The organism is uncultured Mailhella sp. (genome assembly GCF_944324615.1).
In the GTDB taxonomy this organism is placed as follows: Bacteria; Desulfobacterota; Desulfovibrionia; order Desulfovibrionales; family Desulfovibrionaceae; genus Mailhella.
This window is the reverse complement of sequence record NZ_CALUWY010000015.1, coordinates 1-52,316: the sequence shown is the minus strand read 5'-3', so window position 1 is coordinate 52,316 and position 52,316 is coordinate 1. Positions and strand designations below refer to the sequence as shown.

Annotated in this window: 44 protein-coding genes and 1 tRNA gene; 31 read left to right on the top strand and 14 right to left on the bottom strand. The window is 61.6% G+C overall.

From position 1 onward, the window contains the following. The 5 genes from Q0K07_RS05375 to Q0K07_RS05355 all read right to left on the bottom strand — a co-directional run bounded on the left by Q0K07_RS05375 (position 1) and on the right by Q0K07_RS05355 (position 4,471). A tRNA-Arg gene (locus Q0K07_RS05375) sits at positions 1–77 on the bottom strand. A gap of 317 nt (positions 78–394) precedes the next feature. Next, complete coding sequence (locus Q0K07_RS05370; RefSeq protein WP_294557416.1) at positions 395–751, bottom strand: YgiW/YdeI family stress tolerance OB fold protein; 357 nt, start codon at positions 749–751, stop codon at positions 395–397. Between the two features lie 520 nt (positions 752–1,271). Next, complete coding sequence (locus Q0K07_RS05365) at positions 1,272–1,640, bottom strand: VOC family protein (protein ID WP_294557413.1); 369 nt, start codon at positions 1,638–1,640, stop codon at positions 1,272–1,274. 196 nt (positions 1,641–1,836) lie between these two features. Beyond that, entirely contained in the window at positions 1,837–3,180 is a 1,344-nt protein-coding gene (locus Q0K07_RS05360; protein ID WP_294557411.1) for a homoserine dehydrogenase, read from the bottom strand. A gap of 115 nt (positions 3,181–3,295) precedes the next feature. Further along, a complete protein-coding gene (locus tag Q0K07_RS05355; protein WP_294557409.1) occupies positions 3,296–4,471 on the bottom strand; it encodes an aminotransferase class I/II-fold pyridoxal phosphate-dependent enzyme in 1,176 nt (391 codons plus the stop codon). 314 nt (positions 4,472–4,785) lie between these two features. Here Q0K07_RS05355 and Q0K07_RS05350 point away from each other — a divergent pair, with 314 nt between their 5' ends. The 6 genes from Q0K07_RS05350 to recJ all read left to right on the top strand — a co-directional run bounded on the left by Q0K07_RS05350 (position 4,786) and on the right by recJ (position 13,398). After that, entirely contained in the window at positions 4,786–7,041 is a 2,256-nt protein-coding gene (locus Q0K07_RS05350) for an ATP-dependent RecD-like DNA helicase (RefSeq protein ID WP_294557423.1), read from the top strand. Positions 7,042–7,043: 2 nt separating this feature from the next. Continuing rightward, positions 7,044–8,429 (top strand): NlpC/P60 family N-terminal domain-containing protein, encoded by a 1,386-nt coding sequence (locus Q0K07_RS05345; RefSeq protein ID WP_294557407.1) that lies wholly within the window; start codon positions 7,044–7,046, stop codon positions 8,427–8,429. Between the two features lie 3 nt (positions 8,430–8,432). Further along, positions 8,433–9,773 (top strand): MiaB/RimO family radical SAM methylthiotransferase, encoded by a 1,341-nt coding sequence (locus Q0K07_RS05340; protein ID WP_294557404.1) that lies wholly within the window; start codon positions 8,433–8,435, stop codon positions 9,771–9,773. Positions 9,774–9,783: 10 nt separating this feature from the next. Beyond that, the gene (locus tag Q0K07_RS05335; protein WP_294557402.1) at positions 9,784–10,662 is read left to right on the top strand and encodes a YicC/YloC family endoribonuclease; all 879 of its coding nucleotides are present in this window, start codon (positions 9,784–9,786) and stop codon (positions 10,660–10,662) included. A gap of 155 nt (positions 10,663–10,817) precedes the next feature. Beyond that, complete coding sequence (gmk, locus tag Q0K07_RS05330; RefSeq protein ID WP_294557399.1) at positions 10,818–11,438, top strand: guanylate kinase; 621 nt, start codon at positions 10,818–10,820, stop codon at positions 11,436–11,438. Between the two features lie 238 nt (positions 11,439–11,676). After that, entirely contained in the window at positions 11,677–13,398 is a 1,722-nt protein-coding gene (gene recJ, locus Q0K07_RS05325; protein WP_294557396.1) for a single-stranded-DNA-specific exonuclease RecJ, read from the top strand. 416 nt (positions 13,399–13,814) lie between these two features. Here recJ and greA read toward each other — a convergent pair whose 3' ends face one another. Beyond that, on the bottom strand, positions 13,815–14,294 hold the full coding sequence (greA, locus tag Q0K07_RS05320) for a transcription elongation factor GreA (RefSeq protein ID WP_294557394.1): 480 nt from the start codon (positions 14,292–14,294) through the stop codon (positions 13,815–13,817). Positions 14,295–14,691: 397 nt separating this feature from the next. Here greA and ettA point away from each other — a divergent pair, with 397 nt between their 5' ends. From ettA to msrA, 4 genes are all read left to right on the top strand, one after another. After that, positions 14,692–16,377, top strand: coding sequence for an energy-dependent translational throttle protein EttA (gene ettA, locus Q0K07_RS05315; RefSeq protein WP_294557392.1), 1,686 nt, complete (start codon positions 14,692–14,694; stop codon positions 16,375–16,377). A 796-nt stretch (positions 16,378–17,173) separates the two neighbouring features. Continuing rightward, complete coding sequence (locus Q0K07_RS05310; protein ID WP_294557390.1) at positions 17,174–17,569, top strand: Fur family transcriptional regulator; 396 nt, start codon at positions 17,174–17,176, stop codon at positions 17,567–17,569. 638 nt (positions 17,570–18,207) lie between these two features. Beyond that, positions 18,208–19,317 carry a cytochrome c biogenesis protein/redoxin gene (locus Q0K07_RS05305; RefSeq protein ID WP_294557388.1) on the top strand — a complete coding sequence of 370 codons (1,110 nt, stop codon included), beginning with the start codon at positions 18,208–18,210 and terminating at the stop codon, positions 19,315–19,317. 95 nt (positions 19,318–19,412) lie between these two features. Continuing rightward, positions 19,413–20,462: a peptide-methionine (S)-S-oxide reductase MsrA gene (gene msrA, locus Q0K07_RS05300; protein ID WP_294557386.1), complete on the top strand. Its 1,050-nt coding sequence runs from the start codon at positions 19,413–19,415 to the stop codon at positions 20,460–20,462. A 307-nt stretch (positions 20,463–20,769) separates the two neighbouring features. Here msrA and Q0K07_RS05295 read toward each other — a convergent pair whose 3' ends face one another. The 4 genes from Q0K07_RS05295 to Q0K07_RS05280 form a co-directional block, all read right to left on the bottom strand. Beyond that, positions 20,770–21,984, bottom strand: a complete 1,215-nt coding sequence (locus tag Q0K07_RS05295; protein WP_294557385.1) for a metallophosphoesterase — start codon at positions 21,982–21,984, stop codon at positions 20,770–20,772. Between the two features lie 103 nt (positions 21,985–22,087). Then, the gene (locus Q0K07_RS05290) at positions 22,088–22,510 is read right to left on the bottom strand and encodes a hypothetical protein (RefSeq protein ID WP_294557382.1); all 423 of its coding nucleotides are present in this window, start codon (positions 22,508–22,510) and stop codon (positions 22,088–22,090) included. A gap of 14 nt (positions 22,511–22,524) precedes the next feature. Continuing rightward, positions 22,525–23,046, bottom strand: coding sequence for an NUDIX hydrolase (locus tag Q0K07_RS05285; RefSeq protein WP_294557379.1), 522 nt, complete (start codon positions 23,044–23,046; stop codon positions 22,525–22,527). Continuing rightward, positions 23,043–23,696 carry an L-threonylcarbamoyladenylate synthase gene (locus Q0K07_RS05280; RefSeq protein WP_294557376.1) on the bottom strand — a complete coding sequence of 218 codons (654 nt, stop codon included), beginning with the start codon at positions 23,694–23,696 and terminating at the stop codon, positions 23,043–23,045. The genes Q0K07_RS05285 and Q0K07_RS05280 overlap by 4 nt, the downstream gene beginning before the upstream one ends. 37 nt (positions 23,697–23,733) lie before the next feature. Between Q0K07_RS05280 and Q0K07_RS05275 the strand changes: the two genes are divergently transcribed. Next, positions 23,734–24,210, top strand: a complete 477-nt coding sequence (locus Q0K07_RS05275) for a 23S rRNA (pseudouridine(1915)-N(3))-methyltransferase RlmH (RefSeq protein ID WP_294557374.1) — start codon at positions 23,734–23,736, stop codon at positions 24,208–24,210. Positions 24,211–25,015: 805 nt separating this feature from the next. On the opposite strand, the gene Q0K07_RS05270 is transcribed toward Q0K07_RS05275, so the two are convergent. The 4 genes from Q0K07_RS05270 to purM form a co-directional block, all read right to left on the bottom strand. Then, positions 25,016–26,761, bottom strand: coding sequence for an AAA family ATPase (locus Q0K07_RS05270; protein WP_294557372.1), 1,746 nt, complete (start codon positions 26,759–26,761; stop codon positions 25,016–25,018). Between the two features lie 308 nt (positions 26,762–27,069). Continuing rightward, entirely contained in the window at positions 27,070–29,205 is a 2,136-nt protein-coding gene (locus Q0K07_RS13290) for a pyridoxal phosphate-dependent aminotransferase (protein WP_367178868.1), read from the bottom strand. Continuing rightward, a complete protein-coding gene (locus Q0K07_RS05255; RefSeq protein ID WP_294557418.1) occupies positions 29,202–29,645 on the bottom strand; it encodes a DUF523 domain-containing protein in 444 nt (147 codons plus the stop codon). The genes Q0K07_RS13290 and Q0K07_RS05255 overlap by 4 nt, the downstream gene beginning before the upstream one ends. A gap of 1 nt (position 29,646) precedes the next feature. After that, entirely contained in the window at positions 29,647–30,699 is a 1,053-nt protein-coding gene (gene purM, locus Q0K07_RS05250; protein ID WP_294557370.1) for a phosphoribosylformylglycinamidine cyclo-ligase, read from the bottom strand. 522 nt (positions 30,700–31,221) lie between these two features. On the opposite strand from purM, the gene Q0K07_RS05245 reads away from it, so the two are divergent. From Q0K07_RS05245 to leuS, 20 genes are all read left to right on the top strand, one after another. Then, positions 31,222–32,256, top strand: coding sequence for a Smr/MutS family protein (locus tag Q0K07_RS05245; protein ID WP_294557368.1), 1,035 nt, complete (start codon positions 31,222–31,224; stop codon positions 32,254–32,256). Between the two features lie 504 nt (positions 32,257–32,760). Next, a complete protein-coding gene (glpX, locus tag Q0K07_RS05240; RefSeq protein WP_294557366.1) occupies positions 32,761–33,744 on the top strand; it encodes a class II fructose-bisphosphatase in 984 nt (327 codons plus the stop codon). Between the two features lie 279 nt (positions 33,745–34,023). Next, complete coding sequence (locus Q0K07_RS05235) at positions 34,024–34,983, top strand: ACP S-malonyltransferase (RefSeq protein WP_294557364.1); 960 nt, start codon at positions 34,024–34,026, stop codon at positions 34,981–34,983. A gap of 2 nt (positions 34,984–34,985) precedes the next feature. After that, positions 34,986–36,653: an arginine--tRNA ligase gene (gene argS, locus Q0K07_RS05230; protein WP_294557362.1), complete on the top strand. Its 1,668-nt coding sequence runs from the start codon at positions 34,986–34,988 to the stop codon at positions 36,651–36,653. A gap of 2 nt (positions 36,654–36,655) precedes the next feature. Beyond that, positions 36,656–37,456: an SPOR domain-containing protein gene (locus Q0K07_RS05225; RefSeq protein WP_294557360.1), complete on the top strand. Its 801-nt coding sequence runs from the start codon at positions 36,656–36,658 to the stop codon at positions 37,454–37,456. 156 nt (positions 37,457–37,612) lie between these two features. Then, the gene (locus tag Q0K07_RS05220) at positions 37,613–38,170 is read left to right on the top strand and encodes a DUF177 domain-containing protein (RefSeq protein ID WP_294557358.1); all 558 of its coding nucleotides are present in this window, start codon (positions 37,613–37,615) and stop codon (positions 38,168–38,170) included. A 31-nt stretch (positions 38,171–38,201) separates the two neighbouring features. Then, complete coding sequence (rpmF, locus tag Q0K07_RS05215; RefSeq protein ID WP_294447246.1) at positions 38,202–38,387, top strand: 50S ribosomal protein L32; 186 nt, start codon at positions 38,202–38,204, stop codon at positions 38,385–38,387. Further along, the gene (gene plsX, locus Q0K07_RS05210; protein WP_294557356.1) at positions 38,377–39,429 is read left to right on the top strand and encodes a phosphate acyltransferase PlsX; all 1,053 of its coding nucleotides are present in this window, start codon (positions 38,377–38,379) and stop codon (positions 39,427–39,429) included. The genes rpmF and plsX overlap by 11 nt, the downstream gene beginning before the upstream one ends. Positions 39,430–39,657: 228 nt before the next feature. Continuing rightward, entirely contained in the window at positions 39,658–40,662 is a 1,005-nt protein-coding gene (locus tag Q0K07_RS05205) for a beta-ketoacyl-ACP synthase III (RefSeq protein WP_294557354.1), read from the top strand. Positions 40,663–40,720: 58 nt separating this feature from the next. Beyond that, positions 40,721–41,464 (top strand): 3-oxoacyl-[acyl-carrier-protein] reductase, encoded by a 744-nt coding sequence (gene fabG / locus Q0K07_RS05200; RefSeq protein ID WP_294557352.1) that lies wholly within the window; start codon positions 40,721–40,723, stop codon positions 41,462–41,464. Positions 41,465–41,597: 133 nt separating this feature from the next. Then, a complete protein-coding gene (gene acpP, locus Q0K07_RS05195; protein WP_294557350.1) occupies positions 41,598–41,834 on the top strand; it encodes an acyl carrier protein in 237 nt (78 codons plus the stop codon). Positions 41,835–42,187: 353 nt separating this feature from the next. Beyond that, positions 42,188–43,435, top strand: a complete 1,248-nt coding sequence (fabF, locus tag Q0K07_RS05190; protein ID WP_294557348.1) for a beta-ketoacyl-ACP synthase II — start codon at positions 42,188–42,190, stop codon at positions 43,433–43,435. 47 nt (positions 43,436–43,482) lie between these two features. Further along, positions 43,483–44,727 carry a serine hydroxymethyltransferase gene (gene glyA, locus Q0K07_RS05185; RefSeq protein WP_294557346.1) on the top strand — a complete coding sequence of 415 codons (1,245 nt, stop codon included), beginning with the start codon at positions 43,483–43,485 and terminating at the stop codon, positions 44,725–44,727. A gap of 94 nt (positions 44,728–44,821) precedes the next feature. Continuing rightward, a complete protein-coding gene (locus Q0K07_RS05180) occupies positions 44,822–45,367 on the top strand; it encodes a cytidine/deoxycytidylate deaminase family protein (protein WP_294557344.1) in 546 nt (181 codons plus the stop codon). Further along, positions 45,364–46,494 carry a bifunctional diaminohydroxyphosphoribosylaminopyrimidine deaminase/5-amino-6-(5-phosphoribosylamino)uracil reductase RibD gene (ribD, locus tag Q0K07_RS05175; protein WP_294557341.1) on the top strand — a complete coding sequence of 377 codons (1,131 nt, stop codon included), beginning with the start codon at positions 45,364–45,366 and terminating at the stop codon, positions 46,492–46,494. The genes Q0K07_RS05180 and ribD overlap by 4 nt, the downstream gene beginning before the upstream one ends. Before the next feature lie 3 nt (positions 46,495–46,497). Further along, positions 46,498–47,166: a riboflavin synthase gene (locus Q0K07_RS05170; RefSeq protein WP_294557339.1), complete on the top strand. Its 669-nt coding sequence runs from the start codon at positions 46,498–46,500 to the stop codon at positions 47,164–47,166. A gap of 72 nt (positions 47,167–47,238) precedes the next feature. Beyond that, on the top strand, positions 47,239–48,459 hold the full coding sequence (locus Q0K07_RS05165; protein WP_294557337.1) for a bifunctional 3,4-dihydroxy-2-butanone-4-phosphate synthase/GTP cyclohydrolase II: 1,221 nt from the start codon (positions 47,239–47,241) through the stop codon (positions 48,457–48,459). 7 nt (positions 48,460–48,466) lie between these two features. Then, positions 48,467–48,937, top strand: coding sequence for a 6,7-dimethyl-8-ribityllumazine synthase (gene ribE / locus Q0K07_RS05160; RefSeq protein ID WP_294557335.1), 471 nt, complete (start codon positions 48,467–48,469; stop codon positions 48,935–48,937). Next, positions 48,937–49,398 carry a transcription antitermination factor NusB gene (nusB, locus tag Q0K07_RS05155; RefSeq protein WP_294557333.1) on the top strand — a complete coding sequence of 154 codons (462 nt, stop codon included), beginning with the start codon at positions 48,937–48,939 and terminating at the stop codon, positions 49,396–49,398. The genes ribE and nusB overlap by 1 nt, the downstream gene beginning before the upstream one ends. Before the next feature lie 63 nt (positions 49,399–49,461). Then, positions 49,462–51,966: a leucine--tRNA ligase gene (gene leuS, locus Q0K07_RS05150; protein WP_294557331.1), complete on the top strand. Its 2,505-nt coding sequence runs from the start codon at positions 49,462–49,464 to the stop codon at positions 51,964–51,966. Positions 51,967–52,316 lie beyond the last annotated feature (350 nt).

The window sequence follows — 52,316 nt, the reverse complement described above, 5'->3', positions numbered from 1 at the left end:
TGGTGTCCCCGGCGTGAGTCGAACACGCGGCCTACTGCTTAGGAGGCAGTCGCTCTATCCATCTGAGCTACGAGGACACAAGAGGGGAGATTAGCCTCAGGAGGTTTCCCTGTCAAGGAAAGAATCCTGATGTCCGTATCCGGTTTTCAGGAACCGGAGCGGAGGGGAAGTTTCGGTCCGGGCCGGGGGCGGGTGTTCGTCATCCTGCTGGCGGGAAGGCCGCACAGCACACAGGCTTGCGGAAGTCGGCGTGCTTTTGCCGGGGCGGCGGAAGCCTGTTTCAGAGGGCAGGATGAAGCCGGGGCACGGAGAAGGGCCGCCCGGGCGCGGGGGCCGGGATAGGCGCTGAAAAGGCCGCGACAACGCAGAGGTTCCGCGGCCTTTTCCGTCAGATTCAGGAAAGTTTTTCGATATAGCGCACGCGCAGGTGGGGATCCTGCACGTCGGGGCGCTTTTTGCCGCCTATTTCCCCGGTGATGCGGACATGATCCTGGGGCGTGACATCGACCAGCGCAAAGACATGCGGCGGGATGTCCACAACCATGGAACCGCTTTTATCCTGGAAAAGGTACCGGTTCCTTTCCGTATGTCTGATGATGTTGCCTTCCAGCACGCAGGTGGTCATTTCACCGGCCTCAACGGCTTCCTGTACGGTGGTCACGGCGCGGGCGTCGCTTGGACCGTTGAATCCGGCATAGGCCGTGGTGGAGAGTATCAGCGTCATGAACAGGGCCGGAATGAAGGATTTCATGGATACCTCCGGAATGTTATGAAACAGAGAATCTATGATGGAACAGCTCATAAGGTATCTTGTTTTCCCTTGATGCGCAAGTATACGCTGTGGTTTTTCTGTATTTTTTTCATCATGATATATAAAAAACGGAAAAATTGTGCTGCAAAGGTATGATTGCTGTTTAAAACAGTGTTTCTTCTCAGGAAGAATAGATATCACAAATATTCATCATTGTGTGAAAAATAAAACAAATAGGTTCTTCTGCGTTTTTTTTGCTTTTTTGCAAACATGGCTGAACCATGCGGGAACGTTCCTGTTTTCTGCAGAAAGTGCAGAAATCCCCGGAGTGCCTCCGGAAAAGGTGTTCAGCCGTTCGCCGTGGAAACATCAGAACGTATGTGCTTTTGAACGTATGTGCAGGTATCCGTATGGGGAGAAGATGCGTCCCGCAAGGCGGAGGGAGAGGTCCGCGTATAAAAAAGCCCGCGCAAAGCCGTGAACGGCTCAACGCGGGCGTGTTCATGAAAAGGGGGAAAGCCTAGATATCGGCTCCCGTGCGCATGAGTTCAAACGTAAGGCCTCCGGGCACGGCAACAAAGGAGCAGTCGTCGCTGGCCTTGTTGATCAGGCGTCCGCCGAACCGGGCAACAAGGGTTTCGGCCATGGCATTGGGATCGTCCACACGCACGCCCAGGTGATTGACGCCGCAGGCGGAAGCATCGGGCAGGGGAGAGCCTTCGGGAATTTCCTTCAGGAAGATCTGCGTACCCGCGAGGGTGAGGACGGCGCCGTCGGCCGTGCCGAACTTGCGCAGACGCACGAATTCCGCGCCGAAGGCGTTTTTCCAGAATTCCATCATGGCGTTCAGGTCGGTGCAGCAGATGTGGACATGGTCGAACGTGGTCATGGTTGTTCCCTCTCTGGTGGATGAGTTGCGGTTGAATATCCTGCGGGCCGGCATCCTGCGGAAAAACGGCGCGTGTCTGTCCGGTGTTTCACGGAACTTTTAAACATACGCGACGCAGGCGCGCCGCGCCGGTCTGCGGTCTTTTGCTTTTCGCTGCCGTGAGCTTTCTGCGTGCCGCCGGAAGCTCACGGTCTTCTTATGCGCCTTCCGCCTCGTTGCCGCTGGAGGCGAGGATGCGGAAGCAGGTGGCGGGGATGAGCAGCGTGCCGTTTTCATGCAGCCTGCGCGTGGCCGTTTTAATGGCGTTTCCGGTGGTTTCATGCGTCATGAGCACAAGGGAAACGCAGTCTTCTCCGGTGAGGGAAACACAGTCGTCGCGGGTGGCCGCCTTCTGGATGATCTGGGCGAAGCTGATGCCCTCTTCGGCGAACACGGTGGCGATGTCGCGCAGAACGCCGTAGGTATCGCGCACGGTGGCGCGGACATACCAGGGGCTTATGGCTTCATCGGAAGGAAGAATTTCCCCATCGGGCAGAACGTCGATGAAGCCGGTATTGGCTTCCGCGCTGTTGACGCTGTCGCGGCGGGCAAGGGCGAGCAGATCGCCGAGAACGGCGCTGGCAGTGGGGCGGCTGCCCGCGCCGAGGCCGTGCAGGAACAGGGAGCCCACGGCGTTGCCTTCGATGCGCACGGCGTTGTAGGCGCCGTTCACGCGGGCAAGCAGCATGGAGTGGTGCACGAGGGCGGGGAAGACGCCGGCTTCGATTTTGCCGTCCTCATCCCTGGCCTGGCCGATGAGCTTGATGCGGTAGCCGAATTCACGGGCGAACTGAATATCCAGAGGATTGAGCCCGCGTATGCCGGCAATGGCGAGTTTGGAAAAATCGTAATGCACGCCCCAGGCGAGGCGGATGAGCAGTACCAGCTTGTGGGCCGCGTCCTGCCCGTCGATGTCCAGCGAGGGGTCGGCTTCGGCAAGGCCCAGATCCTGCGCTTCCTTGAGCGCCGTGGGAAAGTCGAAGCCGTGGCTGTTCATTTCCGAAAGGATGTAGTTGGACGTGCCGTTGAGTATGCCCATGACGGAGGTGATATGGTTGCCTGCAAGGCTGTCGCGCAGCGTCTGAATCACGGGGATGGCCCCTGCGGAACTGGCTTCGTAGCCCAGCGCCACATTCTTTCTGGCCGCCAGAGCAAAGATTTCGCGCCCGTATTCCGCAAGCAGCGCCTTGTTGGCGGTGACCACGGATTTGCCGTTTTCCATGGAGCGGATGATCAGTTCTCTGGCCACGGTAGTGCCGCCCATGAGCTCCACCACGACCTGGATGTCGGGATCGCTGGCAAGGGAAAGAGCGTCGTCGGTAAGCATGACGCCCTCCGGCAGATCGCGCTTTCTGGCAATATTGTGCACGGCCACGGTCTTGATGGTAATTTCGCGGCCGGTTCTGCGCAGAATTTCATCGTGATTCTTTTGCAGCATTTCCACAAGGCCGCTGCCAACGGTACCAAGGCCGGCTATGCCGATACAGAGATTCTGAGACATGAAAGCTCCGAAGGAGAGGAAAGAGGGTTGGGGAAAGGCGGCGCCTGCGCGTGTCCGGGGCGCGCGTTTCCCGTGCGGGGGAGGCGGGCCATGCCCGCCTCCGGGAAAGAGGGAATCAGCCCTCCTGCAGGACCTTCTTTATGCCCTGCAGGGCCTGACGGGTGCGCTTCTGATTCTCGATGAGGGCGAAGCGGACGTACTCATCGCCCATCTGACCGAAACCAATGCCGGGCTGCACGGCCACATGGCCCTTCTGCAGCAGAAGCTTGGAAAATTCCATGGAACCCATGGCCCGGAACGGTTCGGGGATACGGCCCCAGGCGAACATGGTGGCCTTGGGCGGGACGATGGGCCAGCCTATGCGGTTGAGCCCGGAGCAGAGCACGTCGCGGCGCTTGCGGTACTCGTCGCAGATTTTTTCCACCGCATCGCGCGGGGCGTTGAGGCCCACGGTGGCGGCAATCTGTATGGGCTGGAAAATGCCGTAGTCGAGATAGCTCTTCAGACGGGTGAGAATATGGACGAGGTCACGGTTGCCGAGGCAGAAGCCCATGCGCCATCCGGCCATGGAATAGCCCTTGGTCATGGAATAGAATTCCACGCCCACGTCTTCGGCGCCCTTGGCCTGAAGGAAGCTCGGGGCCTGATAGCCGTCGAAGCACAGATCCGCGTAGGCCATGTCGTGGATGACCCACATCTTGTGTTCCTTGGCGAATTCCACAATGCGCTCAAAGAAGGCCAGATCCACCACCTGCGTAGTGGGGTTCTGCGGATAGCTTATGATGAGGAGCTTGGGCTTGGGCCACGTCTGCTTGGTGGCGGTGAGAAGATCTTCAAAAAAGTCGCGCCCTTCCGCCACGGGAATACGGCACACGTCCGCTCCGCAGATGACGGGGGCGTACACATGGATGGGGTAGGTCGGATCGGGGGCGAAGACCACGTCGCCCGGGTTCAGCATGGCGAGGCAGAGGTGAGCCAGGCCTTCCTTGGAACCTATGGTGGCGATGGCCTGAGTTTCAGGGTCGAGGTGCACGTTGAAGCGGCGCGCGTAAAGGTCGCAGATGGCCTTGCGCAGGTTGGGAATGCCGCGCGACACGGAATAGCGGTGATTCACCGGCTTGCGTGCGGCTTCGCACAGCTTGTCCACAATGAACTTCGGCGTGGGCAGGTCGGGGTTGCCCATGGACAGGTCGACGATGTCGATGTTCTGCTGGCGGAGCTGCTTCTTGATGTCGCCCACTACGGCGAAGGCGTAGGGGGGCAGGCGGTCTATCCTCGAAAATTCGGGCATACTGTCCTCACGGAACGAAGACCGGGCCGGGCCGCGCATCTCCCTTCCGCGCTGGCATGACGCTTCCGGGCCGCCTCGACGCAGCCGGACTGCTGAGGATTACGGGCATGCCGGGCGCTGGCGCGGCATGCGGAAAAGGCAGGCCTTGGCCGATGCCCTTTCGCGCTGGCATGACGCGGGAAGGCGGGCCCGCCTTGATGATATTTCCCGTTTATAGTAGGACAGCAAGGGAGTTGTAAAGAGGCCGGAAAGAGGGCTGTCCGGCTTTTCTGTTATTTATCGCAAACGGGCCCGCGGCGGAAACGATGGAACAGATGGATATGCTGGCCCAGGAGGGGCCCGACAGGCCGGAGGAGTTTTCCGGTACGCTGGAGCGCGTGGTTTTCCGCAATGAGGAAAACGGCTGGACGGTGTTCCGGCTGCGCGTGGAAGGCAGGGAAGATCCTGTGGCCGTGGTGGGCAGCATGTCTTCCGCTCAGCCCGGCGTGCGGCTTCGTGTGAAGGGGCGCTGGATCAGCCATCCCAGATTCGGCCGCCAGATACAGATGTCGTCCTGCGAGGAGGAGCTTCCCGCCACGGAGGAGGGCATACGTCTTTTTCTTGCTTCCGGCTGCATCAAGGGCATAGGCCCCAAATGGGCGGACCGCATCGTGGCCCATTTCGGCGCAAGCACGCTGGACGTGATGGACAACGATCCCGACCGCATGCTGGAACTGCCGCGCTTCGGCAAGAAGCGCCTCGCGGCCATGAAGGAGTCCTGGGCGGAGCATCAGGGCATCCGCGAGCTTATGATTTTTCTTCAGCCCCACGGGGTGACCGCCGGGCTTTCGGTGCGCATCTACCGCCAGTACGGAGCGCAGGCCCTTGCCGTGGTGCGCGAAAATCCCTACCGCCTCGCCATGGACATTCACGGCATAGGCTTCACCACGGCGGATGCTCTGGCCCGCAAACTGGGTTTCGAGGAAGAAAGTCCCCTCCGGGCCGAGGCCGGGGTGCTTTATACGCTCATGCGCCTTACGGAAGACGGGCATGTCTATTATCCGCGCAATCTTCTGGTGGAGGAGGCTTCCGGCAAGCTTTCCATCAGCCCGGAACTTGCCGAGGGCGCGATAGACGATCTGGAGCGGGAAGAGCGGGTGGTCATCGAGGATCTGGGGGATCATGAGGGCGTCTATCTTTCCCGCAATCACATGTACGAATCCAAGATCGCCTTCTACATGCAGAGGCTTCTGCATTCCCCCAAGTCCGTGCGTTTTCAGGAGCCGAAAAAGCTTGTGAAGCGCATTCTGGACGCCATGCCCATGCAGCTTGCCGAGGAGCAGAAGAAGGCCGTGTACACGGCGGCTGCCTCCAAGGTCATGGTGCTCACGGGCGGGCCGGGCACGGGCAAGACCACCATTCTGAACGCCATCATCAAGGTGTTTCAGGAGGCGCGGGCGCGTATTCTTCTGGCGGCCCCCACGGGACGCGCGGCCAAGCGCATGTCGGAAGCGAGCGGCATGGAGGCCAGGACCATACACCGCCTTCTGGAATACAGTCCTTCCGAAGACGGCTTCAACCGCAACGAGAACAATCCGCTGGCCTGCGGGCTTCTTGTGGTGGATGAAGCCTCCATGATGGATACCATGCTCATGTACCATCTGGTGAAGGCCGCGCCCGTGGGCGCCACCTTCATTCTGGTGGGGGACGTGAACCAGCTTCCCTCGGTGGGGCCGGGCAACGTGCTGCGTGATGTCATCGCCTCGGGCGTGGTGCCTGTGGTGGAGCTTCTGGAAGTGTTCCGTCAGGCGGCGGAAAGCGACATCATCTGCAACGCCCATCTCATCAACAAGGGAAGCATGCCCGAACTGCATCAGAGCGGCGGCAGAAAGACCGATTTTTATTTTTTCAAGCAGGACGACCCGGAGGCTGCCGCCGATCTTGTGGTCGATCTGGTGCGGGACCGCATACCCCGCAAGTTCGGTTTCCATTCCGAGGATATACAGGTGCTTTCGCCCATGCTGCGCGGCGCCGTGGGCGTCAACAGCCTGAACCGTCGTCTGCAGGATGCCGTGAATCCGCAGCCTTCCTCCCTGGTGAGGGGGGAGCGTCAGTTCCGTCTGAACGACAAGGTGATGCAGGTCCGCAACAATTACGACAAGGACGTGTTCAACGGCGATACGGGCACCATCATCTATCTTGATGCCGAGGAACGGGAAGTGACGGTGCGCTTTGACGACCGCAACGTGAACTACCTGTGGGAGGAGATGGACGAGCTGGTTCCCGCCTACGCCATCTCCATACACAAGTCGCAGGGCGGCGAGTACCCCGTGGTGGTCATACCGCTCATGATGCAGCACTACATGCTGCTTCAGCGCAACCTGGTGTACACGGCGGTGACGCGGGGCAGGAAGATGGTGGTGCTTGTGGGGGAATGGCGCGCCCTGGCCACGGCGGTGAGAAACAATCACATACGCAGGCGCTATACATGGCTGGCCCACAGGCTGGCCGGAAGCGAAGGCGCGGTGCATGCCGAGATGCTGCCCGAAGTGGGAGGCTCCCTGCACCGTGCGGAGAAGAACGGGGAATGAACATGACGGAGAACGCCCGCAGAAGGGCCGGAACGTATGCGGCGCACACCTGTCGCGGCGCCATGCTGACGCTTGCACTGGCAGGGGCGGTGATGATGTCGGGCTGCGCAGAGCAGCCTAAGGTGCCTCAGCCGCAGAATGCCGCAGGGGAAGTCGCGGATCTTGACGTGATTCCGCAGAATCTTGCCGTATTCGCCCGCGAGGCCGGAGGCGGGGCGCTTCTGCGTTCCGGTGCGGCGGCGGAAAAGGACATGGCGAAGTTCCGTCGGCGCTTCTTTGCCCCGTGGGGAGCGGTCAAGCCCGACCGCAGGACGCTGCAGGAATTTGAGGCCGTGCTGAACCGGCCTTCCGGCAGGCGCGGCTATGCCGAGAACCTGCGCCCCTGGTCCGATGCGGCCTGGGAGCAGATGCGCGCCAACGCCGCGCTTCACGCCGTTTCCGGCAGGGGCAGGCCCGCCGTTTCCGTTCGAGCGGCCGACCTTCGCCTTGCGCCTACCGTGAAACCCCGTTTCGCCCGTGTGGAGGGAGCGGGGCAGGGCTGGCCTTTTGACGATTTCCAGCAGAGCTCGCTGCATGTGGGCACGCCGCTCATGGTGTACCATGCCAGCCTTGACGGAGCCTGGCTTCTGGTATGCAGCCCCATGGCCTGGGGCTGGGTGGATGCCTCAAGCGTGGCCTTTGTGGACGAGGCGTTTCAGAAGGCCTGGCAGGATGCCCCTCTGGGCGCCGTGGTGAAGGAGGACGTTTCCCTGAGAAACGGCGATGCCTTCCTTGCCCTTGCAGACATAGGTGCGGTGCTGCCCATGGAGGGCGCGGGCACGGCCCTTGTACCCGTGCGTGAGGTGTCCGGGCAGGCGGGGATAGTTCGCGTTGCTGTGGCGGCGGGCGACATGCTTGCCATGCCTCAGCCTCTCACCGCTCAGGCCGTGGCCGCCATAGGCGACCGCATGATGGGCGGAAATTACGGCTGGGGCGGCATGTACGGCAACAGAGACTGCTCGGCCATGATGCGCGACCTGTTTGCCGCCTTCGGCATCTGGCTGCCGCGCAATTCCGCCGCCCAGGCCAGGGCCGGGGAGTTCCACAGCCTTGAGGGCATGGACGCGCGGGAAAAGGAAAAGGCGATTCTCCGCGGAGGAGAGGCCTTCCGTACCCTTTTGTGGCTGCCCGGTCACATAGGCCTGTATGTGGGCGAATTCCGCGGCGCGCCTGTGTTTTTTCACGACGTGTGGGGCGTGCGGAGCAGGCTGAGGGACGGCCGGGAAGGCCGCATCATTCTCGGTCGCGCGGTCATTACCGGCGTCAGGCCCGGAGCGGAGAGGCCCGACATCGACCCCGAGGGCCTGCTTGTGGAAAGAATGCGCGGCTATACCGTGATCGGCGGGTGAGGCATGGAAGGAACGTTTCGATTTTATGCCGTGACCTACGGCTGCCGGGTGAACCAGTATGAAACGCAGGCCATACGCGAGTGGTGGCAGAGCCTGGGCGGGGTGGAAACCGACGAACCCGCCGAGGCCGATGTCATACTCATCGACTCCTGCGCGGTGACGGCCGAGGCCGTGAGCGATGCGCGGCAGATGGCGCGCAAGCTCGGCCGCCTGAACACCCGTGCCCGCATTTTCGCCGCGGGTTGCGCATCCTCCTCCAATCCTGCGGATTTCGTGCTGCCGGGCGTGGTTGCGGTGATTCCCCAGAGGGAAAAGTATGTGCTGCTTTCCGGGCATCCCATGACCATGACGGATTTTTCCGTGCCCGAGCAGGACAGGCCCCGCTTCGCGCCTTTTTCCATCCGATCCTTCCGGCGGGCGAGGCCCGTGGTCAAGGTGCAGGACGGCTGCTCTCAGGGCTGCGCCTACTGCATCATTCCGCTCACGCGCGGGCCTGCGCGGAGCCGTCCCGTGGAGGAGATTCTTGCCGAGACTAGGCGGCTTCTTGAGGCGGGATACCGGGAAATCATGATTTCCGGCGTGAACCTGCGTCAGTTCCATGCCGACGGCGGCGACGGAAAAAATTTCTGGTCTCTTCTCCGCCGCATGGACGCGGAATTTTCTCCGGAATGGGCGGGCAGGGCGCGTTTCCGGCTGAGTTCTCTGGAACCTGCTCAGGTCACGGTGGACGAGTGCCTGGAAACGCTGGAAGGGTGCCGCATGCTCTGCCCGCATCTGCATCTTTCACTCCAGAGCGGGAGCATGGCCGTGCTCCGGCGCATGGGGCGTTCCCCCTATTCGCCGGAGAGCGTGGCCGAAGCCGTGGAAAAGATGCGCCGTTTCTGGCCCGTCATGGGGCTGGGGGCCGACATTCTCATGGGGTTCCCCGGCGAAAGTGAGGAAGAGACCGTGGAAACGCTGGACATGCTGCGCGCTCTTCCCATGACGTACGCCCATGTCTTTCCCTATTCCGTGCGTCCGGGCACCCGTGCGGCCGCGCTGCCGGAGCAGCTGCCCAAAAAGGTGCGGCAGGAGCATGCCGCCAGAGTGCGCGCCCTCATGGCGGAAAAGCACGCCGCCTTTCTGCACGATCAGCTTGCCGTGCCTTCCATGAAGGTGGCCTTCGACAATACCGACGCGCGCCACGGCAACAATGAATGGTATGCCGACTGCCGCATGGAGAACGCTTCGTGTGCTCCCTGCGGCGGGGATCATGAGCTTGTGGAGGCAAAGCCCCTGCGAGTTGAAGGAAATATGCTTATAGTGCGCCCCCTTGGGGAAGAAGACACATCACAACATCCATGAGGAGAATGATATGCCGCTTCGCAGCATGACGGGCTTCGGGCGTTTTCAGCAGGACGACGGCACCGTGGTTCAGACCTGGGAGATCCGCAGCGTCAACAGCCGTTTTCTCGACCTCAAGTGGAAGCTGCCCCCGCAGGCACGCAACATGGAGGCCCGCTTTGAGAAAATCGTGCGCCGTTTCGCCTCCCGCGGGAGGGTGGAGCTTTCGCTCAACCTTCAGTTCACGGCGGAGTCCTGTGCGGCCTTCGATGCCGCTCATGCCTCGGCCATGCTGGACGCCGTGAAGGCCTTCGCCTCATCGAGGGGAGATATTTTTGAAGTGGACTACATGGCGCTCCTGGATGTTTCCTCGCTGTGGACCAGCTCCGGGGAAAGCGACGATGAAGCCCTGTTCGGTCCCCTTGCCGCCGGTCTGGAAGCGGCGCTCGTGGACTGGAACGAATCGCGCGAAACCGAGGCCCTTGCCCTTGCCCGCGATCTGGAATGCCGCTTCAGCCGCATGGCGGAATGGGTCGCGGCCATTGAGGAGCGCGCTCCTTCCATTAAAAGCGCCCGCTTCGAGCAGGTGCGCGAGCGGCTCTCCGACATGCTGAGCAATCTCGGCGGGGAACTGGATGAGGGGCGCTTTCTGCAGGAAATGGTCATCATGGCCGACAAGCTGGACGTGACCGAGGAACTCACCCGCCTGCATTCCCACCTGCTGCGCCTCGCCTCGCTCATGGAAAGCGGTGAGGACGCAGGCCGCAAGCTTGATTTCACGCTTCAGGAAAGTTTCCGCGAAATCAACACCTGCGGCAACAAGATACAGGATGCGCAGGTCTCCCGCATAGTGGTGGACTGCAAGAACGAACTGGAAAAATGCCGGGAACAGGTGCAGAACCTGGAATAGCGGAGCGGCGCTTTTTCCGGGCCGTGACGCGGTTTCGGAAAAGGGCACGTTTGAGACAGTATTTCCGGCATGGGCCTGCCATGCCGCGCACCTACCGCCCGTCCGGAGCATATTGCCGGGGCGGCGCAGAAGAGCGATGAAGACGAGGATGAGACATGAAGACTGATTTCGGCCCGCGTCGCGGCCTGCCTTTTGTTATCTGCGCCCCTTCCGGGGCGGGCAAGACCACGCTGGTGAGCCGCCTCACGGCGGAATTTCCTCTGGAGTTCTCCATTTCCTGCACCACGCGCGCGCCGCGCGGTACGGAAAAGGACGGGGTGGACTATATCTTTCTTGACCGGGAAACCTTTGTGGCACGGAGGGAGCAGGGGTATTTCGCCGAATGGGCCGAGGTGCACGGCAATTTTTACGGCACCCCGCTTCAGCCCGTGCGTGACCGCCTGGCTCTCGGCAAGGACATGCTGTTCGACATCGACGTGCAGGGTGCGGCGCAGCTTTCCCTTTCCCTGCCCGAAGCCCGTTTCGTGTTCATTCTTCCGCCTTCCATGGAAGAGCTGGAACGTCGCCTGCGCGGACGCGGCACGGACAGCGAGGAGGCCATCAGAATACGGCTTTCCAATGCCAGAACGGAAATCATGAGCAGTCACTGGTTTGACGCCGTCATCGTCAACGACGATCTTGACATGGCCTACGACCAGCTCCGCTCCTTCTATCTGGCGTCCACGCTTCAGCCTTCCCTCAAGCCCCAGCTTGCCCGGAGCATCTGCGGAGCATAGCGTTTTTCCGCGGCGGAAGGGCCTGCCTGCTCTGCCGCCCGGAAACGGCCTTGCCGGGGCGTTTTTCCTGCGGGAAAAGGGCGGGGCGACGCGCCGTTTTTTTGCTGCGCCGTGACGGCGAAAAGGGCGGATCGTTGCTTTTTTCGGAAGTTTAAATACACTTTCCATCATAATTGTGCTTCTTCAGGGAAGCGGAAACTTCAGCGTCGGGCGTCACGCACGCCCCGGGCCGGACATCATGAACAAGGACTGGATATTCCGCACACGCAGGGACGGCGCGCCCATGCCCGCCTCTTTTGCCGCCATGGCCGGACGCTGCGGCGTTTCGCCACGGCTTGCGCGCCTTCTCTGGCTGCGCGGGCTGGACAGGCCGGAAGCCATGGCGGAATATCTCAGCCCGGGGCTTCGCTATCTGGCGAGACCTGCGCTGTGGCCGGGTATGGAACAGGCGGCGGACGTGCTGGCCCGGGGGCTTCGTGAAGGGCGGAAAATGGCCATCTGGGGCGACTATGACGCCGACGGCGTGACCAGTACGGCCCTTGCGCTGGAAGTGCTGCATCATCACGGCTTTGACGCGCTCCGTCATCTTCCCGACCGCCGCAGTGAAGGCTACGGCATGAACGCGGGCGGCGTGGAGGAACTGGCACGGCAGGGCGTTTCCCTGCTGCTCACCGTGGATTGCGGTATTTCCGATGTGGCGGCCATTGCGCGGGCAAGGGAACTCGGCATGGACGTGGTGGTCACGGATCATCATCTTCCGCCGGAACTGCTGCCCCCCGCAACCGTGCTGTGCAATCCGAAGCTCGGGGACTGCCCCTGCGCGACGCTGGCCGGCGTGGGCGTGACCTTCTTCCTCATGGCGGAGCTGAACTCCCGCCTTGCCGAAGGCGGCAGGCCGCGCATGGATATGCGCCGCACGCTGGATCTGGTGGCGCTGGGGACTCTGGCCGATCTGGTGGAACTTGAGGGGCAGAACCGTATTCTCGTCAAGAACGGTCTTCTGGTGCTGGCCGAGGCGAAAAGGCCCGGCATTTCGGAACTCAAGGCCGTGAGCGGTTTTGCGCCCCTGGCCGCCCTCGGCGCAGGGCAGGTGATCTTCAGCCTTGCGCCCCGCATCAATGCGGCGGGCCGCGTGGCCTCGGCGGAAACCGCGCTTGCTCTTCTCTGTGCGGAAGACTGCGACAGCGCGGCGGGATTCGCCCGTGCGCTGGATGCCTACAATACGCAGCGCCGCCAGGAAGAGGAACGCATTACCGAACAGGCCATGGTGCAGGCCGAAGGCGCGCTCCATGATCCGGCGCTGGTCATTGCCGGCAGAGACTGGAATCAGGGCGTCATCGGCATCGTGGCCTCGCGTCTCGTGGAAAAGTACCACAAGCCCACGCTGGTGCTCTGTACCGACGGCGACACCCTGAAAGGTTCGGGCCGCTCCATCAGCGGGTTCAACCTGCACGCCGGTCTCATGCGCTGTTCGGAAGACCTGCTGGCCTGCGGCGGGCACCGCATGGCCGCCGGTCTGCGCCTGAAACCGGAAAAGCTGGAAGCCTTCCGCACCCGTTTTCTCGACGTGGTGCGCGAGGAACTGGGGCCCGACCCCGTGCCTGCCGTGCAGATGATCGACGATGAACTCAGCTTCCGGGAAGCGGCGGATTTCGTCTTTCTCAAGGAACTGGAAATGATGCAGCCCTTCGGCGTGGGGAATCCTGAGCCGGTGTTCCAGTCCCCCCCGCTTCTGGTGAAGAGGCGCAGACTTTTCGGCCAGCAGAAGAATCATGTGCTGCTGGAACTGACGGACGAGAGCTGCAACATCACGCTTCAGGCCAAGGCATGGCGTCAGGCCGGAGAATTTCCCGCCGATCTGGAGGGCAGGCGCGTGGTTCTGGCCTACAGCCCTGCCATCGACATGTATAACGGCGCGGCCAGCGTGGACGTACGCATCAGAGACTGGAAAATGGCCTGACGCGGGGCTTTTCTGCACGATCCGGCAGAAAGGCATGTCGGGGAGGCGGCAGGAGGGGCCGCACTTCTGTCCGGAGCGCTCTTTCAGAGGGCAGGGCAGGCAAAGAATACGAAAAAGACATTCATTTTCATGTAAAAACGCCTTTTTTCCGTCACGAAGCCCGGCCTGCATGCAGGTGCGCTGTTCCCGGCAGAAGCTTTTTCAGCGGCGCCCTTTTCCAAGGCGGACGGGGCATGGCTTCGGGCCGGAGGCCGCGTGCGCTGAAGCATACGGGGAGCGGCAGAGGCGCACGGAAAGGGCGCCGTACCGCTTTGGACGGCGCGCCTGCCTGATCTGCGAAAGTTCGGACGCGCTGGCCCGAAACAAAAGAGCCCCCGACATGGCGAGGGCTCCTGATACATGCCGGAAAGGACGGATCAGTCGCGGACCCCGTGGAATTCGATTTCCGTGATCTCGTAGGTGACACGGCCGCGGGGGATGTCGATGGTGACTTCGTCACCCACCTCATGCCCCAGCAGGGCACGGCCCACGGGAGAATTGATGGAGATGGAACCCTTGGCAAAGTCGGCTTCATCGGGGCCGAGCAGGGTGAACTGACGTTCCGCGTCGGTGTCCACATCGACCACATGCACGGTAGCGCCGAAGATGACCTTCTCGCTCTGGAGCGTGTCGAGATCGATGACCGTGTACTGGGGAAGCTGGGATTCAATATAGTTGATGCGCGCTTCAAGGAAACCCTGGCGTTCACGGGCAGCGTCGTAACCGGCGTTTTCCTTCAGGTCGCCCTCTTCACGGGCTTCCTTGATGGCCTGAATAACGGCAGGGCGCTCCTTCTTGAGCGCTTCAAGTTCTTTTTCCAGCTTTTTGTAGCCCTGGACGGAAATAGGCGTGCTCATGGCAGATACCTTCAAACAGAAGAGATGCAAAAAAAGAGGCCCAACTTCTCGAAAGGGTGAGTTCACTTCCAGAAAAGCGGGGCATCAGGAAATGCTTTCTCTGCAATATAGGCCTGCCGAAGAATGAAGTCAACCCCACCGCCTGTTTCGGCCTTCTTCAACGCCGTTCATACAGAAGAGCGGGGCCTGTTTCCGCCTTGTTTTCCGGAAGGGAGAGGGCGGAGCAGGCGCGTTTTTGTCTGGACAAGCCGCCGCCCTTCTGCGAGAATCAAAACTTCAGAGCCTTCACGGAAAAAGCGCCGCTGCAGCCGGCTTCGGCTTCGTGCCTTTTCCCTGAACGTTCTTCCGTTCCGCTGCCGGGCTCCTTCCCGGCGGTGAAAACCTTTATGGAAACGCTATGGCAAACGACAATCAGCCGGATAAAGTCATTTATTCAATGAGCCGCGTGACCAAGCGCCATGGTCAGCGGGAGGTGCTCAAGGATATTTCCCTGGGCTATTTCTACGGCGCGAAAATTGGCGTGCTCGGTCTCAACGGCGCGGGCAAGTCTTCTCTGCTCAAGATCATGGCCGGGGTGGACAAGGCCTTCGACGGCGACATCGTGGTGGCGCCCGGGTACACCATAGGCTACCTTGAACAGGAACCGCTGGTGGATGAAACGCGCACCGTGCGCGAAGTGGTGGAAGAGGGCGTGCAGGAAGTCGTGGATCTTGTGAAGGAGTTCAACGAGATCAATGAAAAGTTCGCCGACCCCGACGCCGATATGGACGCCCTTATCGAGCGTCAGGCCAAAGTGCAGGAAAAAATGGACGCCATGAACGCCTGGGATCTGGATTCCAGACTGGAAATGGCCATGGACGCGCTGCGCTGTCCGCCCGGCGATACGCCGGTTTCCGTGGTTTCCGGCGGTGAACGCCGCCGCGTGGCCCTGTGCCGCCTGCTGCTCCAGAACCCCGACATTCTTCTGCTCGACGAACCCACCAACCATCTGGATGCGGAATCCGTGGCGTGGCTGGAACGCTATCTGCAGAACTTCCCGGGCACGGTCATCGCCGTCACCCACGACCGCTACTTCCTCGACCATGTGGCGGGCTGGATTCTGGAACTGGACAGAGGGCGCGGCATTCCGTGGAAGGGCAATTATTCCTCCTGGCTGGAACAGAAGGAAAAGCGCCTCGCCCTTGAGGAAAAGGCCGACAACGAACGCCGCAAGACGCTGGCCCGCGAACTTGAATGGATTCACATGTCCCCCAAGGGCCGCCATGCCAAGGGCAAGGCCCGCATCAACGCCTATGAGGCCATGCTGAGCCATGAGAGCGAACGCCTTGCCCCTGATCTGGAAATCTACATTCCGCCGGGACCGCGTCTGGGCAAGTCCGTCATCGAAGCGCGCGACATCTGCAAGAGCATGGGCGACAAGGTGCTGGTGGAAAAGGCGAATTTCCTTGTGCAGCCCGGCGCCATCGTGGGCATCATCGGCCCCAACGGCGCGGGCAAGACCACGCTTTTCAAGATGCTGGTGGGCGAGGAAAAGCCCGATTCCGGCACGCTCAGCATCGGCGAAACCGTGAAATTCGGCTATGTGGACCAGAACCGCGCCTCTCTGGAACCGGGCAAGACCGTGTACGAGATCATCAGCGGCGGCAACGACTTCATCCGCCTCGGCGGCAGGGAAGTGAACGCCCGCGCCTACTGTTCCCGCTTCAATTTTCAGGGCGGCGATCAGCAGAAGAAGGTGGACGTGCTTTCCGGCGGTGAGCGCAACCGCGTGCATCTGGCCTGCATGCTCAAATCCGGCGCCAACGTGCTGCTGCTCGACGAACCCACCAACGACATCGACGTGAACACCATGCGCGCCCTGGAAGATGCGCTGGAGAACTTCGCCGGCTGCGTGCTCGTCATCAGCCACGACCGCTGGTTCCTCGACCGTATCGCCACCCATATTCTCGCCTTTGAGGATGAGGGGCAGGTGACGTTCTTTGAAGGCAACTTCTCCGAGTACGAGGAAGACCGCCGCAAGAGACTGGGCAAGGAAGCCGATACTCCGCATCGCATGAAGTACCGCAGGCTCACCCGTCAGTAGGCGGGAAGCATGCCGGAAAACATCGAGGGCGCGCCGCCGGAAACAGGCGGGTGCTCAGACATGCGCTCTTCGTGTTTTCCTTTCCTGTTCCGCCCCGTTTCCGTGGCGGCATCGCCATGATGATCCCCCCCGGAAACGGGGGGATGCTTTCTAAAAAAAAACACCTTTCCGGTATGGCAGAGCCGTTGCGGCTCCCGTCCCGGAAGGGTGTTTTTTTTATGCGCAGGGCGGACGTGTCCCGTCATCCGGCCTCGGGCAGGGCAGGGCGCGCCGAAAAGGCCGATCCTGCGTGGCGTGCAGAACGGGGGAGCGTTTTTTCTGCCGCACAGGCATGCGCGTGTGCCTGCGGGGGGCGGTATCCATGCTCCTGTGCCGCGCGGCATGGTTTTGTGCCGGGAACACGGAGCGCCGCCGCAGAGCGCAGGCCGCAGATCAAAAGTCCGGTACGGCACGGCTCATGGAGAGGCGGCGCAGAAAGGCGGGCCCTCCTGCATGCGGCCCGGGCTTTTCCGTGAACGATTGACGCCGGAGGCGAGGAGCAGGGGCGGCCTCAGGCACTGTGCGGGCGGCACTCCCCGGCAGGAAATACGCCTCTGCGGCACGCGGCGTTCTGTGCGGAAGAAAGGCTTCTCCTGAAACAGAAGGCTTTGCGGGCATATCCATGCTGTTCCGGGGAAGCGCCGGACCCGCCGCATTCGGTCGAACCTGCCGGAAAGATAAGAAAAAATGCTTGACAGAGCGGGAACGGTTTCCTTATTTTTTAGAAATAGAATAATTCTAATTTCGGTGAACAGATATGAGATACGAAAAAAGCATTCTGGAAATAGTGAACACGGCCAACGCGCACATGACGGCGGAACAGGTGTTCTTCACCCTGAGGCAGACCTTTCCGTCCGTGGTGCTGGCCACGGTCTACAATAATCTGAACAGACTTCATCAGCAGGGGAAAATCCATAAAATCAGTGTGGAAGGGAGCCCTGACCGCTACGACAACATCACCCGCCACGATCATCTGCTCTGCCGCCGCTGCGGCGCGCTTGCGGATATTCATCTTTCCGACATCACGGCGGATCTGGAGCGGCAGACAGGTTTTCCCATCGAGGGGTACGAGCTCAGGATTCAGTATCTCTGCCCGCAATGCCGTGCGGAATGTGCGGCTTCGTCCGCAACATGCGGGGGGCAGGATGTGTAGAGGGCCTGCCGGAGTACGAGTGCCTGCAGAAAGGCCTCTGCAGCAGGGCTTCCGGGGAGTTTTTCCCGAGGGTGCTTCCGCCATGGCGGCGGGGTTGGTCTGTGCCGTCTTTTCTTCCGGGAATTTCCGGCAGGAGGCGGTCAGAAAAGAAGGGGGAGATATGTCGTCTTCTTCGGGAAAAGCCGTTTTTTCGGGGAAGCGCTGTGAGGAGCGCGGCACAATCCGTGCCGGCGCAGTGGGAGCAGAAGATATGCTCGTGTACCACGCGGGGCCTTACCTTCGCGGAGGAAGGCGGGCGCCCGGGCACCTATTTGGGAAAGGCGCAGGCCATGGGACGGAAACGCCGCGACAGCCGGCGGCGAAACGTCTGTGGAGCGCCGCTACCGTGCGGATGCGCCGGAAGAAAGGCGCATCCGCAGAGAGGCAGAGTCGCGGAAGAAAGGCATATGGGCAAAAGCCTTTCCTCCGTTTCATGAAAACCGGAAACGGCTCCGGGGCGATGGAGGGCGTCCATGCTCTTCTGCCCGGAGGCGCCGCGATGTGCGAGAGGCAGGGGCAGTCTCCCGCCTTCCGCACATCGTTCCCGTTTCCGCCATAGACACATGCTCATCATGTCTTGATGGTCAGGAGGTGATTTCTTGAATCTTCATTTCGGACTTTGTACGGCAGTATTTTCCGCAGGGCTGCTTTCCTTTTTTTCGCCCTGCATTCTGCCGCTTCTGCCGCTGTATTTCGGATATTTTTCTTCGGAAGGCGAGGCTTCCCGCTCTGCGCTCGCGCACAGGGTCAAAAAAACGCTTGCCTTTGTGTCGGGCGTTTCCATGGTGTTCTTCATCATGGGCGTCGGCGCAGGTCTCGCAGGAGCCGTTTTTCAGAGCAGATTCTTTGTGCTGTTCTGCGGAGCGGCCATCGTGCTCATGGGCATACATCAGACCGGGCTGGTGGAAATCCCCGTGCTGAACCGTACCCGGGCCTTTTCCTCTCCCGTGGTTCCCGGCAGGGGCCTGCTCGGTGCGTTTGCCCTCGGCTTCTTCTTTTCCTTCGGCTGGACGCCGTGCGTCGGCCCGGCCCTTGCCATGGTGCTCGGCATTTCGCTGCAACAGGGGGACGCGTTTTCGGGCGGCCTTCTGCTTCTTTTCTATGTGGCCGGTTTTGCCATTCCGTTTCTGCTGCTGGCGGTCGGTTCTCAGGTGCTTCTGAAGAAGCTCCGGGGCCTGTACCCCTATCTCGACAGGATCAGGATTGCGGGAGGCGTTCTCGTGGTCGCCATGGGCATCTGGATGATCGCCGGGCAGATACAGGCGCCCGTGCAGCGTCAGGTGGAAGGCAACACGCTCAGCGGTGCGTATGTGCAGCCCTCGGACTGGGCGGGAAAGCCCGTCTATCTGAAGTTCTGGGCCACCTGGTGCCCGCTGTGCCTGGCCGGTCTGGATGAGTTTTCGGAACTGGCCGGGGCCAGTGCCGGCCGTGACGATGTGGTGATCTACTCCGTGGTGGCTCCGGGCCGTCATAACGAAATGGACCGGAAGACCTTTTCCGAGTGGGCGGCGGGACAGCACCTGTCGTTTCCCGTGCTCTTTGATGACGACGGAGCGCTGGGCCGCAAGTACGGCATTCAGGCCTATCCCACCTCGGTGTTTCTGGATGCGGATCAGCAGGTGGCGGCGGTGCACATAGGACACATGAACAACGACGAGATACAGAAAAAGCTTGACGAATTGTCGAAGAACCGGGAGGTGCCGGAATGAAACGAGCGTTATTGCTGATGGGTATGGCCGGAGTGCTGCTTTTTTCCGTTTCCGGCGTGTTTGCCGTAACATCCGGTGAGGTGAAGGGAACAGGTATGAATACTCCTTCTGCAATTGAAGATCAGGGCTGGAGAAAGCGCGCGGATGCCGCGCAGTTGAGAGAGATTTTCTATGCGGGCGGCTGCTTCTGGGGGGTGGAAGCCTATTTTTCCCGGATACCGGGCGTGGTCGACGTGACGGTCGGCTATGCAAACGGCACCGTGGATCACCCCACCTACCGGCAGGTGTGCAGCGGCACGACGGGCCATGCGGAAACCGCCCATGTGGTCTACGACCCCTCCGTGGTCGACCTGAAGAAGCTTACCGAACACTTTTTCAGGATCATCAACCCGCTGTCTCTGAACCGGCAGGGAAACGATGTGGGCGGCCAGTACCGGAGCGGTATCTATTATACCGATGAGGCCGATCTTCCGGTCCTGCGTTCCGTCATGGCCGCAGAACAGAAAAAGTACAGCTCTCCCATTGTGACGGAGCTGCTTGCTCTGAAGAATTACTATCTGGCCGAAGACTATCATCAGGATTATCTGGTGAAGAATCCGGGAGGCTATTGCCACATCGATTTTTCCAGCCTGTCGGACTTTGCTCCGCTGATTGATCCTGCCGACTATGCCAGGCCCTCGGATGAGGTCCTCCGGGCCAGACTCACCAAAGAGCAGTACGCCGTCACGCAGAAGGGCAGTACCGAATATGCCTTTTCGGGTGAGTACGATCATCTTTTCGAACCCGGGCTCTATGTGGACATCGTCACGGGGGAACCGCTGTTCCTGTCTTCCGACAAGTATGATTCCGGCTGCGGCTGGCCCAGCTTCTCCAGACCCGTGGTCCCTGAGGTGATCGTGGAATACCCGGATACCAGTTACGGGCTGAGGCGGACGGAAGTGCGCAGCCGGGTGGGCAATTCCCACCTCGGCCATGTCTTTCCTGACGGCCCGGCGGAACGGGGCGGTGTGCGCTACTGCATCAACAGCGCCTCGCTGCGCTTCATTCCCTATGAGAACATGGAAAAAGAGGGTTACGGAAAGCTCCGCAGTCTGGTGACCGACGCGGCGGGCCGGGATACCCCGCGCAGCGGCAAAGGCTCATAGCGTTTCACCGGCTTCTGTGACGCTTTCTTTATAAAATACATGCCGCAGGACAGGAAATGTCCTGCGGCATGTTGCGTATGATGCCTTTGCGCCCGTTTTTTTATAAGGGGGCGGCCCGTTCCGGGCCTTTTTACCGTTTCGGCAGGCTTCCTCCGGGCGTGGATTCTGCGGCGTGCCTTATCCGCGAAGGGGGCGCCGGGGCAGAGGCCGGCCATGTCCGGCGAAATTCTGGAGCCGGGCACAGGAAAGGCGGCAGAAGGAGGGGAAGGCGCGTTTTGCAAGGCCTTCCGGGATACGGTGCTGTGCGTTATGCCCGGGCCGGGGGCTGGGGAGCGGCTTTGAGCGTGAGCAGCGTGATTTCCGCCGCCACACCGAGACGCATGGGCACATATCCCCACATGCCCGTACCGGGACTGACGTACAGCGGCATGGAACCCGCCGTATAGAGACCGGAACGGAAGCCTCCGTTCATGCGGGAAACAAGGGGGAAGAGAAAGAAGAACTGACCTCCGTGCGTATGGCCGGAAAGCTGAAGGTGACAGCCCAGCGCGGCGTTCTGTTCCGCGCTTCCCGGCCGGTGCGCCATGAGGATGCGCAGTCCTTCCCCTGCGCCCTGAAGGGCCTTCCGGGTATCGGGCGCACCGAGAGAGGGATCAAGACTGCGGAAGAGTACGGCGCAGGGGTCGGTTACGCCTGCAATGATCACGTTTCTTCCCCGCACATGATATTCCCTGTGTTCGTTGGCAAGGACGGTGAGTCCCCATTTGCGCCAGGTGTCCACCCATGAGCGCAGACCGGAATAGTAGTCGTGATTGCCCACGCTCACGGCAACGCCGAAGCGGGCGCGGAGTCCGGTGACGGGGAAGAGAAAGCGGCCGATGCGTTCCGGCGTGCCGTCCGCAAGGTCGCCGGTGATGAGCGTGAAATCCGGCTCCAGCGCGTTGGTCCGGCGCACCACCTCTTCGAGCCATTCTCCGGTGAAGGTGGAACCGATGTGCAGGTCGCTCAGGTGGGCGATGGAAAGCCCTTCCAGTTCCGGCGGAAGACCGCGTATGGGCACCTCCACCCGGCGCACCGAGGGTATGGCCAGAGCGCGGGCCATGCCGAAGGCTGCGGCGGCAAAGCTGAAGAGCACCATGGAAAGTTCCGCAGGAACGGACACAAGGGCGTTGAAGACGGTATCCGTTGCATGCTCCGTTCCGGGGATGACCATGGAAAGGGCAAGGGTGAGGGCGAGAACAACGTCGCGCACAAGCACGAGCCAGGAAAGCACCATGAAGGCGGAAGAGATGAAGCCCCCCGCGCGCATCAGGCGCAGGGGCAGATTCGGCCGGAAGGTGACCAGCAGGCGCATCCCCGTGATGGTCTGGGAAACAAGAAGCAGCAGAACGGTGAGGGGGATGCGCCAGAAGAGGGGAACCGGTTCATGCCACAGAAGGCTGAACGACATGTAGCCGGCCACAGCCAGCATGAAGGTGGTGCTTGAGGCGAAGAACATGCGGTTGCGCGTATAGTCGGCCATGAGAAATCCTGCACGAGGCGTGGCGCGGGGCCGCGGCTTATGTGTTGTCGGGGCGTTTTTCTGCGTGCGGCGCGCCCTGCTCCGGGCGCGCCGCAGGGCAGGGTCATTTGACGGCGATGTATTTTTCCATGGCCTGCGCGGAACAGGTCTGGCTGCGCCAGAAGGCCGAGGCCCAGAGTATGAGCACGGAGGCCTGCGCGTCGTCGAGCTGCCGGAACTTGGTTTCGAGGCTGCGGGGGCTGCTGCCGTATTTCTTATACAGTTCCTTTCTGTCGCACTGTTCCATCACATGCAGAAGAAGATGGGTGAGGCGCAGGTGCGAGGTGTCGATGACGATGTTCTTGTGGGCTTCAATGATGGTTTTCAGTTCGGCGGGCGTGAAGAGCGATTTCAGCGCGGTGACGGTGCCGAACCAGAGATCTATGGTCCAGGGGAGCATGAATTCCGCGCCTGCGGTGCGGCTGTGGAAATGCTCCCTGATCCAGACATCCTGTTCTTCGGCTGAATTGCGGCCGTAGTGGAACATGGCGACTCCAGAGGCTAGAAGGGGCGGGTATAGGCAATGTCGCCGTAGTCGAGGGAAGGATCTTCCGCACAGGGCAGAAGCGGGCGGCGGCCCTCCACATAGTCGCGGAAGTGGCCGATGATGCGGCCGTGGTCGAAGCAGAACGGGCCGGGCAGATTGTCCAGCGGGTAGAAGGCGGCGTCGGCCGCGTCGTCTCCGGCCTGAAGGAGCTCGGGGTGCGCGCAGCGGCCCACAAACACCGTGGTGAGGGTGTGGCAGCGCATGTCGCGCAGAGGCCAGGAATACACGCCGAGAAGCCCTTCAAGATCCACGTCCAGCCCGGTTTCTTCCTTCATTTCGCGCACGGCGGCGTGTTCCGCGCTTTCGCCTTCCTCAATGAAACCGCCGGGGAGCGCCATGCCGAGAGGCGGCGTGCCCCGTTTCACCAGCACGATGCCGTGCTTTTCATCATAAATGATGACGTCGGCCGTGGGCAGAGGATTGCTGTATTTGACGACGAGCGTGCCGCAGGAGGGGCAGTAGCGGGGATGATTCATGCTTGATCCTTGGAAGAATTGGTCAGAAGGGTAAAGCCCGCCTCCTCAAGGGAGAATACGGGCAGGGCGCCCTGCCGGAGCAGGCGCAGGCGGCGCTGTCCCAGCGGTTCGACTATGGTGCTGGCTTCACCGCCGCCGGGAGCGGGGAGGGCGTCGAACACGCCGTCGGTTTCACTCTGCAGGGAAGAGATAAGCTCGGGGTCGAGGGCGTCCTTGCAGGTGACGGCGGGCCTGCCGCTGACATTGGCGCTTGTGGAAACAATGGGAAAGCCGCAGGCGAGGGCAAGTTCCCGGGCCGCCGGGTGCGAGCTTACGCGGGCGGCGATGCGGCCGCTGCCGCCGGTAAGCACCTCAGGCAGGCCGGACACGGCCGGAAGAAGCAGGGTAAGGGGGCCGGGCCAGAAGCGGGTGAGAAGTTCAAGGTCGCCGGAAAGTTCCGGGCCGGGACATGCCACAAGCCCGAGCTGTTCCGCGCTGCCGAGAATGACCGGCAGGGGCATGGACAGCGGGCGGCGCTTGCACTGAAACACGCGCTTCACGGCCGCTTCGTCGTCGGCACGGCAGCCGATGCCGAAAAAGGTTTCCGTGGGGTAAACGAGCACTCCGCCCGAACATATGCGGCGGAATGCTTCCTGCCTTGTAAGAGTCACGCTTGCCTCCGTGGAAAGGTGAGCCTATAGTGGACGAATGAGTTTGAAACCATTGCGAATCATGACGGTCGGCAGGCCGCACGCCACCTTCTGGAAGGATGCGGCGGCCCATTATATGGAACGGCTTTCCCGCTGGAGACAGATGACGGAAACCATCATCCGCGATTCCGACCCAGCTCTGCCGGTGGCCCGGCGTGTGGAGGAAGAGGGAAAGCGCATCCTTGCGGCGCTCACGCCGCAGGATATCGTGGTCTGCCTCGATGAGAAGGGCCGTTCCATGACGTCCAGAGAATTTTCACGCTTTTTGGACGGAATGTCCACCGATGCGACGCGCCGCCCGTGCTTTATTGTGGGCGGACCTTTCGGCCTGCACGACAGTGTGAGGGAAAAGGCGCGTCACCTCATTGCCTTCGGCCCGCAGACGCTGCCCCATGAGCTTGCCCGCGTGGTGCTGCTGGAGCAGCTTTACCGTGCGGAAACGCTGCTCAGAAACATGCCCTATCACCACGATTGACGTGGAAAAAGCCTCTGCCCGAGGCGTGGGCAAAAGCGTTTTTCTTCCCGTTGCACAAGCGGCCTTTGGGGCGCCTGCCGTTCTGGAATCTTCCGGGCGGTGCTTTTGTCGTATCCGGCGGAAGATAAGGTGCGGCTTTACCCGGAACGACCCTTTCTGCGGAATCCGGGAGGCTTTTTTAGTCTCCGGAAAAGGGGACGCCTGCCCCTGCGCATCGGAAATGTGCGGGAGGCGTGGGAGGCCGCCCGCAGAGATAAGGATGCACCTGCACGGAGCAGGGCGGAAGCATCCTGTCTGTGCTGATGCCTGCCCCGGCGGCCCTCCGTGCTGCCGGAAAGGGGGGAATCCCGATGCAGGCCCCGGGCCATGAGGGAGAAAAGGAATATGGCCTTATCCGGCATCCGGTGGCTGTTCCTTCCGGGCCGCACCTTTTTCCGTACCGCATGCTTTTTCCTGCCGTCTTGCCTGTCTGCCCCGATTGCCCTGAAAAGTCCGTTTCCCTTCCGGCCGGTGAAAGAGATGCGCATGCGCTCCACATGAGCAGCTTTGCCGCTGAAAAACGGCAGCGGATGTTCTCCACGGCGCCGCGCGGGACGGCACAGGGGAGGGACAGGGGGAAGGAGAGGCCGCCGCGGACGAAGGGCAGAACCTGTTCATCCAGCTCGAAGGTGCCGCCACAAGGCACCTCAGGGGCATGGCGGAAAACGGCAGAGCGCGATGCCTCCATGGCTACAGCCACGATGCGGCAGCCGGTCATGGGTGTCCCCTTGGGGAGGCGAGTTTTCCGCCTGCACAAAAAGCGTCGTCAGGAGGCCGCTTCGTCCGGTACGGACAGGATTTCCCCGTGCGGAGCCTTTGCACCGGCAACGGAATCCGGCCTGAGCGAGGACAGGAGGCTTGCCTGCGTATAAAGGCGAAGGGCGGCTTCCGTTTCCCGTCCGGGTGCGCCTTCCTCCCCGGCCATTCTTTTGAGTTCTTCTGCGCGGGCGTGTGCGTCCAGCGGGCGGCAGAGGGTGAAGGTTTCGTTGCCGCGTTCTTCCTTGCACACCTGGAAATGCTGCGCTGCACGGGCGGCGAGCTGCGGCCAGTGGGTGATGATGAGAAGCTGGCGGCGGGAGGCGAGTTCGTGCAGGCGGTCGGACACGCGGTTCAGCGTCATGCCGCCCACGCCCGCGTCGACTTCGTCGAAAATAAGGGTGGCGTCTTCACTGGTGTTCTGTACGCCCACCACGGCCAGCAGAAAGCGCGAAAGCTCACCGCCGGAGGCAATTTTATCCAGCGGCTGCGGATGCTGGCCCGGGTTGGGGGCCCAGAGCAGGCGGTAGCGGTCTTCCACACAGGCGGGGCAGATCACCTTCACCTTGTCTTCCACCTGCGGCCATACCTCGTGGGACGTGGATTCCGGCTCCACATGAACCCGTTCGGAAAATCCCAGCCCGGCAAGTTCCTTTTCCAGGGCAAGGCAGAAGCGGGTGGCGGCTTCCTTGCGGCGGGCATTGCATTCTTCAAGCACCGCATGAAGTTTTTTGGAAAGTTCCCGCTCCTGCTTTTCCAGCCTGTGCAGGTCCAGCCCGCAGGCATCGAGGAAGGAGAGGTTTTCCGTGATTTCCTCGCGCAGGCGCAGAATTTCCGGGATGGAGCGGCGCATGCGGCGCTTGAGCTGAGAAAGCTCGTACAGGCGGGCCTCCAGCTCGTCCGGGTCGTATTCGCTCCCGGAAGAAGGCGTGGTACGGAAGCGGCGCGTGAGTTCCCGGGCCTCTTCCTCAAAGTTGAGCAGCGCCTCCAGCGAAGGGGCAAAGCTCTCATCTTCCTGCGAAAGAGCGTGAAGCAGGCGTTCCAGCTCCCCCAGAAGCGCGGCAAGGCCTGCATTCTCGCCGCCCAGCATGAGTTCCAGCCCCTGTTCGTACTGCCCGCGCAGCCGCTCCACGCTTTTCAGCTCGGTGCGGGCCTGTTCCAGGCGTTCTTCCTCGCCTTCCTCAGGCGCGACCTTTTCAATTTCCTTCTGCTGCATTTCCAGAAGTTCCCTCTTCTCGCTCAGCATGTCCATGCGCGCAAGAAGGGTGCGGCGCTGTTCCGCCACCACCTTCAGTTCCCTGAGGAGGGCATCCTTCCGGGTCACGATGGACGGATCCGGCAGAAAGGAATCAATGAGCGCCGCCTGATAGGAGGGCTGGAGCAGGCGCTGCTGCCCGTGCTGGCTGACGTGGAAGAGCAGATCCCCCCGCAGGGCACGCACCGTCTCCTGTGAGGTGAGGGAACCGTTGAGGAAAAAATGACTGCGCCCGGAGGCGGCGGAAAGCTCGCGCCTGAGCACCACTTCCTCCTCACCTTCCGGCCCCTTGCGGGTGAAGAGCGCCTCCACCTGCGCCTTGTCGCGGCCGGGGCGCACCATGTCGGTGGCAAGTCTGTCCCCGAGGACGAAGTTGATGGCCTTGAGGATGAAGCTTTTGCCCGCGCCGGTTTCACCCGTGAGGGCGTTCATGCCCTCGCCGAATTCCAGCTCCATGTCGTCTATGAGCGCAAGGCCGCGTATGCGCAGGTATTCCAGCATGATTCCACCAGAAAAGAAAAAGTTGCGGGCAAATCCCCGATAGCACATCTTTCGTTGAAAAAAAACGAAAAGTCAAGAATAAATTTATTTTGTAAATAAATAGAAGATTGAAATTTCCCGTGCCCGGGAAAGGAGCCTGAAAAGGAACGCCATGCCCCGTGGAGGGAGAAGCCGGGCCTCTTTGCAGGGTGTGCGCCGCGGAGGTTTCCTTGCCGGGGGCTGCTCCGCCTGCGGAGGAGCTTTTCCGACAAAAACGGCGCGCCGGAAACGTGTTCCGGCGCGCCGTTACGGTGTCCTTCAGGGGAAAATCAGCCCCGGAGAGCCTTGCGGAAGCCTTCGGCCGAGCGTTCGATCACGGCGTCTTCCACGGCGAAGGAGAGGCGGAAGTAGCCGGGATACCCGAAGCCGGAACTCGGCACGGCGAGTACGAGGTTTTCGGTCAGGCGTTCCACAATGGCCTTGTCGTCTCCGCCGGGGGCCTTGGGGAAGAAGTAGAAGGTGCCTCTGGGCAGGGTGAATTCATAGCCTGCATCGGCAAGAATGGCGGCCAGGCGGTTGCGGCGGCGGGTATAGACGGCGAGGGCCTCCTGCGTGGAGGTGCCGAGGCATTCCGCCATGAGGTACTGACCCACCACGGGCGGGTTCACAAAGCCCAGCACGCGGTTGGAGAAGATAAGGCCGTCCATGAGCTTGTCCGCATCGTCCATGGCGGGGTTCACGGCGATATAGCCTACGCGTTCCCCGGCCATACCGTAGTTCTTGGCAAAGGAGCTGATGACCACGGCGTACTTGTAGAGCGGCAGGGCGGCGGGCACTTCCAGCCCGTCGTAGGCCAGGAAGCGGTAGGGTTCGTCGGCAATGAGGTAGATGATGCGTCCGATGCGCTTCGAGGCCTCTTCCAGCATGGCGGCCAGAGCCTCGATGTCCTCCTTCGTGTACACTGCGCCCGAGGGGTTGTTGGGCGAATTGATGATGACGGCCCTTGTGCGCGGCGTGACTGCGGCGCTCAGCGCTTCCACATCGGGGCCGAAGTCTTCCGCACGACAGGGCACGGGGCGGAGCGTGCCGCCGTGATTGCCGACATAGAAGCGGTATTCACCGAAGAAGGGCGCGACGGTGAGCACTTCGTCGCCCGGATCAAGCACCGTGTGGAAAAAGGCGTTCATCACGCCGGCAGCGCCGCAGCCGAGCATGACGTGCTTTGCCTCAAGGGCGGTTTTCTGCTGTTCGCTCAGCCATGCGGCCAGTTTTTCCCTTGCCCAGGCAAAGCCGCCGTTGGGCATGTAGCCGAGAATGCCCGGTTCGGAAAGGCGGGCGGCAAGGGCGCTCATGGCGTGCGCAGCCTCGGCGGGCGGGGCGAGATCGGGGTTGCCGAGGCTGAAGTCGCAGACGGCGTCGGCCCCGTATTTCTTGCGCAGTTCGATGCCGGCCTCGAACATGCGCCGGATCATGGATCCCTGGGAAAGGTTTTGCTCCATAGCGGAGCAGAGAACGGAAGCAGACATGGCAGACTCCTTGGACGTTGGGAAGGGAGCGGAAAAAGAGGAAAGGCTTCCGGGATGGGAAGTCCCGGAAGGGCTGTTCTTCGGAAAAAGAGGCGGGCAGGGCAGGGCCGGATCATCCAGCGCCGCGAGGGCTTCTTCCAGCCGATCCAGCCACAGATCCACAAAGGCCGCGTCGTCGGCAAGGCCGCGCAGTTCGGCCTGACAGCAGTATCCTGCAGCTTCGATGCGGCTTTTCCATGAGGTGGGCGCCGCCCCCGCCATATCTTCCAGCGTATGGCGGCCCACAAGGGACAGCAGGGGCATGAGCCATACCCGGCGGGTGGGGGAGATTTCTTCGGCAAGGGCGGGCAGAAGCATGTCAAGCCCGTCGGCAGGAAGCGCTTCTCCCTCCGGCCGCTGCAGACCTCTGCCCACCATGCAGGCGATGTGGATATGACTGTCCAGAGCACGCACGGCCTCGGCCCAGCGGCCGTAGAGAATGTCACATTCATGGCGGCTGCCGTGGGCCATGCAGATTACGGGTTCATCGGGCGCGCGCAGAGGGGATATGTGGCGTATGAGGGTGCGCGCGGCGCTCAGGATGGCATGCTCTCCGGGGCCGGAAAGCAACGGCAGGCCGAGGCTCACGCAGAGTCCTCCTTCCTCCATGCCTGCCCGGCATTCCGCGGCCACGGCGCCGTATTCCATGCCGGGAATGAGGTGCAGAGGCTGCACGGCCACATGGGTGTAGCGCTCAAAGCGCATGCGCTTCAGGGCCTTGAGCACGGAATCGGATTTGGTGCGGGAACTGGCAAGGCGCATGCGCATGGTTTCCGAGGTGAAGGCCCAGCGCACGGGCAGGGAAAAACGCGCCTCCGCGGCGGCCTGCACGGCGCGCAGGGCACTGGCTCCGCGGATGTTTCCGAAGCCGTAGGCCGCGAGGAGAATGCCCCGTTTCATGCCTGTTCCGGGGAGAAGGTTTCTTCGGTAAAGAGCTGGAAGCCTTTTTTGCGCAGCAGCGCGGCGAAAAGCCCGTCGCCGTCCACGAGGGTGCGGGTGAAGGTGCCGTCATAGATGCGCCCGCAGCCGCAGGAAGGGGAACGGGCCTTGAGTATGGCGGCCGAACAGCCGTATTCTTCCGCAATGTAGAGCGCGGCCTCCGCGCCGGAGGCAAAGGCAAAGGTCACGTCTTCCCCCGTGGCGGAGTACACGCCGTCGCCTCTGCGTTCACTGGGCGTGCGGGGCGTGGGCAGGCCTCCGAGCACTTCGGGACACACGGGGACGGCCTGTCCGGATTCCACAAGGGCGCGCACTTCCTCGCGCAGGTTGGAGCGGCCGTCGTAACGGCAGCACTGGCCCGCAAGGCAGGCGCTGACCACATAACGGCAGGGCTTCTGCAGTTCAGTCAAAGGAAATCTCCACCTGTTCCTGATGTTCCTTGCGCCGGACTATGGTGCCTATTTCCCAGGCTTCCGTATTCATGGACTTGAAGCGGGGGAGCATGTCGTCGGCAGTGGCCCTGTCGGTGATCATGATGTAGCCTATGCCGCAGTTGAAGACCTGGAGCATTTCCGGCCAGGTGAGATTCCCCTGCTGCTTGAGCCAGTCGAAAATGGCGGGGTGTTCCCAGCTGTTGAAGCGGATGTTCGCGCATACGGAGGCGGAAAGCACGCGGGGAATGTTGTCGTAGAAGCCGCCGCCCGTGATGTGCACCATGCCCTTGATCGGCAGGTCGCGCATGATGGACTTGACCTGGTCGGCATAGATGACCGTGGGCGTGAGGAGCACATCGGCAAAGGTGCGGTTGGTGCCGGGCACGATGTCGTCGCCCTTGACGCCGCTTTCCTCATAGATCTTGCGCACCAGGGAATAGCCGTTGGAGTGCAGGCCGGAGGAGGCAAGACCGATGATCACGTCGCCCACGCTGATGGTGGAACCGTCCACGATCTTCGGCCCGTCCACAATACCCACGCAGAAGCCTGCAAGGTCGTAATCGCCCTTGGCGTACATGCCGGGCATTTCTGCCGTTTCTCCGCCGAGAAGCGTGCAGCCGCTCTGACGGCAGCCTTCCACAATGCCGCCGACCACCGTGGCCGCAAGGTCGACATCAAGTTCGCCGCAGGAAAAATAATCCAGGAAAAAGAGGGGCTTTGCGCCGAGAACCAGGCAGTCGTTCACACTCATGGCCACAAGGTCTATGCCCACGGTGTCGTGCCGGTTGAAAAGGGAGGCCATTTTGAGCTTCGTACCGACGCCATCGGTTCCGGACACGAGCACCGGCGACTGCATTCCCGTAATGTCGGGCCGGAACAGGCCGCCGAAGCCGCCTATGTCCGAAAGGACGCCGTGGGTCTGCGTGCTGGCCACCATGTCTTTGATGCGGGCCACCAGCTCATTGCCCGCGTTGATGTTCACACCTGCACAGGTGTATGCGTCGGAACGGGAAAAACTCATCGTCTCATCTCCTCAAGGAAAGGCGGCTTTGCCGGAGTCGGAAAGCGGCCTGATTGCGCACCTGCAGACCGGGGAAGGCGCGAAAGGGCCGTCAACCGGCCTGTACCGCCCGAAGGCGTAAACAGGCGCCCCATATTAATAGTCACTTCCTCCGCTTTTGCCAAGGTGTAAAATGAACCCGCCGGAGGGGCGGAACATGTCCGGGTATGCTCCCGCCGCAGACAGAGCGCGCGGCGTTTTTTTGTTTTCGGGGCGGATCCGCACCGGGTCGGGATGATTTTTTCATGTTCTGTGCGCCGTTGGGAGAGCTGGCATTTCTCAGCGGGCATGCCGCGGCGGGGCGGCCGGGGATGTTTTTCCGGCAGGCGGCCTTTTCCCGGCGCCGGGGCAGAAGAGGCGCGCGGGGCTTCTCAGGGAAGAAAACGGGCGGAATATTTCTCCTTCCCTTGCTTTTCCCGGCGGAAGCCTTAGAAACAAGGCAGGTAACGCTGTGTATATGGACGTAACATTGAGGCGGTTGTCATGAGCAAAGATCCTTCCAATCCGTTTTCCATGCTTAACGCGCGGGATTTTCCCTCCCGCAACAACAGAGAAAATCCCCGGAAATCGCGCCAGCCCAGGACGGTGGTGAAAAACAGGGAGGCCGAGGCGGCCGCCCGGGATGCCGATGAGGCGCTGTTCATGCAGGCCATGGGCGGCAGTGTGCGCGCGCTTCCTGCTTCCGGGGCGTCGGGAGGAGGCAGACAGCCCCGGGGAGAATCCGAGAACGACAACGACAGCTTTGCCCGGGAACTGGAGCGCAAGGGCGTGAAGCGCATGCTGAAGAAGGGCGACAGGCCCGCCCCCGCTCCCGTGCTGGAAAAGCAGGAAGAGCCGGTGCCGGCCACGCTTACGGCCATGGCCAGAGCCGGAGCGCGTGCGGCCCGGGATGACGATGCCGCCATGCTGAACGAGGCCGCCGGCGCGCCCGATGACAAAGACGACAGCCGCGACTTCTTTTCCGCCATCAAGGGCACGGTGCCCCTGAACGCCCGGGGCCGCGACGTGCCCGTGGAACCGGAGACACCCCCTGTTGCCGTGACGGACCCCAGGCATCCCCTGCAGGACTTCATGGAAGGCAAGGTGGAATTTTCCGTGGCCAGTACCGATGAATACGCGGAAGGGCATGTGGTCGGCCTTGATCTCATGATCGTTTCTCAGCTGCAGTCGCGCCAGTTCAGCCCGGAAGCGCACATCGACCTGCATGGGCTGAACTGCGAACAGGCCTTTCAGAACCTGGTGGGATTTTTCCGCAGTTCCTATTACAAGGGCGTGCGTACCGCCCTTGTGGTGACGGGCCGGGGACTCAATTCCCTCAACGGCGTTCCGGTGCTGCGTTTCCGCGTGCAGCAGTGGTTCACCCAGGACCCGTTCAAGCGTGTGGTGCTTGCCTTCTGCACGGCCAAGCAGGAGGACGGCGGGGCGGGCGCCTTTTATGTGCTTCTGCGCAAGTACAAGAAAAGCTCGGGAAAGATCCGCTGGGATGTCATGCCCTCCGACCCGGATCTCTATCTGTAGCCAGGCTGAGCGCATGAGGCTGTGCCCCGGGATGCCCGGGGCGCAGCTGCAGGATGATGTTTCTGCGCTTCTGCCGGAAACGTGTTTTCTGCCCGGCAGAGGGCGCTTTCACGCATAAGCCGGAAGATCTTTGTGCAGGAGAGCCGTTTTTTCATTAAGGGGGAGCCTTGTTCCACTCCCTCCCTGTCCTTCGCGCACCCCGCCTGCCGCATGTTGCGGCGGCGGGGTGCTTTTGTGCGGAAGAGGGCGCGCCTGCTGCGGGAAAAGTCCCCTCCGGGACGACGGACTGGGACTTTTCCGTATGCGATCCTGCCCGGAGCCTCCAGAGCACGGCATACACGAATCATGTTACAAAACCTTTCAGGCTTTTTTCAAGGAAGGCTTTAACTTTACACGGCGGCCTTTTACTCTTGATGAAAAATCCGGGCTCGGCTATAGTTGCTTTACTGCGGCCTGCGCACGGGCCCTCATGTAAAGCAACCCCCCTTTCCGAGGAAGGACGATATGCAAGCTCCTGAAAAAAATCTGGCATTTGATCTGCTCCGTGTAACGGAATCCGCGGCTCTTTCTGCGGCGCGCTGGCTGGGAAAGGGCGCCAAGGAAGAGGGCGACGGCGCTGCTGTGGACGCCATGCGTCTGTCCTTCGATTCCCTTTCCATCCGCGGGCGCGTCGTCATCGGCGAAGGTGCCAAGGATGAGGCACCCATGCTGTACAACGGCGAGGAAGTGGGCGATGGAACCGGGCCGGACATCGACATTGCCGTCGATCCCGTGGAAGGCACCAATCTGCTGGCTCTCGGCCGCCCCAATGCCATTGCTGTGATAGGGGCGTGCAAATCGGGGTACATGTATAATCCCGGCTCAAGCTACTACATGAAAAAGCTCGTGGTGGGGCGTGAGGCGCGCGACGTGGTGGACATCGACGCACCCGTGGCCGACAACCTTCACGCCGTGGCCCGCGCCGTAGGCAAGGACATCAACGACCTTGTGGTCTTCGTGCTCGACAAGCCCCGTCACAAGGGCCTCATCGAGGAAATCCGCAAGACGGGCGCGCGCATCACCCTGCATACCGACGGCGACGTGGCCGGTTCGCTCATGGTGGCCGATCCCAGTGTGGATGTGGATGTCATGATGGGTACCGGCGGTACGCCCGAAGGCGTGATTTCCGCATGCGCCATCAAGGGCGTGGGCGGGCAGATGTTCGGCCGCTTCGATCCGCAGTCCGATGCGGAACGTCAGGCCATGATTGCGGAAGGCACGCGACTTGATGAAATCCTCACCGTGGATTCCATCATCCGCGCCGATGATGCGTTCTTTGCCGCCACCGGCATTTCCGGGGGCACCTTCCTCGGCGGCGTGAGCTATTCCGGGCGCGGTGCGGTGACCCATTCTCTGGTCATCCGCGCCAAGACCGGCACCTTCCGCTACATCGAGTCGCACCATAACTGGGAACGCCTGATGAAGTTCAGTTCCGTTCGCTACGATTGATGTGTCCCGGGCGGAATTCCCTGCATTTTCATGAAAAAAGGCGTTGCACAGTAAACGCCTTTCATGAGAAGAGGGGCGGACTGCCCGACGACACGGGCCGGCGGTACTCTGCAGCAGGGGGCTTCCGGCAGTCGCACCGCCCGGGAAAACAACGTTTTCGCGGGCGGCCCGGCAGAGGGAGACGCTCCGCGTTTCCCGCAACAGGTTGAGAAAGACGGGCCCCGTCCCACAGGCGGCGGCCCGTGTGTTATGACCCATAATCCATCCAAGGAGTATGGAATGAGCAGTGTTCAGACGGCCATCCTGTTCCCCGGTCAGGGGGCGCAGGCATCCGGCATGGGGCGGCGTCTCGCCGAGGCGTCCGCCGATATCATGGACCTCTGGAAGAAGGCGGAAAGCGTAAGCGGTCTGCCTCTGCGCGAAATATACTGGGAGAGCGAAGACGCCACTCTCATGGCCGAAACCCGCAATCTTCAGCCCGCCATCACCGTGGTGAACCTCGCCCTGTGGATGAGCGTGGCGGATCGCCTTTCCCCCGCCTGCGCGGCCGGGCACAGCCTCGGCGAATTCAGCGCCCTTGCCGCCGCCCGCGTGCTTCCCATGGACAAGGTCCTGGAGCTTGTGACTCTGCGCGGCCGCCTCATGGCCGATGTGGACCCCGAACACATAGGCACCATGTGCGCCATGATCCGCCTTTCTCAGGAACAGGTGGAAACCGTTGCCAGGGAAGTTTCCGAATCCACCGGCAAGCTGGTGCGCGTGGCCAACAAGAATACGCCTCTGCAGTTCGTGCTGAGCGGGCACCGCGAGGCCGTGGAGGCCGCCGCCGAACGCCTGAAGGCGGAGAACCCCCGCGCCAAGGGCTTCCCCCTTGCCGTGAGCGGCGCGTTCCATACCCCCATGATGGCCGAGGCTTCCGCCGAATTCTCCAAGCTGCTGGACAAGCAGGACTGGCACGACGCGGCCTTCCCCATTTATTTCAACATCAACGGCGAACCTCTGAGCGATGCGGAATCCATCCACAGCGCCATGCGCCGTCAGATGACCTCGTCCGTCTGCTGGGTGGACACCATTTCCAATCAGTGGCGCGACGGAGTGCGCCGCTGGGTGGAATTCGGCCCTCAGGGCGTGCTCACCCGCATGGTCCGGCCCATTCTCGTGGCCGCCGATGTGGCCGACGGCAGCTACACCACTGTTCATATTCCCAACAAAGACGCCGTGGATGCGTTTGAAGGATAACGATGCGCGATATACTCCTCATTGAAAAGGCCCTGCGGGACATTGTGGCCGCTCATGGCTGGGAATGGCCGGAAAAGGCCGTTCTGGAAATCCCCAGAGATGAAAAGCACGGCGATCTGGCCACCAATCTGGCCATGGTGCTTGCAAAGCAGGCCAAGTCGGCTCCCCGCGCCGTGGCCGAAGGCCTTGTCGCCGAACTGTGCGGGAAGTTCCCCGGTCTGGTGACGGCCGAGATAGCGGGGCCGGGATTCATCAACATCACCTTCGCCCCGTCGTTCTGGCAGGGCGTGGTGCTGGATGTGGAAGAGCAGGGCAGGGCCTTCGGCTCCTCGAAGAGCGGCAACGGCCGCCGTATCGTGGTGGAATATGTTTCCGCCAACCCCACCGGCCCGCTGCACATCGGGCACGGCCGCGGCGCCGCCGTGGGCGATTCGCTCACCCGTCTGCTGCGCTTTGCCGGATACGATGTGTCCACGGAATATTACATCAACGACGCGGGCAGGCAGATGCGCCTGCTCGGTGATTCCGTGTACCTGCGCATGCGCGAGATCCTCAATCTGCCCGTGGTCTACCCCGAGGACCCCAAGGGCTGGTATCACGGCGACTACATCCGCGACATCGCCCGGGAAATGCTGGAAAAGGATCCCGAACTTCCCAACCGTCCCGAGGCCGAAGCCAAGGACCTCTGCTACGAGTATGCCTGCGCCACCATTCTGGCGGGCATCAAGGAAGACCTCAGGGAATTCCGCGTGGAACATCAGGTCTGGTTCTCGGAAAAGAACCTTGTGGATGCGGGCAAGGTGGAGGAAGCCTTCGACAAGCTGCGCGGCATGGGCCTTGTGTACGACAAGGACAACGCCACCTGGCTGGCGACGGAACAGTTCGGCGACGACAAGGACCGCGTGCTCCGCAAGAGCGACGGTTACCTGACCTACTTCGCTTCCGACATCGCCTATCATGCCAACAAGTTCGAGCGCGGTTTCGATGAATGCATCGACGTGTGGGGCGCGGACCATCACGGCTATGTGCCCCGCATGAAGGCCGCCATCACCTGCATGCAGCACGACCCGGAAAACGACTTCCATGTGGTGCTCATCCAGATGGTGAACCTCATGCGCGGCGGCGAGCCCGTGGCCATGTCCACGCGCTCCGGCGAGTTCGTGACCCTGCGCGAAGTGCTCGACGACGTGGGCACGGACGCCGCAAGGTACATGTTCCTTTCCCGCAAGAGTGACAGCCCGCTTGATTTCGATCTGGATCTTGTGAAGCAGCGCAACATGGAAAATCCGGTGTACTATGTGCAGTATGCCCATGCCCGTGTGGCCGCGCTGCTGCGCCGCGCCGCCGACAGAGGCGTGAGCGTGCCGGAACACAGCACTGCCGACATGCTTGCTCCGCTCACCTCTGCGGACGATCTTGCGCTGCTGCGCGAGGTGGAACGCTTCCGCAATGTGGTGGAAGACGCGGCCCGCGCCCGTGCCGCCCATCCCGTCAGCTTCTACCTCATGGAACTGGCCGGCAGGCTGCACAGCTACTATGCCAACAACCCCGTTCTGAGCGGCGACGACGAAGCCGTGATGAAGGCCCGTCTGGTGCTTCTGCGCGCCGTGAGCGTGGTCATTGCCAACGGTCTTGACCTGCTCGGCGTGAGCGCGCCGGAATCCATGTAGTCATGGCGAACGCGTTTTATCGCAACTCTTCTTCCAGTGCGAAGAAAAACAGCGACCGGGAACGACGGCAGTCTTTCTTCTCGGCCTCTGAGGAAAGTTCCGAAGCCGCGGCCGCTCAGGCCGCGGCGGAGAACGAAGCCTCCTCGCGCAAAAGCGCTCCCGCAAGGGCGGAAGGGCGCGGCGTGCTCACCTGGAAGGCGAACATCACGCCTTCGGCGCTGGTGACCATAAGCGTGCTGGCCCTGGTGCTTCTGGGGTTCAGCTTTCTTTCCGGCGTCATCGTGGGGCGCAGCAGCATGCCCCTGCCCCAGGCGCTGGAGCTGGAGAGACTTCTTGCGGACGATGCGCCGGAGAATGAAGGGGAGGTCGAGGAGAAGGAGAAGATCCTTCCCAAGGAAGAGCTCCGCTTCATGACCAGCCTGAAGAACGACGCTTCGGGCGGGGTGCTTTCCGATGCCGAGGCTCCGGCCGCACAGTCTGCCGCTCAGGTGACGCAGGAAAAGCCGAAGGAAGAAAAGCCGAAGCAGGAAGCGCAGAAGCCGAAGGAACCCCAGTTCGACTATGTGATGCGTGTGGCGGCCTTCAAGGAACAGAGCCAGGCCAAGGCCCTGAGCGACAGGCTCACCAAGGACGGGCTGAAGGCCCGGCGCACCCAGGCGAAGACGAAGCGCGGCACATGGTACTATGTGCAGGTGTCGTTCCGGGGAGGCAAGGGCGATGTGCAGATGATGCGCCGCACCCTCGACAAGTACGGCCTGCACGACGCCATGCTCATCAGTGAGAAGGCGGTGAAGGGCAGATAGCGGAACATTTGTTCCGTCGTGTCTGCCGTGCTTTTCTGCGCCCTTTTTCCGGCGGCGGCAGAGACCGGGCGGGGGAAATTCCCGCCTGAAGCCAAGTACAGAGGCTTGACAAAGATGGCCTCCGTCGGTATTTTGTCATGTTTCCAGAGGTAAGGCATGGAATTAAGACACATCGCACTGAATGAGATAGAGCCGCAGGGGCGCACCATCACGGTTTCCGACAGGGCCGTGTGGGAAGAGCCGGCGGCGGAATATCACCTGCAATGCCGCATAGTTGAGCCTGTTGTTGCCGAGGTGTTTCTGCTTCCGCAGAGCGACGGCTGCCTCATCCGCGGTACGATCAGGGGTGTGGTGGCCATGCCGTGCAATCGCTGCATGGAAGAAACTCTTGTGGTGCTGAACCAGAGCTTCGACGAGTTCGAGGAATACCCCGCGCCTGCCGAAACCGAACCGGAAGAGGAAAATCCTGCCGGACTTCTGGATGAATGTGCCGTGACCATGGAAGGCGGAGCGCCTTTCCTTGATCTGGCATCGCTTTTGTGGGAGGAGTTTTCACTGGCCCTGCCCGTGAAGCCCCTCTGCAGGCCGGACTGCCGGGGTCTGTGCCCCGAGTGCGGCAAAAATCTTAATGAAGGTGCCTGCGGCTGTTCCCGCGACAGCGGTGATCCGCGGCTGGCTGCTCTGCGTCAACTGAAAGTGAAACATCAGGGATGACTCCCCCGTTTCCGAGATAAGGAGAAACATCATGGCCGTTCAGCAGAACAAAAAGTCCCACTCCAGAAAGTGCATGCGTCGTTCCCATGACCGTGTGGCCAAGCCCACCGTCATCTACTGCTCCTGCGGCGCTCCCACCAAGCCCCACAGCGTTTGCCCCTCCTGCGGCAAGTACGACGGCCGCCAGGTAGAACCTGTGGCCAGCGATGAGCAGTAATAATCGTCCAAAGCTGGCCGTGGACGCCATGGGGGGCGATTTCGGCCCTTCCGTGGTGGTTCCCGGCGCGCTTCAGGCCGCCCGCAACACGGGTGCCAAAGTCATCCTTGTCGGTATTGAGGATGAGATCCGCAAGACCATTGCGGATCTTTCCGCGCAGTCCGAAGAAGGGGAGCTTTTCGAGATCGTCAACGCCACGCAGCTGGTGGAGATGACCGACAAGCCCTCCGAGGTCCTGCGTACCAAGAAGGATTCCTCCATGCAGGTGGCATGCAGGCTGGTCCGCCAGGGAGAAGCCGACGCTTTCATAAGCGCCGGTCACTCCGGTGCGGCCTATGCCTGCGGCATGTTCATCCTCGGGCGCATTCCCGGGGTGGAACGTCCTGCACTGGCCTCCGTGATACCCACGGAAAAGTCGCCCATGCTCCTTCTCGACGTGGGCGCCAACGTGGAATGCCGCCCTCACCATCTCTTTCAGTTCGGCCTCATGGGTTCCACCTTCGTCAAGGACATCCTTGGCTACGAAGATCCCCGTGTGGGCATTCTGAGCATCGGCGAGGAGGAAGGGAAGGGCAATTCGCTCGTCAAAAGCAGCTATGAGCTGCTCAAGCAGGCCTCCAACCTTAATTTCATCGGCAACGCCGAGGGCAGGGATCTGTTCACCGGCGATATCGATGTGGCGGTCTGCGACGGCTTCGTGGGCAATATTGCCCTCAAGCTGAGCGAAGGCCTGGCCTCTTCTCTGACGCATCTTCTGAAGAGGGAGCTTCTGAACAACGGCGTGCTGCCCAAGCTGGGCGCCATGCTGTCCATGAAGGCCTTCCAGAATTTCAAGAAGATGGTGGATTATGCGGAATACGGGGGTGCGCCTCTGCTCGGTCTGAAGGGCATCGCCATCGTCTGCCACGGCAAGTCCAATGCCAAGGCCATTACGAGCGCCGTCACCATGGCCAACACCTATGTGGTCAAGGGTACGCAGCAGCGCCTTGTGGAAACCATCAGTGCCAACGAGGAGCTGACGAGTTACGGCCGCTCCGTATAATCGTCTCTTTTTTCTGCGCCCCGTCGTCGCCTTTCAGGGTGAGGGCGGGGATGCGGCGGCGGTGTATATGCACCGTCCGTCGAGTCCGGGTGCCTTTTCGGATGCACCTGCCGGCCGCTTCGTCCCTGTGTGGAAAATGCGCGGCTTCTTTCGGGGTGGGGCCGTCCCGGCCCCCCTCGCTTCAAATGGGAACGGCTGCCCTCCGGGCAGCCTCGTCCGGACATCTTCATGAATCATCCCTGCTATATTTGCGGACTCGGCTCCTTCATTCCTTCCCGCGTCATGACCAATCATGATCTGGAAAAGCTGGTGGAGACTTCCGATGAGTGGATCAGCACCCGAACGGGCATCAAGGAACGCCATATCCTGGATGACGGCGTCAATCCTTCCGACTGCGGTCTGGAAGCCGCGCGCGCCGCTCTGGCGGAGGCCGGAGTTGCGCCGGAGGAGGTCACCCATATTTTCGTGGCCACCTGCACGCCCGACTATCTCTGCCCCAGCACGGCCTGCGTCATTGCGGGCAAGCTCGGTCTTTCCTCTCTGGAAGGGCGCAAAGGGGATGTGATGTGCCTCGATTTCAACGCCGCGTGCACGGGTTTCGTGTACGGGCTTGAACTGGCGCGCTCCATCGTGCAGATGCACGAGGATGCCGTGGTTCTTCTCGTGGCCACCGAAGGGCTGAGCCGGCGCACCAATTTCACCGACCGCACCACCTGCGTGCTCTTCGGCGACGCCGCCGGAGCCGTGGTGCTCCGCTCAAGCGACAGGAACGCCCTCTGGCAGGTGCGCGACGTGGTCTGCTCCTCCGACGGTTCCCTGCACGATCTCATCAAGATAGGCGGCGGTTCGGCCTGCAATATCAAGGAAGGCGACACCGTGGGGCCGGACTGGTTCATTTCCATGCAGGGCATGGCGGTGTTCAAGCATGCCGTGCGCAGCATGGCCGACGAGAGCCAGCGCATTCTGGAACGCAACGGCATGAGCTTTGAGGATCTTGATCTGTTCATTCCGCATCAGGCGAATCTGCGCATCATCAAGGCCGTGGGTGAACGTCTGGGGCTGGACGAAAGCCATGTTTTCTCCAACGTGCAGCATTACGGCAACACCTCCGCCGCCACGCTTCCCGTGGCCATGGAGGACGCACGCCGCACGGGAGCTCTGAAACCGGGCATGAAGGTGCTTCTGACCAGTTTCGGCGGCGGCATGACCTGGGGCTCTGCGCTTCTGGTCTAGTTTCTCCGTTGTCATTTCCCCGGAAAACGCTTAGTATTCCCCCCATAGGAGCTTGAGCATGAGCGAACTCTCCCCCACTGCGCTTGTCACCGGCGGTTCCCGCGGCATCGGCCGCACCGTGGCGCTTACCCTCGCCGCCGCCGGCTATCAGATATACTTTACCTATGTGAGCCGTCCGGAAGCGGCCATGCAGACCGTGGCCGACATCGAGGCCATGGGCGGGCATGCCCGCGCCTTCTGCGTGGATTCCGGCGATTCCGAAGCCGTTTCCCGCTTCTTTGCCGAAGAGATCAAGGGCAAGGTGCAGCTTTCCGTGCTGGTGAACAATGCCGGCATCACCCGTGACGGCCTTGTCCTGCGCATGAAGGATGAGGACTTCGACGCGGTGGTCAACACCAACCTGCGCGGAGCCTTCCTTTTCCTGCGTGAGGCGGCCAAGATCATGGCCCGTCAGCGTGCAGGCCGTATCATCAATATTTCCTCCGTGGTCGGCCAGATGGGCAATGCCGGGCAGATCAACTATTCCGCTGCCAAGGCCGGCCTCATCGGCATGACCAAATCCGCCGCCAAGGAACTGGGCGGGCGTTCCGTCACCGTGAACGCCGTTGCGCCCGGCTTCATTGAAACGGACATGACCGCCGCCCTCACCGAAGAAACGAAAAAGGCCTATGCCGCCGCCATTCCTCTGGGCCGTCTGGGTTCCGCGCAGGATGTGGCCGACGCCGTGGCCTTCCTTGCCTCCGACAAGGCCGCGTACATCACGGGGCAGGTCATCGCCGTGAACGGCGGGCTGTACTGCTGAGAAATTTCCGGAGATATCCGGCTTCCTCCTTCCGGTCCTGCCGGGGGATGCGGAGAACTTTGAATGTGGTTGGTAGCCGGGACTGCGCTCCCGGCATGGAAGTAGAACCTGAAAACACCCCTTGGAGGGAACCATGGCCGCCGTTGAAGATAAAGTGAAGCAGATCATTGTCGAACAGCTCAATCTCTCTGAAGAAGAAGTGACTCCCGAAGCTTCCTTCATCGAAGATCTGGGTGCCGACTCTCTCGACCTGACCGAACTCATCATGGCCTTTGAAGAAGCCTTCGGCGTGGAAATCGCCGATGAAGACGCCCAGAAGATTCTGAAGGTCAAGGACGCCATCAACTATATTGAAAGCAAGCAGAAGTAAGTTTCTTCCTTTCATCTTGTTTTCATGAAGATGCCGGGGAGCCTCGCGTTCCCCGGCGTATTCGAGTTTAGAGAACGCCGCATGAACATGCGGCCTGCGGCTCGTGGAACGGCTTTTTCAGCTTTTCATGACGTTTCCAGAGCAGAACATCTTGAGGGTCCGTGAGCGTTGCGGGCCGAGGGGCGCTTCCTGAAGCGGCCGCGGAAGGAGAGGTCCGCGGTAAAGACGCGAAGATTCCGCAGCCGGCGTTCTGCGCCGGATGGAGCGGGTGAGGGCGGAAATCCGCCGGCGTTCCGCACCCTCCGGGGGCAGGGAGCATTTCCCGTCACCTACTTTACATGGAGTTATTCCGCGTGGATCGTAAGCGTATCGTTATCACCGGTCTTTCAGCCATCACGCCTCTGGGCACCGACCTTGAGAGCAGCTGGGAGGCTCTTCTTGCCGGCAAGTCCGGCATCGGCCGTATCACTCAGTTTGATTCCACCGAATTTCCCACTCACATCGCGGGCGAAGTAAAGAATTTCAAGCCTGAGGAAGTCATCCCCGGTAAACAGTGCCGCAAGATGGACCGCTTCTGTCAGCTTGCCGTATGCGCGGGGCTGCAGCTCATGGCGCATTCCGGCCTCAAGATGGAGGAAACCGACGCCAGACGTGTGGGCGTGGTGCTGGGCGTCGGTCTCGGCGGCCTCAAGACCATTGAAGATTTCCACGAAAAGCTGCGTACCTCCGGCCCCAACCGCGTGTCTCCCTTCTATATTCCCATGCTGATTTCCAACATGGCTCCCGGCCAGGTGGCAATATTCACGGGCGCCAAGGGCATCAACGTGGTCTCCACGAGCGCCTGCGCCTCCGCGCTGCATGCCATCGGCAGCGCCTATGATCAGCTTGTTCTCGGCCGCGCCGATGTCGTCATCACGGGCGGCGCGGAATCCACCATCACGGAAATGGGCATTTCCGGGTTCACCTCCATGAAGGCCCTGTGCACCGCCCATCAGGACGAACCGGAAAAGGCCTCCCGTCCCTTCGACGCCGGCCGCAGCGGCTTCATCATGGGTGAAGGCGCGGGCATGCTCATGCTGGAGACTCTGGAACACGCTCAGGCCCGCGGCGCGAAGATTTATGCCGAGATCGCGGGCTTCGGCGCTTCCGACGACGCCCACCACATGGTGGCTCCCCTGGAGACCGGCGAAGGCATGGCGAACTGCATGCGCAACGCCCTGGCCGACGCGGGTCTCGCCCCTGAAGCCATCGACCATGTGAGCGCGCACGGCACCTCCACCCATGCCAACGACGCGGCCGAAACCAAGGCTCTGCACGAGGTGTTCGGCGATCATGCGAAGAATCTGGCCATCACGGCCGTCAAGTCGCAGATCGGCCACCTTCTCGGTGCCTCCGGCGGCGTGTCCAGCGTGTTCGCCACCCTGTCCCTGTTCACCGGCATGGTGCCCGGCACCATCAATCAGGAAACTCCTGATCCCGAATGCGACCTCAACTACATGGGCGGCGGCTCGAAGAAGCTCGATCCCGGCTATGCCATGATAAATTCCTTCGGCTTCGGCGGCACCAACGCAAGCCTCATACTGAAGAAGTTTACCGCATAATCTGCAGGGCCGGGGCACCGGCCCTCAATTTTCAGGAACGGAGAACCATGGAAGAACTGATTTTGCGCGACCCCGAAGTCGCGGACGCCATCTGGAAGGAATCCCGCCGTCAGGTGAGCAAGCTTGAGCTCATAGCCTCGGAAAACTTCATATCCGTCGCCGTGCGCGAGGCGCAGGGCTCCATCATGACGCACAAGTACGCCGAAGGGTATCCCGGCAAGCGTTACTATGGCGGCTGCGAATTTGTGGACATTGTGGAGAACCTTGCCCGCGATCGCGCGATGAAGCTGTTTGACTGCGACTACGCCAACGTGCAGCCTCATGCCGGCAGCCAGGCCAACATGGCCGCCTACCTTGCGCTCATCAAGCCCGGGGATACGGTCATGGGCATGGATCTTTCCCATGGCGGGCATCTCACCCACGGCAGCCCCGTGAACTTTTCCGGGCGCGCCTACAACTTTGTTCCCTACGGCGTGAACCGCGAAACGGGCTGCATCGACTACGACGAGCTGGAAAAGAAGGCCCGTGAATGCCGTCCCGCGCTCATCGTGGCCGGGGCCAGCGCCTATTCCCGCATCATTGACTTCGAACGTTTCCGCAAGATCGCCGATGAAGTGGGCGCCAAGCTCATGGTGGACATGGCCCACATCGCGGGCCTTGTGGCCGCAGGGCTCCATCCTTCTCCGCTTCCCTGGGCGGACATCACCACGACCACCACGCACAAGACGCTGCGCGGTCCCCGCGGCGGCATGATCCTGACTTCCCGCGGGGAGGAATACGGCAAGACCATCAACAGCAAGGTGTTCCCCGGCATGCAGGGCGGCCCGCTCATGCACGTCATCGCGGCCAAGGCCGTGGCCTTCGGTGAAGCGCTGCGTCCCGAGTTCAAGGAATATCAGGCGCAGATACTGCGCAACGCCAGAGTGCTCGCCTCCTGCCTCACCGACGCCGGCTACGACCTTGTGTCCGGCGGAACGGACAACCACCTCATGCTGCTGGATCTGACCAGAAAGGACATCACCGGCAAGGATGCCGAACATGCCCTGGATCTTGCGGGCATCACGGTGAACAAGAACACGGTTCCCTTTGAAACGCGTTCCCCCTTCGTCACTTCCGGCGTGCGCATCGGCACGGCCGCTCTCACCACCCGCGGCATGAAGGAAAAGGACATGGAAAAGGTGGGCGGCTGGATCGTGGACGTGCTTTCCAACACCACCAACGAATCCCGCCTTGCTGAAATCCGCAGCGAAGTGGAATCCTTCGCCTGCAATTTCCCGCTGTTCGCCTGGTAAAAATCGGGGCGGCCCTGTGCACGGCATGGTGTGCTGGCCGCCCTTTTCCTTGCTTTCAAACAGTGATACGTTCCCGGTGGAAGCGGGAGGATGTATGACGCATGACAGCAGGGCCAGCTGGCCCAGATATTTCATGGACATCGCCTACCTTGTGGCGGAGCGCTCCACCTGTCTCCGCAGAAAGGTGGGGGCCGTGGCGGTGCTGGACAAGCGCATTCTGGCCACAGGATACAACGGCGCGCCCTCCGGCGTGCCGCACTGCCTTGAGGTCGGCTGTCTGCGGGCCACCCTCGGCATTCCCTCGGGACAGCGTCACGAGATATGCCGGGGCATTCACGCCGAGCAGAATGTCATCATACAGGCTGCGGTACACGGCATTTCTCTGCGCGGTGCGGAAATTTTCTGCACCACCTACCCCTGCTTCATCTGTTCCAAAATGCTGATCAACTGCGGGGTGAAGAGAATCTGGATTTCCGAGAACTACCCCGACGAGCTTTCCAAATCCATGCTCGCCGAGGCGGGCGTGCAGGTCATTCATCTGCCGCATGGGGCCGACAGCCCGCAGAGTGTGGAAAACGGCGCTCCGGCACAGGCCGAACAGGCACTGCCGGAGGAGGAAAAGGAAGGAGGCAGGGCATGAACCGGCACGAAACATTCATGCGCGCGGCGCTGGAACTGGCCGAGAGGGGGCGCTGGAGCACGGCTCCCAATCCTGTGGTCGGTGCGGTGCTCGTGCGCGACGGAAATATTGTGGCGGAGGGCTGGCACGCCGTGTGCGGCGAAGGCCATGCCGAGGTGAACTGCCTGCGCGACGCGCGGGAGAAGGGCGTGGACCCTTCCGCGTGCACGCTGTACGTCACCCTTGAGCCCTGCAACCATCAGGGCAAGACTCCTCCCTGTACGAAGGCCATTCTGGAAGCGGGCATCCCCCATGTGGTGGTGGGCATGGCCGATGTGAATGCTCAGGCTTCGGGCGGTGCGGAATTTCTGCGCGCGCACGGCGTAGAGGTGGAGATGGGCGTGCTTGAGAAGGAGTGCCGCGATCTTGTGGCCGACTTCATCATCTGGCAGACCACGCGCCGGCCCTACGTCATCCTGAAAATGGCCTCCACCCTCGACGGGCGCATCGCCACGCGCGCCGGCCGTTCCCAGCGCATTTCCAACCGCGCCTCCCATGAGGAGGTCATGCGCCTGCGTGAGAACATCGGGCGCGCGGGAGGAGCCGTTCTTGTGGGCGGCAACACCTTCCTGCTGGACAATCCCCGCCTTACGGCAAGAACGCAGAGCGCCACCCGTCAGCCTCTGGCCGCGATCATGACTTCGCGCCTGCCGGGAGCGGACGCTTCCTGTCATCTTCTGGACGAACGCCCCGGAGACTGCGTGTTCTTCAGCACCGCGGCGCAGGCGGCTTCCCCTTCGGCGGTGTCGCTGCGCAACCGGGGCGCGCGCGTGTACGGTGTGGACTGCGCTTCCGGCAGGCATACGCTGGATGCGGAAGAGGTGCTCATCAGCCTCAGGGAGCAGGAGCACTGCCTGTATGTGCTTTGCGAAGGCGGCGGCAGACTGGCCCTTTCCCTGCTGGAACAGGGGCTGGTGGATGAATTTCATCTGCACCTTGCGCCCTCCATTCTCGGCGACGCCGACGCCACGCCCGTGTTTTCCGGCCGTACGGCGGACGACATGGAGGATGCGCTGCGCATGCGCGTGATGCGTACCTCCGTGCTGGACGGCGACATACACCTTTATTTCCGCGCGGACAGGGGCTGAGTCATGTTTACAGGGCTTATCGAAGGCCAGGGCCGCATTGAGGGCATGGAGAGAAGAGGCGGGGACATGCTTTTCCGCTTCCATCCTCTTTTTGCATGGGAAGCTCCCGAAATCGGTGAATCCGTGGCCTGCAACGGCGTATGCCTCACCATGGAGACATGGATTCCCGCCGGGCCCTCCTTCACGGCCTTTGCTTCTGCGGAGACGCTTTCCTGTTCCAATCTCGGGGGGCTTTCCGTGGGGGGACTTGTGAACATGGAACGGGCCATGGCCATGGGCGAACGCTTCGGCGGTCATATCGTGAGCGGCCATGTGGATACCGTGGCCCGTGTGGAGAGCGTGCGCCCCGTGGGGGATTCGCGCTGCATACGCCTTGCCTTTGCCGAGGATTGGAGTTCCCAGATCGTGCCCAAGGGGTCGGTGACCCTTGACGGCATAAGCCTTACCGTGAACGATTGCGGCCCCGGCTTCCTGGAAGTGAACATCATTCCCGAAACCTGGCGTGTGACCACGGTGGCCCTGTGGAAGACCGGTTCCGCCGTGAATCTGGAAACGGACATCATCGGCAAGTATGTGAAGCATCTCATGCAGCCGTATGCCGCAGGCAGGAGCAAGGCCCCGGAAGAGCGCGTAACCATGGATTTTCTGCGCCGCAACGGTTTTGGTTTTTAACGTGCCGGAACCATGCGGAGGGAACTCCGTACCGGACCGGCGTCACTTCATCTGCTCTTTTAAGGATAACGTATGCCTCTGTGCAGTGTGGAGACAGCCCTTGACGATCTGAAAAAGGGCAGAATGATCATTCTTGTGGATGACGAGGACAGGGAGAACGAAGGCGATCTCGTGGTCGCCGCCGAGTTCGTCACGCCTGAGATCATCAATTTCATGTCGAGGCAGGGGCGCGGGCTCATCTGCCTTTCCCTTTCCGCCGAGCGGGCCGATGCTCTCGAACTGCCTCTCATGACGCGGCGCAACGGCTCCCGGTTCGGCACCAATTTCACCGTTTCCATCGACGCCCGCCGCAGCGAGGCCCCCGCCATGTCTGCCGCAGGGCGCGCCCATACCGTGCAGACGGCCATTGCCGACGGCGCGGTTCCGGCCGATCTGGTTTCACCGGGCTGCATGTTCCCCCTGCGCGCACGCCCCGGCGGGCTTCTCACCCGTGCCGGGCAGACGGAAGGAAGCATCGACCTGTGCCGCATGGCCGGGCTCAAGGATGCCGCCGTCATCTGCGAGATCATGAAGGACGACGGAACCATGGCCCGCATGCCCGACCTTGAGAAGTTCGCGGCGGAGCATCAGCTGCACATTGCGGCCAACAAGGACATCATCCGCTGGCGTCTGGAACACGGCGAGGTGGCCGTCAAGCGCGCCGCCGAGGCTTCCATGCCCACGAAGTACGGAGATTTCCGCATCATCGCCTACGAAAATTCCGTGGACGGCCGCACCCATGTGGCCCTGGTGAAGGGCGACGTGAGCACGGAGGAACCCGTGCTCGTGCGCGTGCACAGCGAATGCCTCACCGGCGACGTGTTCGGTTCCATGCGCTGCGACTGCGGCGGACAGCTCGCCGCGGCGCTTCGCCGGATAGAGCAGGAAGGGCGGGGCGCTCTTCTGTACATGCGGCAGGAAGGGCGGGGCATAGGTCTTGCCAACAAGATCAAGGCCTATGCGCTCCAGGAACAGGGTCTGGATACCGTGGAGGCCAATATTCGTCTTGGCTTCCGGCCCGATTTGCGCGATTATGGCGTGGGCGCGCAGATTCTTGTGGATCTGGGCATACGGAAACTTCGCCTGCTGACCAACAACCCTACCAAGATCGTGGGGCTGGAAGGCTATGGGCTGGATATTGTGGAGCGTGTTCCCATAGAACAGGAACCCGGCCGCTACAATGAAGACTATCTGCTGACGAAGAAAGAAAAAATGGGCCACCTGCTCAGGCGGGTATGCCCCAAGACAGAGTGAGGAAAGCATGTATTCCGTCAAGACCATAGAAGGACAGCTCAACGCACAGGGCCTGAAGATCGCCATTGTTGCGTCGCGTTTCAACGATTTCATCGTCCAGCATCTGGTGGAAGGCGCCATTGACTATCTGACCCGTCATGGAGCTTCCCAGGAAGACATCACCGTCATCCGCGTGCCCGGGGCCTATGAACTGCCCATCGTGTGCAAGAAGCTGGCCGCTTTTTCCCAGTACAGCGGCATCATCGCTCTCGGTGCGGTCATTCGCGGAAGCACCCCTCATTTTGACTATGTCTGCGCCGAAGCTGCCAAGGGCATCGCGCAGGTTTCCCTGCAGTCCGGCCTTCCCGTGGGCTTCGGCCTTCTGACCTGCGACACGCTGGAACAGGCCATCGAGCGCGCCGGTGCGCATGTGGGCAACAAGGGTGCGGAAACCGCCGCCGCCGTGGTGGAAACCGTCCGCGTCATGGAGCAGCTCTGATGTCTGCGAAAGAACCCTCCCGCCGCGCGCATCGTCTGCTGGCCTTTCAGGCCCTCTACGGTCAGGAATTTCAGGAATGCACTTCCGTGGAAAAGCTCAAGGCCGCCTTTCTCGCCGTGCCCCGTCAGGACGAGGCGCTTGAACAGGAGGGCGAACCCTCCGGCTTTGCCTGGGAACTGGTGTACGGCGTATGGCAGCACCGCGAAGAGCTGGACGCCATCATCGAAAAGTTCGCCCGCAACTGGAGGCTCGACCGCGTCGGCCGTGTGGAACTGAACCTCCTGCGCCTCGGCGTGTATGAAATGCTTTACCGTGCCGACGTGCCCTCCAGAGTCTCCATGAACGAGGCCCTGGAACTGGACAAGCAGTACGGCGACGCGCGTTCCCATACCTTTGTCAACGGCATACTCGATGCGGTGAGCAGGGCCGTGGACAAGGGGGAACTTTCCATTCGCAACTGATGGGCCGACGCCCTGAAAGATTTATCGACAGCGGGCGCAGGCCCGAAGCTCCAAGGAACAGAAATGGCACTTTCGTCTCGTTACGATCCTCATGCGCTGGAAGAAAAATGGCAGAAGATATGGGCTGAAAAAGGCTCCTTCGACTGTGATGTCGATCCTTCCAGGCCCAAGTATTTTCTCATGGAAATGTTCCCGTATCCCTCGGGCAACATTCATATGGGCCATGTCCGCAACTACTCCATAGGCGACGTCATGGCGCGCTTCCGCCGTATGCAGGGATACAACGTCCTGCATCCCATCGGCTGGGACGCCTTCGGTCTCCCGGCGGAAAACGCCGCCATCAAGCACGGCACCCATCCTGCGAAGTGGACGTATTCCAACATCGACAACATGCGCGCCCAGCTTCAGCGTATGGGCTATTCCTACGACTGGCGCCGGGAAGTGGCGACCTGCCGTCCGGAATATTACCGCTGGGAACAGGAATTCTTCCTCAAGTGCCTGGAAAAGGGACTTGTGTACCGCAAGAAGGCTCCGCAGAACTGGTGCCCGAGCTGCCACACCGTGCTTGCCAATGAACAGGTGGTGGACGGCAAGTGCTGGCGCTGCGATTCCGTGGTGGAACAGAAGGATCTGACGCAGTGGTTCTTCCGCATCACGGCCTATGCCGACGAGCTTCTCGCCGACCTGGAAAAGCTGGAAAAGGGCTGGCCCTCCCGTGTGCTCACCATGCAGCACAACTGGATAGGCCGTTCCACCGGCGCGGAGATCGTGTTCCCTCTGGAAGGCCGCGAAGGCGAGATCAAGGTGTTTTCCACCCGTGCCGACACCCTGTTCGGCGTCACCTTCATGACCCTGGCTCCTGAACATCCTCTGGTGGAATCTCTCATTGCCGGTCGTGAGAATGAAGCCGAGATCCGTGCCTTCATCGAGCGCACCCGCAACATGGACCGTCTGGACCGCCAGTCGGAAACGCTGGAGAAGGACGGTGTGTTCACGGGCGCCTACTGCCTGAACCCCTTTACCGGCGACCGTATTCCCATCTGGCTCGGCAACTTCGTGCTGGCCGACTACGGCACCGGCGCGGTCATGGCCGTGCCTGCCCACGATCAGCGCGACTTCGACTTCGCGCACAAGTTCGGCATCGACATCAAGGTGGTGGTGAGCCCCGAAGGTCAGGAACTCGTTCCTTCCGAAATGACGGAAGCCTTTGTGGACGCGGGCGTTCTGGTGAATTCCGGCGAATTTTCCGGCATGCCCAATGAAGAAGGCAAGGCCGCCATCATCAGAAAGCTTGAGGAAACGGGCAAGGGCCGCGCCACGGTGAACTACCGCCTGCGCGACTGGAACATTTCCCGTCAGCGTTACTGGGGTGCCCCCATCCCGGTGGTGTACTGCGAAAAGTGCGGCGTGCAGCCTGTGAAGATCGAAGATCTGCCCGTGCGCCTGCCTCTGGACGTGAAGACCTGCGAAGACGGCCGTTCTCCGCTGCCCGACACGCCTTCCTTCGTGGAAACGGTGTGCCCCTGCTGCGGCGGTCCCGCCCGCCGCGAGACGGATACCATGGATACCTTCGTGGAATCCTCCTGGTATTTCGCCCGCTACACCTCCGCCCGCAAGGACGATGCGCCCTTCGACATGGAAGCGCTCAAGTACTGGATGCCCGTGGATCAGTACATAGGCGGTGTGGAGCACGCCATTCTGCACCTTCTGTATTCCCGCTTCTTCACCAAGATGCTGCGCGACTTCGGCTACCTTCCCGCCGACATGGACGAACCCTTCAAGAACCTGCTCACGCAGGGTATGGTGCTTCTCGGCGGCAGCAAGATGTCCAAGTCCAAGGGCAACATCGTCGACCCCGACGCCATGGTGCAGAAGTACGGTGCGGATACGGTGCGCCTGTTCTGCCTGTTTGCCGCGCCGCCGGAACGCGACTTCGACTGGAGCGACAGCGGCATTGAAGGTTCCTACCGCTTCGTGAGCAGGGTGTGGCGCATGTTTGCCGAAATGCAGCCCTATCTCAAGCCCGTGCTTCCCTGCTCCGACCTTTCTCCCGCGTCGAGCGAGGCCGTCCGTGCCCTGCGCCTGAGCGAGCACGCCACGGTGAAGAAGGTGGGAGAGGACATTGCGGAACGCAACCAGTTCAATACCGCCATCGCCGCCATCATGGAACTCGTGAACGCGGTGAACCAGTACCGCGAAGAGCTTTCCGCCACGGAAGAAGGCCGCAATGCGCTTTCCTCCGCCATGGCTACGGTGCTTGCCATGCTCTTCCCCTTCACTCCGCACATGTGCGAGGAAGTCTGGCAGGAGCTGGGCCATACCGATTCTCTGGACGACGTGCGCTGGCCCGCCTGGAGCGAGGAAGCTCTGAAGCGTGACGTGGTGACCGTGGTGGTTCAGGTGAACGGCAAGCTGCGCGGCAAGGTGGAAGTGCCCGCCGGATCCTCCCGCGAGGAACTGGAAAAGGCCGCTCTTGCCGAGCGTTCCATTCAGAATCACATTGCCGGAAAGACGGTGCGCAAGGTCATCGTGGTGCCCGGCAAGCTGGTCAACATCGTGGCCGGATAACAGTCATGAAAGGCCTTCCTTCCCCCCGGGGGAGGGAAGGCCGCAAGGTGCCCCGGCGGGATCGCCGCCGGGGCGTTCCCGCAAAGCGGATGCTTCCGGGCGGATGCGGAGCATGTCCGTGTCTTCCGGGGAAAACCGGGGCGGAGATGCCGTCTGCTTCAGGGCGGCAAGGCGGAGCTCTGTTCCCGGAGCGGACTGCCGTGAGTCCCCGCGAGGCGGGCATTGTTTTTTTTTTTTTTTGTTTTTTCTTTTCTTCCAATGTGAGGCTTATCTTTTTCTGGCGGGCCCGCCCGATTCGGAAAGCGTTGCTTTTTACCGGGGCCCCGCTTTCGCGGTATCGCCCTTTTTTG

Excerpts from the sequence above, each read along its gene's own strand:
- ribE (WP_294557335.1), top strand. The coding sequence starts at position 48,467 with ATGTATTCCGTCAAGACCATAGAAGGACAGCTCAACGCACAGGGCCTG.
- Q0K07_RS05360 (WP_294557411.1), bottom strand. The coding sequence starts at position 3,180 with ATGTCTCAGAATCTCTGTATCGGCATAGCCGGCCTTGGTACCGTTGGC.
- purM (WP_294557370.1), bottom strand. The coding sequence starts at position 30,699 with ATGAGTTTTTCCCGTTCCGACGCATACACCTGTGCAGGTGTGAACATC.
- ettA (WP_294557392.1), top strand. The coding sequence starts at position 14,692 with ATGGCAAACGACAATCAGCCGGATAAAGTCATTTATTCAATGAGCCGC.
- Q0K07_RS05355 (WP_294557409.1), bottom strand. The coding sequence starts at position 4,471 with ATGCCCGAATTTTCGAGGATAGACCGCCTGCCCCCCTACGCCTTCGCC.
- Q0K07_RS05345 (WP_294557407.1), top strand. The coding sequence starts at position 7,044 with ATGACGGAGAACGCCCGCAGAAGGGCCGGAACGTATGCGGCGCACACC.
- Q0K07_RS05295 (WP_294557385.1), bottom strand. The coding sequence starts at position 21,984 with ATGGCCGACTATACGCGCAACCGCATGTTCTTCGCCTCAAGCACCACC.
- plsX (WP_294557356.1), top strand. The coding sequence starts at position 38,377 with ATGAGCAGTAATAATCGTCCAAAGCTGGCCGTGGACGCCATGGGGGGC.
- greA (WP_294557394.1), bottom strand. The coding sequence starts at position 14,294 with ATGAGCACGCCTATTTCCGTCCAGGGCTACAAAAAGCTGGAAAAAGAA.
- Q0K07_RS05170 (WP_294557339.1), top strand. The coding sequence starts at position 46,498 with ATGTTTACAGGGCTTATCGAAGGCCAGGGCCGCATTGAGGGCATGGAG.
- Q0K07_RS05235 (WP_294557364.1), top strand. The coding sequence starts at position 34,024 with ATGAGCAGTGTTCAGACGGCCATCCTGTTCCCCGGTCAGGGGGCGCAG.
- Q0K07_RS05285 (WP_294557379.1), bottom strand. The coding sequence starts at position 23,046 with ATGAATCATCCCCGCTACTGCCCCTCCTGCGGCACGCTCGTCGTCAAA.
- gmk (WP_294557399.1), top strand. The coding sequence starts at position 10,818 with ATGAAGACTGATTTCGGCCCGCGTCGCGGCCTGCCTTTTGTTATCTGC.
- Q0K07_RS05225 (WP_294557360.1), top strand. The coding sequence starts at position 36,656 with ATGGCGAACGCGTTTTATCGCAACTCTTCTTCCAGTGCGAAGAAAAAC.
- Q0K07_RS13290 (WP_367178868.1), bottom strand. The coding sequence starts at position 29,205 with ATGAAACGGGGCATTCTCCTCGCGGCCTACGGCTTCGGAAACATCCGC.
- acpP (WP_294557350.1), top strand. The coding sequence starts at position 41,598 with ATGGCCGCCGTTGAAGATAAAGTGAAGCAGATCATTGTCGAACAGCTC.
- Q0K07_RS05165 (WP_294557337.1), top strand. The coding sequence starts at position 47,239 with ATGCCTCTGTGCAGTGTGGAGACAGCCCTTGACGATCTGAAAAAGGGC.
- Q0K07_RS05270 (WP_294557372.1), bottom strand. The coding sequence starts at position 26,761 with ATGCTGGAATACCTGCGCATACGCGGCCTTGCGCTCATAGACGACATG.
- glyA (WP_294557346.1), top strand. The coding sequence starts at position 43,483 with ATGGAAGAACTGATTTTGCGCGACCCCGAAGTCGCGGACGCCATCTGG.
- ribD (WP_294557341.1), top strand. The coding sequence starts at position 45,364 with ATGAACCGGCACGAAACATTCATGCGCGCGGCGCTGGAACTGGCCGAG.
- Q0K07_RS05245 (WP_294557368.1), top strand. The coding sequence starts at position 31,222 with ATGAGCAAAGATCCTTCCAATCCGTTTTCCATGCTTAACGCGCGGGAT.
- Q0K07_RS05290 (WP_294557382.1), bottom strand. The coding sequence starts at position 22,510 with ATGTTCCACTACGGCCGCAATTCAGCCGAAGAACAGGATGTCTGGATC.
- Q0K07_RS05370 (WP_294557416.1), bottom strand. The coding sequence starts at position 751 with ATGAAATCCTTCATTCCGGCCCTGTTCATGACGCTGATACTCTCCACC.
- Q0K07_RS05275 (WP_294557374.1), top strand. The coding sequence starts at position 23,734 with ATGAGTTTGAAACCATTGCGAATCATGACGGTCGGCAGGCCGCACGCC.
- Q0K07_RS05180 (WP_294557344.1), top strand. The coding sequence starts at position 44,822 with ATGACGCATGACAGCAGGGCCAGCTGGCCCAGATATTTCATGGACATC.
- Q0K07_RS05335 (WP_294557402.1), top strand. The coding sequence starts at position 9,784 with ATGCCGCTTCGCAGCATGACGGGCTTCGGGCGTTTTCAGCAGGACGAC.
- Q0K07_RS05310 (WP_294557390.1), top strand. The coding sequence starts at position 17,174 with ATGAGATACGAAAAAAGCATTCTGGAAATAGTGAACACGGCCAACGCG.
- Q0K07_RS05365 (WP_294557413.1), bottom strand. The coding sequence starts at position 1,640 with ATGACCACGTTCGACCATGTCCACATCTGCTGCACCGACCTGAACGCC.
- Q0K07_RS05350 (WP_294557423.1), top strand. The coding sequence starts at position 4,786 with ATGGATATGCTGGCCCAGGAGGGGCCCGACAGGCCGGAGGAGTTTTCC.
- nusB (WP_294557333.1), top strand. The coding sequence starts at position 48,937 with ATGTCTGCGAAAGAACCCTCCCGCCGCGCGCATCGTCTGCTGGCCTTT.
- Q0K07_RS05340 (WP_294557404.1), top strand. The coding sequence starts at position 8,433 with ATGGAAGGAACGTTTCGATTTTATGCCGTGACCTACGGCTGCCGGGTG.
- Q0K07_RS05205 (WP_294557354.1), top strand. The coding sequence starts at position 39,658 with ATGAATCATCCCTGCTATATTTGCGGACTCGGCTCCTTCATTCCTTCC.
- msrA (WP_294557386.1), top strand. The coding sequence starts at position 19,413 with ATGAATACTCCTTCTGCAATTGAAGATCAGGGCTGGAGAAAGCGCGCG.
- recJ (WP_294557396.1), top strand. The coding sequence starts at position 11,677 with ATGAACAAGGACTGGATATTCCGCACACGCAGGGACGGCGCGCCCATG.
- argS (WP_294557362.1), top strand. The coding sequence starts at position 34,986 with ATGCGCGATATACTCCTCATTGAAAAGGCCCTGCGGGACATTGTGGCC.
- Q0K07_RS05220 (WP_294557358.1), top strand. The coding sequence starts at position 37,613 with ATGGAATTAAGACACATCGCACTGAATGAGATAGAGCCGCAGGGGCGC.
- leuS (WP_294557331.1), top strand. The coding sequence starts at position 49,462 with ATGGCACTTTCGTCTCGTTACGATCCTCATGCGCTGGAAGAAAAATGG.
- rpmF (WP_294447246.1), top strand. The coding sequence starts at position 38,202 with ATGGCCGTTCAGCAGAACAAAAAGTCCCACTCCAGAAAGTGCATGCGT.
- fabG (WP_294557352.1), top strand. The coding sequence starts at position 40,721 with ATGAGCGAACTCTCCCCCACTGCGCTTGTCACCGGCGGTTCCCGCGGC.
- glpX (WP_294557366.1), top strand. The coding sequence starts at position 32,761 with ATGCAAGCTCCTGAAAAAAATCTGGCATTTGATCTGCTCCGTGTAACG.